The organism is Paenacidovorax caeni (assembly GCF_001298675.1).
Taxonomy (GTDB): domain Bacteria; phylum Pseudomonadota; class Gammaproteobacteria; order Burkholderiales; family Burkholderiaceae_C; genus Paenacidovorax; species Paenacidovorax caeni.
Window position 1 is genome coordinate 57,003 of sequence record NZ_CYIG01000008.1, and the last position, 48,060, is coordinate 105,062.

The following is a 48,060-nucleotide window of genomic DNA, read 5'->3' on the forward strand; positions in this document are numbered from 1 at the left end:
TGCGGCCAGGTGGCCGCCGCCCTGGCCGCCGGCAACACCGTGCTGGCCAAACCTGCCGAGCAGACACCGCTCACGGCCGCCGCCATGGTCGCCCTCCTGCACGAAGCCGGCGTGCCGCGCGATGCGCTGCAACTGGTGCCCGGCCAGGGCGAGAGCGTGGGCGCGGCCCTGGTGGCACACCCGCAGGTGGCCGGCGTGATGTTCACCGGCTCCACCGAAGTGGCGCGCCTGATCGCACGGCAGCTCAGCACCCGCCTGTCGCCCACCGGCCAGGCCATTCCCCTGGTGGCCGAGACCGGCGGCCAGAACGCCATGGTGGTCGATTCGTCGGCCCTGGCCGAACAGGTGGTGGCCGACGTGCTGGCCTCGGCCTTCGACTCGGCGGGCCAGCGCTGCTCGGCCCTGCGCCTGCTGTGCCTGCAGGACGACGTGGCCGACCGCACCCTGACCATGCTGCGCGACGCACTGCAGGAATGGACGCTGGGCAACCCCGACCGCCTGCACACCGACGTGGGCCCGGTGATCGACGCCGAGGCGCGTGCACAGATCGAGGCGCACATCGCCCGCATGGCCGACGCCGGCCAGACAGTGACGCGCGTGGAACGCACGGACGGCGCACTCAACGGCCACTTCGTCGCCCCCGCCATCATCGAAATTGATAGCACCTCGCGCTTGACCCGCGAGGTTTTTGGCCCGGTTTTGCACGTCATTCGCTACCCACGCGAGCAGCTCGACGCGCTGCTCGACGGCATCAACGCCACGGGCTACGGCCTGACGTTTGGCGTGCACAGCCGCATTGACGAAACCATCCAGCACCTGAGCGAGCGCATCCACGCCGGCAACCTCTACGTCAACCGCAACGTCATCGGCGCCGTGGTGGGCGTGCAGCCCTTCGGCGGCATGGGCCTGTCGGGCACCGGCCCCAAGGCGGGCGGGCCGCTGTACCTGCACCGCCTGGTACATGGCCCGGCCAACACCGCGCTGGCCCTGCTGCCCCCCACGCCCAGCCTGTCGGAGCACCCGGCGCTGCTGCTGCTGCGCCGCCTGCGCCAGACCACGCTGCCGCTGCCCGCGCCCGAACAGGCCCAGGCCCACACGACCTGCGAGGCGGCGCTGACCACCTCGCGCCTGGGCGCCAGCCTGCTGCTGCCCGGCCCCACGGGCGAATCCAACCGCTACCGCCTGCTGCCGCGGGGCCCGGTGTGGGCACTGCCGCGCACGCCGCTGGGCCTGGTGGCCCAGGTGGCCGCCGCGCTGGCCAGCGGCAACCCCTGCCACATGGTGCTGCCACAAGACGACAACGGCTGCGCCGCCGTCTGGCAGGCACTGCGCGCCGCGGCTGGCGACGCTGGCGTGGCCTGGCTGCACAGCGCCGAGGGCGCGGCACTGGCCGACGGCGCCATCCCGGTGGCGGCCCTGCTGTTTGAGGGTGACGGCGACGCGCTGCTGCAAGCCTGCCGCGCCGTGGCCGCCCGCCCCGGCCCGCTGGTGCGCGTGGAAAGCCTGGGCAGCGACGAACTGCAGGCCGGCCAGGGCTACGACCTGGCGGCGCTGTGCCACGAGCAGTCGATCAGCACCAACACGGCCGCCGCCGGGGGCAACGCCCAGCTCATGACCATGGCCTGAGGGCCCGGCCGTGGACCCAGGCCAGGTGGGGCACGCCCCGCCTGGCCTTCAAAAAAGATAGCTGCCAGCGCTTGCCCAGCAAGCGCAAACCCCGAAAAATGCTTGAAAAGGCTACAAGAACTTCTGTAGCCGCTCCTCGTCCAGCCCGGCCAGGGTCTGCTGGCCCAGCGTCGTCAGCGTCTGCGCTGCTTGCTTGGTGGCAACGTCAATGCCCAGCCCTGCCTGCGCTGGCCACGGCGCGTCCAGGCGCATGTAGCGGTCGGCCAGGCGATCCTCCATGATGGCCTGCACATGCTGCTGCTGCACCGAGATCATGGTCAGGATCAGGCGCCCGTCCGTCAGCCAGCCCACGGCGCCCACGTCGGCCTCGGGCTTTTCCATGGGCTGGTAGCCCATGGTGGCCGTACCGACGGAAAGCATGCGCACCTTGGAAGGCTTGGCGCCCATGAACAGCTCGGCTTCGTGCAGCGCCACCTGGTCCGGCGCCACAGCAAACAAGCCGCCATCGGCATAAAGCTTGTCACCCACTTTGACGCATGGGAAAAACGCCGGTGCGGCGCAGGTGGCCATGGTGACGTCCACCGCGCTCAGCCCCGCGTCGCCGAGCGAGGCCTGGGCGTGCGGCGTCTTGAACACCTTGGTGACGCTGCGCGTCACGTCCACGGCAGGCACCACAACGGCGTGCAACGCATCGCCCAGCGTGCGCTGGCCAAAATGGCGCGTCAGCTCCTTGCGCAGCGCCTCGCCGGTGTACTTGGGGCCCATGACGGAGCGCGACAGGTCGAGCAGCCGCGTCACCGCGCCCGTGGGCAGGCGGCGCGAGGAAAACACCTCCTCGCCACGCTCCAGGAACAGTTTGACCAGCTCGGCCATGGGAACCTCGAAGGCCAGCGCCATCGACAGCAGGCCGCCCACCGAGGTGCCGGCGATCAGGTCAAAGCGCCGCCCCAGCGGCTCGCCCACGCGCGCCTCCAGCTCGGCCAGCACCACGGCCGCGTACAGCCCCAGATACCCGCCGCCGCTAAGCGCGAGGATGCGAAATTCGGACGAGGAACCCCTGGTAGCCATGTAAATTTTGGTACGTTGGTTGCAAAAGTCCAGTATCACAGGAAACCGGACAGCAACCAGGGGCTTGGGCGCAAGTTAGAGCCTGTTCACGATCTTTTCATAGTGCCCGTTGCCCCGCAAAAGTGGCAGATGCAAGGCGCAAAGCGCAGCCGGGCTGGTGGCCCGGCGAGCATTTGCAACGCCGCAGATGTCACTTTTGCGGGGCAACCCTTCGGGCAAGGCAGCAAAAAGCCGCACTCGTCGTTGCACACCTTGGCCAGGCCGCCAGCATGGCCTGCGGCGCGCGCCTAGATTGCGGCTTTTTGCTGCCTTGCGGGCACTATGAAAAGATCGTGAACAGGCTCTTAAAAGGAGCTCTCAGCCAGGGTTTTCCTGGGAGGGCGTGGGCAGAGGCGCCCAGCCGTCAATGCGCGTGGCCCCAGTAGAGGAGCGCATCGCGCCCCTCGACCGACAGCGACACCCGCGCGCCCACGGGCAGCAGCACCTTGGTGGGCACATGGCCGAACGGCAGGTTGGTGAGCACGGGGGCCGCAATCTGCGTGCGCAGCCAATCGACCACGCTCTGCAGCTTGAAGCCCTTGTCGTGCGCGGCCAGCTGGTAGCCGTTGAACTGCCCCAGCACCACCGCTTTTTGCCGCGCCAGCACGCCGGCGTACAGCAACTGGGCGAGCATGCGCTCGACGCGGTAGGGGTGCTCGCTCACGTCCTCCAGGAACAGGATGCCCTCGTCCACCACCGGCAGGTAAGGCGTACCCACCAGGTTCGCCACCATGGCCAGGTTGCCGCCCCACAGCGTGGCCGATTCGATGTAAACGTCCGGCACGGCCGCTTGGCCGTCGGCACGCGGCTTTTCCTTCGGCATGCGCCAGCCGGCGCCCTCGCCATGGCCCGAGAGCAGGTCGTCCAGGCACGCCAGCATGATGTCGTCCACCTCACCGGCCACGCCCAGATCGGCCGTGAGCGCGGGCCCGGCCCAGGTGGTGGCGCCCGTGCGCGCCAGCACGGCGCACTGGAAGGCGGTGAAGTCGCTCAGGCCCACAAAGTGCATGCCTGCGCCAATGGCCTGGGCCACCTTGGCGTAGTCGATGCCTGGCAGGATGCGTGTCAGGCCGTAGCCGCCGCGCGAGATCAGTGCGACATCGGCGCCGCTGGCCGCCGCGCGGTGGATGGCGGCCAGCCGCGTAGCATCGTCGCCGGCAAAGCGCGTGTGGATGGCCAGGGCGTCGGGATCCACCTCGACCTCATGGCCCAGCGCCTGCAGGCGCGCTATGCCGCGCCGAAAGGCAGGCTTGTCGCGCACCGCGCTGGAGGGCGAATAGATGTAAATGTGCTTGGGGCCGTGGTCGTGGCCGCAGTCGGCATGGTCGGGGTGGTGGTGGGCGGACAAAACGGGCAGGCCTTCACTAAGCGGGGGAATCAGGGGCGGAAGTATTCCACAGCGCGCCTTGCCAGCACCTGTAGCGTGGGCGTATCGCCCAGCGGCTCGACGCGCCCTAGCACCGCCGCCGCGGGGCCCTGCACCAGCGGGCGCGGGCCGCTCCAGCCGGTCTGCCAGAAGCGGCGCAGCGCTTCGTCGGGCGGTGCCTCTTCAGCCTGCGCTTGCAGCCGGGCCAGGGCCCGGGGCCCCGCGCGGTGGCCGGCATCGGGAAACGGCGCCTCCCAGGCGGCGCCGCGCAGCACGGGCGCAGGCAGCACCAGCAGCCCGGCAAAGCGCGCGGGCGACTGCAGCGGCAGCGCCCAGGCCCAGGGCGCGCCCTGGGCCACCAGCACCACCTGGCGCGCCGCCAGGCGCTCCAGCAACTCCAGCAGCACCTGGCCGTGCCAGGCCAGGCTGTGGGCGCTTTCCTTCTTGGGCTTGTCGCTGCGGCCAAAGCCGATCAGGTCGGGCGCCAGCACCCGGTCGCCGGCGTCGCGCAGTGCCGACGCCAGCGCTTGAAACTGGTGGCTCCAGCCCTGCGGGCCGTGCACCAGCAGCCAGGTGCGCGGCGCGTCGGGCGGGCCTTCGTCGCGGTAGCTCAGGCGCAGGCCGGCCAGCGCCGGCAGGTCATTCACCATCCGCGGCGTGGCGTCCAGGCCTTGCAGGCCGGCAAAGCGCTCCGCGGGGGTGCGCAGCGCGTCATCGCGCAGCGGCTGGGCCTGCGCGCGCTGGGCGCGGCGGCGCTGGCTGAAAAAATGCTGCAGCAGCGCGGCGCACTCGTCCGCCAGCACCCCACCTTCGATGCACGTGTGGTGGTTGAGCCGGGGCTCGGCGAACAGGTCGAGCACCGAGCCGGCCACGCCGGTCTTGGGGTCCTGCGCGCCGAACACCACGCGCGCCAGGCGCGCGTGCAGCATGGCGCCGCTGCACATGGCGCAGGGCTCGAGCGTGACGTAAAGCGTGCAGCCGTCGAGCCGGTAGTTGCCCAGGTGGCGCGCGGCCTCGCGCAGGGCCACCACTTCGGCGTGGGCCGTGGGGTCGTGGCCGGCCACCGGGGCGTTGCGACCACGCCCGATGATGGCGCCGTCCTTGACCACGACCGCGCCCACCGGCACCTCGCCCGCCTGGGCGGCCTCGTGCGCCAGCGCCAATGCGGCGCGCATCCAGGCAGCGTCGTTATCGCTCTGCATTTGATAGCTGCTTGCGCTTTCCTGCAAAGGGCTAGCGCGTGTTTTTACTTGGATTCATCGTCGGGCAGCGAGCGGGGCTTCTGCATCAGCCCTTCCATCTGCTGCTGCACCTGCTGCTGGATCTGCTGGCTCTGCGCGCGCACGCTGCCCGTGGGGGCAGCCGCGCCGGGGGCCTGCAGCGCCGGTACGGGCGCCTGGGTGGTGGCGAGCTGCTTCTTCACCAGCACGCCAATGATGGCCAGCACCACGAGCAGGCTGGCGAGACTGATCAGCGCACGCATGGGCACCCTCCGGACTTCAAGGCAATAAGTGATGGCATGGTGGACACGACTTTAGCGGCAATTGCCCACCCGGCGGGTGGAAGCTGGAAGCCACCGCTGCGCGGGCGCGGCCGGCCGTGGGCTGGCCCGGCGCGGCAATGCCGTACGCGCCCGCGTGAAAAGCCATGACGGGGATAATCCGCACCCTATGTCCCTCCTGCCCCACCAGCTTGAACTGCTCTCCCCTGCGCGCGACGCCGACATCGGCATCGAGGCCGTGAACCACGGCGCCGATGCCGTCTACATCGGCGGCCCGGCCTTTGGCGCGCGGGCCACGGCAGGCAATGCGCTGCGCGACCTGGAGCGGCTCATCACTCACGCCCACCGCTTCAACAGCCGCATCTTCGTCACGCTCAACACCATCCTGCGCGACGACGAGCTGGAGGACGCCCGCCGCATGGCCTGGCAGGTGTACGAGGCCGGGGCCGACGCGCTCATCATCCAGGACATGGGCCTGCTGGAGCTGGACCTGCCACCGATCCAGCTGCACGCGAGCACGCAGACCGACATCCGCACGCCGGAAAAAGCGCGCTTCCTGCAAGACGCGGGCCTGTCGCAGATCGTCATCGCGCGCGAGCTGGATTTGGCGCAGATCGCCGCCATCCGTGCCGCCACCGACCCGGCACGCACCACCATCGAATTCTTCGTGCACGGCGCCCTGTGCGTGGCCTATTCGGGCCAGTGCTTCATCAGCCACGCGCACACCGGCCGCAGTGCCAACCGGGGCGACTGCAACCAGGCCTGCCGCCTGCCCTACGAGGTGCTGGACGGCCAGGGCCGCATCATCGCGCACGAAAAGCACGTGCTGTCGATGAAGGACAACAACCAATCGGACAACCTGCGCGCCCTCATCACGGCAGGGGTGCGCAGCTTCAAGATCGAGGGCCGCTACAAGGACATGGGCTACGTGAAGAACATCACGGCGCACTACCGCAAGCTGCTCGACGAAATCATCGAGGAAGGCGAACTCACGCGCTCCTCCTCGGGCCGCACCACATTCACCTTCGCGCCCGACCCGGACCAGAACTTCAACCGCGAGTTCACCGACTACTTCGTCAACGGCCGCAAGGATGACATCGGCGCCTTTGACACGCCCAAGACGCCGGGCCGCGCGATCGGCTGGGTCACGCAAATCGGTGACAAGTGGTTCGAGCTGGAGACTTCGGACAAAGCCACCGTGCTGCACAACGGCGACGGCCTGTGCTATTACGACCTGCAGAAGGAACTGGTGGGCGTGCACATCAACCGTGCCGAGTCCGTGCATGCCAAGAAAGGCATCTGGCGCGTCTTCCCCAAGGACCCGATCGACTGCTTCAAGGACCTGCGCAAGGGCCTGGAAATCAACCGCAACCGCGACATGGACTGGGTGCGCACGCTGGACAAAAAGTCCAGCGACCGGCGCATCGGCCTGTGGGCGCAGTTCGCGCAAACGCCCGATGGCTTTGCACTCACGCTGACCGACGAGGACGGCTTCGTCGGCCATGCCGCCATCGTGCAGGAACACCAAAGCGCCACCGACGCGGTGAAGGCTGAGGCCACGCTGCGCGAGCAGCTGGGCCGCTTCGGCGCAACCATCTTTGCCGTGCACGACATCGCCCTGCAGCTCAGCCAGCCCTGGTTCGTACCGGCTTCCGCGCTGAACCAGTTGCGCCGCGAGGCGCTGGCCGCGCTGGAGGCGGCGCGCGCCAAGGGCTTCGTGCGCCTGCCGCGCGCCACCCCCGTGGAGCCGCCCGCGCCCTTCCCCGAAGACACGCTGACCTACCTGGCCAACGTGTTCAACCACAAGGCGCACGACTTCTACGTGAAGCATGGCGTAAAGGTGATCGACGCCGCCTACGAATCGAAAGAGGAAGAAGGCGAAGTCAGCCTGATGATCACCAAGCACTGCGTGCGCTTTTCCATGAGCCTGTGCCCCAAGCAGGCCAAGGGCGTGATCGGCGTCAAGGGCACCATCAAGGCCGAGCCGCTGCAGCTCATCAACGGCAAGGAGAAGCTTACGCTGCGCTTCGACTGCAAGCCCTGCGAGATGCACGTGGTGGGCCGCATGAAGAAATCGGTACTGAACCAGCACCACAGGGACATGCAGGAACACCCCATGCAGTTCTACCGGGCACGCCCTCAGGCGCAGCGCGATTAAGTATAAAAATGGACTCTAGCGCTTATCTAGCAAGCGCTAAGAGCTCCTGATTCAATAGCACATGCCGCGCCGCAAAGCCCCCACCAAGGAAGACTCCGCCCTGCTGCCGCCCTACGCGCAGCTGCCCGATGCGGCCATTCACGTGCCCGCCACGCCGCAGGCCTTTGCCGCCGCGCGCGCTGCGTTGCTGGCCGCGCCGGTGCTGGGCTTCGATACCGAGAGCCGGCCGCTGTTTCACGCTGGGCAGAACGACACCGGCCCGCACCTGGTGCAGTTCGCCACGCCCGCCGCGGCCTGGCTGCTGCAGCTGCACCACCCCGAGGCGCTGGAAATCGCCCGCGCCGTGCTGGCCGCCCCGCACATCGGCAAAGTGGGCTTCGGGCTCGACAACGACCGCCACAGCCTGCCGCGCCGCCTGGGGGTGGAGCTGGCCCAGCTCGTTGACCTGGACCGCGTGTTCGGCCGCCACGGCTTCGGCCACAACACCGGCGTGCGCGCCGCCGTGGCGCTGGTGCTGGGGCAGAACTTCCGCAAGTCCAAGAAGACCAGCACCTCCAACTGGGCCGTGCACCAGCTCTCGCCCGGCCAAATCCGCTACGCCGCCAACGACGCGCACGCCCCCGCCGTGCTGCACCTGGCCCTGCCCGCCTGGGAAGCGACCCAGGCCGCAACCGCCGCAGCGCGCCCGCCACGCGCTACGCGACCGCACATTTCTCGCATAAGCACATAGCCAACGCGTCGATCCAGCAGGCCGCGCCTGGCAGACAATAGCGCCGCCTGACAACAACTGGAGAGACTCCCCCATGCGCATCGAAACCCTGGCCGTTCACGCCGGCTACGCACCCGACCCGACCACCAAGTCCGTGGCGGTGCCCATCTACCAGACCGTGGCCTACGCCTTCGATAGCGCGCAGCACGGCGCCGACCTGTTCGACCTGAAGGTGCCGGGCAACATCTACACGCGCATCATGAACCCGACCACCGACGTGCTGGAAAAGCGCGTCGCGGCGCTGGAGGGCGGCATCGCCGCCGTGGCCGTGGCGTCGGGCATGGCGGCCATCACCTACGCCATCCAGGCGATCGCCGAGGCGGGCGACAACATCGTCAGCGCCAGCACGCTCTATGGCGGCACATACAACCTGTTCGCCCACACCTTCCCGCAGCAGGGCATTGAAGTGCGCTTTGCCGACCCGCGCGACCCGGCCAGCTTTGCTCCGCTGATCGACGCCAAGACCAAGGCCATCTTCATCGAGTCCATCGGCAACCCGCTGGGCAACGTGACCGACATCCGCGCCCTGGCCGATGTGGCCCACGCCCATGGCGTACCGCTGATCGTGGACAACACCGTGCCCAGCCCCTACCTGCTGCGTCCCATCGAGCACGGTGCCGACATCGTGGTGCACTCGCTGACCAAGTACTTGGGCGGCCACGGCAACAGCATTGGCGGCGCGGTGGTGGACAGCGGCAAGTTCCCCTGGGCCGAGCACAAGGCGCGCTTCAAGCGCCTGAACGAGCCCGACGTGAGCTACCACGGCGTGGTCTACACCGAGGCCCTGGGCCCTGCGGCCTACATCGGCCGCGTGCGCGTGGTGCCGCTGCGCAACACGGGCGCCGCCCTGTCGCCGCACAACGCCTTCCTGATCCTGCAGGGGATCGAAACGCTGGCGCTGCGCATGGACCGCATCTGCGAGAACACGCAGCGCATCGCCGAGACGCTGCAGAACCACCCCAAGGTGGAATGGGTGCGCTACGCCGGCCTGAAGAACCACCCCGACCACGCGCTGGTGCAGCGCCAGCTGGGCGGCCGCGCCTCGGGCATCCTGTCGTTCAGCCTCAAATCGGGCAACGGCGATGCGCGTGCCGCAGGCGCACGCTTCCTCGATGCGCTGCAACTGTTCACGCGGCTGGTGAACATCGGCGACGCCAAGTCGCTGGCCACGCACCCGGCCTCGACCACGCACCGCCAGCTCGACGCGCAGGAGCTCGCCAAGGCTGGCGTGAGCGAAGGCATGGTGCGCCTGTCCATCGGCATCGAGCACATCGACGACCTGCTGGAAGACCTGAACCAGGCCCTGGCGGCAGTCTAAGCGTTTTAGGGCTCTAGCCCTTTAGCAGCAAGCGTGGGCAGCTATCTTTTAGATAGCTGCCCTTTTTGTTGCGCAGCCACCAGGGACGAAAAAAAACCGGCGCCGCAGCGCCGTTTTCCCCATCAAAGAACCTTGCAGTCTTAGAAGCGGTAGCCCAGGCCCACGCCCACCAGCACCGGATCCACCTTGAAGGTGCCAGCCTTGACGTCGCCAGAGTACACGTCGGTCTTGATGTAGACCTTCTTCACGTCGAAGTTCAGCGACAGTTGCTTGGTCAGCGGAATGTCGAAGCCGACTTGCAGAGCGGCACCCCAGCTGTTGCGCTTGATCGAGGGGTTCAGAGCAGCCTGCACAGCGGGGTCGAAGTTGACGCTGGAGAAGTTGGTGTAGTTGATACCAACGCCAACGTAGGGCTTGAAGCCACCGAAGTTGGTGAAGTGGTATTGCGCCAGCAGCGTGGGCGGCAGGTGCTTCAGGGAGCCGATGTCAACGCCGCCAGCACGCAGGTCGTGCTTTTGCGGATAGGTCAGGATCAGCTCGGCAGCGATGTTGGGTGTGAAGAAGTAGGAGATGTCAAGCTCGGGAATGACCTTGTTGTTGACCGACAGGTCCAGGCCCGTGCTGTCCTTGTTGGCGCTGTCCAGGTTCACAGCACGCACACGCACCAGCCAGGGGCCTTCGGCTTGCTGGGCAAAAGCAGCGCCCGAAGTCATTGCACACACAGCGGCTACAGCCAGCAGACTTTTTTTCATAGGAAAACTCGATGCGGTTGAACGGGGACGGCCCCCGTACATGCATTGGGCCCATGAGTAAAAAGGTCAATCTTGCCTTAGGTCAAATCCCAGGCGGTTGCCTGTCAAACCTGTGTCAACCACGCATCACTTGCCGCGCAGGCGTTGCACCAGATGCACACCCGCCAGCACCACGGCCCCGGCCGCAATGCCCGCCACGGCGTTGAGCGCATTCGTGGCCAGCGCCTGCCACAAGCCCCCCAGCGCGCCCTGCGCTACCGCAGCGCCCGCGCCTTCGATCGCGTGGTGCAGCGGCCCGATGCCATGCACCAGGATGCCCCCGCCGACCAGGAACATGGCGGCCGTACCCGCCACGGACAACGCCTTCATCAGCCACGGCGCTGCGGCCAGCAAGCCCCGGCCTAACGCCTGCGCGGCGCTGCTGGCCTTGCCGCTGAGCCACAGGCCCAGGTCATCCAGCTTGACGATGCCGCCCACCAGGCCGTACACGCCCACGGTCATCAAGACGGCGATGCCCACCAGCACCGCCACCTGCTGCAGGAACGGCGCGGACGCCACCGTGCCCAGGGCGATGACGATGATCTCCGCCGAGAGAATGAAGTCGGTGCGCACGGCGCCCTGGATCTTCTCGCGCTCGAACGCCACCAGATCGACCGTGCCATCCGCGTTGGCTTGCGCGTGGTCGGCGTGGTTGGCCTCCTCTTCGTCTGCGCCATGCAGCAGCTTGTGGGCGAGCTTTTCCACGCCCTCGAAGCACAGGAACGCGCCGCCCAGCATAAGCAGCGGCGTGACCAGCCACGGCGCCCAGGCGCTGATGGCCAGCGCCGCCGGCACGAGAATGGCTTTGTTGACCAGCGACCCCTTGGCCACGGCCCAGACCACGGGGATTTCGCGCTCGGCCCGCACGCCGGTGACCTGCTGCGCGTTCAATGCCAGGTCATCACCCAGCACCCCGGCGGTCTTTTGCGTAGCCACCTTGGTCATGGTGGCCACGTCATCGGCCACGGCGGCGCTTTTCTTGGCCGCCACCTTGGTCATCACGGCCACGTCGTCCAGGATGGTGGCAATGTCGTCAAGCAGGGTCAGCAGACTGGCTCCGGCCATGGGGGATTCCTTTCAAAGAAGCCGCGATTTTGAATGAAATCCTGCCCCAAGGCGTGCGGGGAAAGCGCTGGCAGCTATTGTTTTTGCAACGCTGCGAACACCGCCCCGCCTTTGGGGCGGCGCCCCGAACTTACCCCACCCACTTGCGCGCGTTGCGCCAGATGCGCATCCAGGGGCTGAGCGCGTCTTGGCCACCGCTGGCGGCCAGGTCGGTCCAGCTCATCTGGATGTTGCGGAACACGCGCTCGGGGTGCGGCATCATGGCCGTGAAGCGGCCATCCTGGGTGGTCACCGCCGTCAGGCCGCCTGCGCTGCCGTTGGGGTTGAACGGGTACTGCTCCGTCGGCTGGCCATGGTGGTCCACGTAGCGCATGGCGCCAATGGCCCGGGCCGCATTGCCGCGGAAGCGGAAATTGGCATAGCCCTCGCCGTGCGCCACGGCGATGGGCAGGCGGCTGCCCGCCATGCCCGCAAAGAACAGGCTGGGCGAATCAAGCACCTCGACCTGCGACAGGCGCGCCTCGAAGCGGTTGCTCTGGTTCTGCGTGAAACGCGGCCAATCCTGTGCACCGGGGATGATGTCGGCCAGCTCGGCAAACATCTGGCAGCCGTTGCACACGCCCAGGCCGAAGGTGTCGGTACGCCCGAAGAAGCTCTGGAACTGCGCCGCCAGGCGCTCGTTGAAGGTAATGGAACGCGCCCAGCCAATGCCCGCGCCCAGTGTGTCGCCGTAGCTGAAGCCACCGCAGGCCACCACGCCCTGGAAGGCCGCCAGGTCGGCGCGGCCGGTTTGCAGGTCGGTCATGTGCACGTCGTGCGCTTCAAAACCGGCCTCGGTGAAAGCGTAGGCCATTTCCACGTGCGAGTTCACACCCTGCTCGCGCAGCACGGCCACCCGGGGGCGCGCCAGGTTCAGGAAGGGCGCGGCCACGTTGTCCTGCGGGTCGAAGGTCAGGTGCACGTGCATGCCAGGATCCGCCGCCAGCCCTGCGGCGGCGTGCTCTGCGTCGGCGCAGGCGGGGTTGTCGCGCTGCTGGCAGATCTTCCAGCTCACGGCGTCCCAGACCTGGTGCAGGTCTTCCAGCGCGGCGCCGAATACCTGCCTGGCGTCGCGCCAGACTTGCAGCTCGCCCTTGCCCATGTCCATGCTGGAGCTGTCGGGGCGCGTCTTGCCGACGAAATGGCTCCACTTGGACAGGCCGTGTGCGCGCAGCACCTGCATGACCTCGTTGCGCTCGGCGGTACGCACCTGCAGCAGCACGCCCAGCTCCTCGTTGAACAGCGCCTTGAGCGTCAGCTCCTCGCGCCGCGCACCGATCTGGCCGGCCCAGTTCTTGGCGTCGCCCGCGTCCATGCGGCTGTCGCTGATGCCGTCGCCCTCGGTGACGAGCATGTCCACGTTGAGTGCCACGCCCACATGGCCGGCGAACGCCATTTCGGCGGCGGCAGCGAACAAGCCACCGTCGCTGCGGTCGTGGTAGGCCAGGATACGGCCCTGCGCACGCAGCGCATTCACGGCGTTGACCAGGCGCACCAGGTCTTGTGCGTCGTCGAGGTCGGGCACCTCGTCACCGGCCTGGTTCAGCACCTGGCCGAGGATGGAGCCGCCCATGCGCATGCGGCCCTTGCCCAGGTCGATCAGCACCAGCGTGGTGTCTTCCTCGGTGGCATCGAGCTGCGGCGTCAGCGTGCCGCGCACATCGGCCAGCGTGGCAAAGGCGCTGACGATCAGGCTCACGGGCGAAACCACCTTGCGCTGCGCGCCGCCGTCCTGCCACTGCGTGCGCATGGACAGCGAATCCTTGCCCACGGGGATGGAGATACCCAGCTGCGGGCACAGCTCCATGCCCACGGCCTTGACGGTGGCGTACAGGTCAGCGTCCTCGCCGGGCTCGCCGCAGGCGGCCATCCAGTTGGCGCTGAGCTTGACGCGGGGCAGCTCGATGGGCGCCGCCAGCAAGTTGGTGATGCTTTCCGCCACCGCCATGCGGCCCGAGGCCGCCGCGTTGATGGCGGCCAGCGGCGTGCGCTCGCCCATGGCCATGGCCTCGCCCGCGAAGCCCTTGAAATCGGCCAGCGTCACGGCCACGTCAGCCACCGGCACCTGCCAGGGGCCGACCATCTGGTCGCGGTGCGTGAGGCCGCCCACGGCACGGTCGCCGATGGTCACGAGGAAGCGCTTGCTGGCCACCGTGGGGTGCGCCAGCACGTCGATGACGGCCTTTTGCAGCGGCACGCCCGTGAGGTCGAGCGGCACGAACTGGCGCTGCACGGTCTTCACGTCGCGGTGCATCTTCGGCGGCTTGCCCAGCAGCACGTCCATGGGCATATCCACGGGGAACTTCTGGTCGCCCTCGGCCACGGCCGTGTCCTCCAGCACCAGCTGGCGCTGCTCTGTCGCCGTGCCAATGACGGCGAACGGGCAACGCTCGCGCTCGCAGAAGGAGCGGAAGGTCTCCAGCGACCCCGGTGCGATGGCCAGAACATAGCGCTCCTGGCTTTCGTTGGACCAGATTTCCTTCGGAGCCAGGCCCGACTCTTCCAGCTGCACGGCGCGCAGGTCGAAGCGGGCGCCACGGCCCGCGTCGTTCGTCAGTTCGGGGAATGCGTTCGAGAGGCCGCCCGCGCCCACGTCATGGATGGCGAGGATGGGGTTGTCCTGCCCTTGTGCCCAGCAATGGTTGATGACCTCTTGCGCACGCCGCTCGATCTCCGGGTTGCCGCGCTGCACCGAATCAAAGTCCAATTCGGCCGCGTTGGCCCCCGTGGCCATGGAGCTGGCCGCGCCGCCGCCCATGCCGATACGCATGCCAGGGCCACCAAGCTGGATCAGCAACGTGCCGGCGGGAAACTCGATCTTCTTCGTCTGCTCGGCGTCGATCACGCCCAGCCCGCCCGCGATCATGATGGGCTTGTAGTAGCCGCGCTGCACGCCACCCACGTCCTGCTCGTACTCGCGGAAGTAGCCTGCCAGGTTGGGCCGGCCGAACTCGTTGTTGAACGCGGCACCGCCCAGGGGCCCTTCGGTCATGATCTGCAGCGGGCTGGCAATGTGCGCGGGCTTACCGCCGGGCGCATCGCTCAGGCCGCCCCAGAGTTTGGACACGGTGAAGCCGGTCAGGCCCGCTTTGGGCTTGGAGCCACGGCCGGTGGCGCCCTCGTCGCGGATCTCACCGCCCGCGCCGGTGGACGCACCGGGGAACGGCGAGATGGCCGTGGGGTGGTTGTGCGTTTCCACCTTCATCAGCACATGGTGCGTGGCGCTCGTCTTTTGATAGCTTGCAGCGCTTACCCCGTCTGCGCTGGAGCCCATTTTTGCCACAAATCGTTCGACCTGCGAACCTTCCATGATGGAGGCGTTGTCGGAATAGGCGACGATGGTGTGGTGGGGCGAGACCTGCTCCGTGTGGCGGATCATGCCGAACAGGCTTTTCTCCTGCGCCACGCCGTCGATGGTGAACTGGGCGTTGAAGATTTTGTGGCGGCAATGCTCGCTGTTGGCCTGGGCGAACATCATCAACTCCACATCCGTGGGGTTGCGCGCCAGGCCCTGGAAGGCGCTGACCAGGTAGTCGATCTCATCGTCGGCCAAGGCCAATCCCCAGGCGGTGTTGGCGGCCTCCAGCGCTGCGCGGCTGCCGCCAAGCACGTCCACGAAGGCCATGGGCTGGGCATCGAGGGCGGTGAACAACTGCCCGGCCTCGGCGCGCGTGGCCAGCACCGACTCGGTCATGCGGTCGTGCAGCAAGGCGGCGATTTGCTGCATCTGCGCCGCATCCAGCTCTGGCTGGCCGCCGAGCAGGCCGGTTTTGAGCACCAGGCGGTATTCGGTGATGCGCTCCACGCGGTGCACCGCCAAACCACAGTTGCGCGCGATGTCGGTAGCCTTGGAGGCCCAGGGCGACACCGTGCCCAGGCGCGGCGTAACCACCAGCAGCGGCCCCTCCTCGGGCCCTTCATAAGGATCGCCGTAGGTCAGCAGCGCGCCCAGGCGCTCCTGCTGGGCCGCGGTCGGCGCGGCATCCAGCGCCACGAGGTGCACGAAGCGCGCGGCAATGCCGGTGATCTTGGGATGGATGGCCGCGAGGGCGCTCTGGAGTTGCTGGGCGCGGAACGGGCTGAGGGCATTGCCCCCCGCAAACGAAATCTGGTGCAAGGTCACGGTAGCGGCCTGTGGCTAGGAGTAGGAGAGGCGAGGCCCGCCATTTTACCGGCCCGTCCCCGGTGCTTGCCCCATGCCCTGCACGTCCTGCAAGCGGGTGGGATAATTCTCGCCATGAGCATCACTACCAAATCCGCCGAAGACATAGAAGGCATGCGCGAGGCCTGCCGCCTGGCTTCGGAAGTGCTGGACTACATCACCCCCCACATCCAGCCCGGTATCACCACCCTCGAAATCGACCGCCTCGGCGCCGAATGCATGGCCCAGCAGGGTACGCGCTCGGCCACCATCGGCTACCAGCCACCAGGCTACCCGCCCTACCCCGGACACTTGTGCACCTCGGTCAACCACGTGGTGTGCCACGGCATTCCCTCTGACAAGCCCCTGAAGAAGGGGGACATCGTCAACGTTGACGTGACTGTCATCACCGAGGACGGCTGGTACGGCGACAACAGCCGCATGTTCCTGATCGGCGAATGCTCGATCGCCGCCAAGCGCCTGAGCGCACTCACTTTCGACGCCATGTGGCTGGGCATCCAGCAGGTCAAGCCCGGCGCGCGCCTGGGAGACATTGGCCACGCCATCCAGAAGTACGCCGAGGGCAACGGCCTGTCGGTGGTGCGCGAGTTCTGCGGCCACGGCATCGGCAAGAAGTTCCACGAAGAGCCGCAGGTGCTGCACTACGGCCGCCCCGGCACAGGCGAGGTGCTGGTGCCGGGCATGACCTTCACCATCGAGCCCATGCTCAACCTGGGCAAGCGCGACATCAAGGAGCTGGGCAAGGACGGTTGGACCATCATCACCAAGGACCGCAGCCTTTCCGCCCAGTGGGAGCACACCGTGCTGGTGACCGAAACCGGCTATGAAGTGCTCACGCTCTCGGCCGGTTCGCCGCCGCTGCCGCCCTTCGTGCAAGCCACCCGCACCTGAGCGCCCCATGAACACGCTGGAGCCCCTGCGCAGCCGCTACCGCAGCGACAAGGCGGCGCTCTTGGGCTCCCTGACCCAGGGGCGCTCTACCCGCAGCGCTCGGCGCCTGCTGCGCCAGCTCTCCCTGCTGGCGGATCGTCTGCTGCAATCGCTGTGGCAACGTGCAGAGTTACCCGGCACGCTGGCCCTGGTGGCCGTGGGCGGCTATGGCAGGGCGCAGCTTTTCCCTTATTCCGACGTCGATGTCTTGGTGTTGCTGCCCGAGGAGGCCGAGGAGCCGCTGCGCGAGCGCATCGCGGCCTTCATTGGCCACTGCTGGGATGCCGGCCTGGAGATTGGCTCCAGCGTGCGCACCCTGCCGGAGTGCCTGGCAGAGTCGGCCAAAGACGTCACCGTGCAGACCGCGCTGCTCGAAGCCCGGCTGGTGGCGGGAGACAGCGCGTTGTTCGAGCGCTTGCGCACCGACTTCAACGCCCAGCTCGACCCACAGGCCTTTCTCGTGGCCAAGACGCTGGAGATGAACCAGCGCCACACCAAGTACGAGAACACCCCGTACGCGCTGGAGCCGAACTGCAAGGAGTCCCCCGGTGGCCTGCGCGACCTGCACATCGTGCTCTGGGTCGCCCAGGCGGCTGGCCTGGGTAAAAGCTGGCGCGAACTGGCCGCCAATGGCCTGGCCACGCCGTTCGAGCTGCGCCAGATCGAACGCAACGAGGCCTTGCTGTTCCTCATTCGGGCACGCCTGCACGCCTTGGCCGGCCGGCACGAAGACCGCCTGGTGTTCGACCTGCAGACGGCCGTCGCCGAATCATTCGGCTACCAGTCGAGCTTCTCGCCCGATGGCAAGCGCCTGCAAATGCGTGCCAGCGAGACGCTGATGCGCCGCTACTACTGGGCCGCCAAGGCGGTGACGCAGCTGAGCCAGATCCTGCTGCAGGGCATCGCGGCACGCCTGGCGCCTTCTACGCAGGAACTGCGCCCGATCAATGCACACTTCTTCGACAAGGGGGGGCTGATCGAGGTGGCCAGTGACGACTTGTACGAGCGCGCGCCCCAAGCCATTCTGGAAACCTTTCTGCTCTACGAGCGCACACCGGGCTTGAAGGATCTGTCAGCACGCACACTGCGCGCGCTCTACAACACGCGCGGCGTGATGGACGGGGCCTTCCGCCGCGACCCGGCCAACCGCGCATGCTTTTTGCAAATCCTGCAACAGCCGGAGGGCATCACCCACGCCATGCGGCTGATGAACCAGACCTCGGTGCTGGGGCGCTACCTTTGGCCGTTCCGGCGCATCGTCGGGCAGATGCAGCACGACCTGTTCCACGTCTATACCGTGGATCAGCATATCTTGATGGTGCTGCGCAACATGCGGCGCTTCTTCATGGCCGAGCATGCCCACGAATACCCGTTCTGCTCACAGCTCGCGGGTGGCTGGGACAAGCCCTGGCTGCTCTACCTGGCGGCGCTGTTCCACGATATCGGCAAGGGCCGGGGCGGCGACCACTCGGAAATCGGCGCCGTGGAGGTGCGGCGCTTCTGCCGCCAGCACGGCGTGGTTGGCGAGGATGCCCGGCTCGCTGAATTCTTGGTGCGCGAACACCTGACCATGAGCCAGGTGGCGCAAAAGCAGGATCTCTCCGATCCCGACGTGATCGCCACCTTCGCGCGCCGCGTGGGCAACGAGCGCAACCTGACGGCGCTGTACCTGCTTACCGTGGCCGACATCCGCGGCACCTCGCCCAAGGTCTGGAACGCCTGGAAGGGCAAGCTACTGGAAGACCTGTACCGCGCCACGCTGCGTGTGCTGGGCGGCCGGGCGCCTGACGCAGCGGCCGAGATTGAGGCGCGCAAGCGCGAAGCCCTGATCCTGCTGGCCCTGAGCGCCTTGCCGCACGAAGCGCACAAGCGACTGTGGGAGACCCTCGACCTGAGCTACTTCATGCGCCACGAAGCGCCCGACATCGCGTGGCACACACGGCACCTGTCCCGTCATGTCGGTGCACCAGCGCCCATCGTACGAGCACGCCTGTCGCTGGCAGGCGAGGGGCTGGAAGTACTGGTCTACGCACCGGACCAGGCCGATCTGTTCGCGCGCATATGCGGCTACTTCGACCGCGCAGGTTTCTCCATCCTTGATGCCCGCATCCACACCACCACCAACGGCTATGCGCTGGACACCTTCCAGGTCATCACGCCGTCGATGCCGAACCACTACCGGGAACTGACGCATATGGTCGAGAACGACCTGGCGCAGGCCCTGGCTTCGGACGTCCCGCTTCCGGAGCCGCGGCGCAAGCGCATGTCGCGGCGCGTGCAGAGTTTTCCGATGGCGCCCCGCGTTTCACTGCGGCCGGACGAAAAAGCGCAGCGCTGGGTGCTGACCATTTCCGCCACCGACCGCACAGGCCTGCTCTATCTTGTCGCACGCGTACTGGCGCGGCACCATCTGAACGTGCAGCTGGCCAAGGTCAGCACACTGGGGGAACGGGTGGAAGATATCTTCCTGCTCCAAGGCCCGGAGCTGCAAAGCAGCACGCGTCAAATCCAGATCGAAACCGAGTTGCTGCAGGCGCTGGCCGTGCAGCCTTGACGCATCAGGCCAGAACGCTCAGCAGCACTCCCGTGGCCTGACCGGACGTGTTCATGAAGGGCACCTGGGCAGGTGCCGTGCGCAAACCCACCACTTCATTGGCACGTGCCTGGGCAGTGTTCAGGGCACTGCGCGCACTGTCCCAGCGTGCAGAGGCGTCACTGGCACGTGCCTGCAAACCATCGGCACGGTCTTGTTCCTGATCTGCGCTGCGCTGCGCCTCGTCGGCTTGGCGTCGCAAGTTTTGCGCCGTCTGTTCAGCCTGCCGTGCTTCGCGTTGGGCCGACTGAAGCTGGTAAGAGGGGCGCGCGGCAGCCAGAGGGGCAATAACAAGGGCCATGATGGCACCTCCTCGTGTCAGGTCGCGCCGTAAGCGCGGCGCACCTGCCCATTGAGCAACGCCATCTGTTGTACGGCTTCCTGCTCTTGCATGCGGTCGGAATCGACCCGCTCGGCATCGCGGGCCGCGAGCTGCTGCGCACGCTCGCTGAAGCGCACAGTGGAAGACGACGTGGGCTCAGCCGCCTGTTGAGGAGAGGATTCAGTGCGACGCGGACTCTCACGCTCTGCCGTAGGCTTGGGTACAGACAACGCACTGTTGGCAGTGAAGCTGATGGATTCGGTAGCCATGACTTGCTCCTACGAATGTCATGCGGGAATCGTCCGCCAGAAACGCGCAAAAGTAAAGGTTTTGCCGCCCACCAGCGCAGCCGTCAATCGTCTTCGGCCAGGCTGCCGTCAGGGAAAAGTACTTCAGTGAAGCCAAAGCGCGCGAAATCCCGCACACGCATGGGGTAAAGAACCCCTTGCAAATGATCGCACTCATGCTGCACCACACGCGCATGAAATCCATCCACGACCCGGTCAATGGGATCGCCATAGGGATCGAAGCCCTGGTAGCGAATGCGCGTCCAGCGCGGCACCCAACCGCGCAAACCGGGGACAGACAGGCACCCTTCCCAATCGGACGCCTCCTCGGTACCCAGCGGCGTAATCACTGGATTGGCCAGCACCGTGGGCGGCACCAGGGGCCGGTTGGGATAGCGTGGATTGGGCTGCTGCGTGCCGAAAACGACCAATTGCAAGTCCACCCCGATCTGTGGTGCAGCCAATCCAGCCCCATTCGCCGCACGCATGGTGTCAAGCATGTCACGCACCAAACCGTGCAAGCTGGGGGTATCAAAAGCGGTGACGGGCTGGGCCACGCGCAGCAGGCGCGCATCGCCCATTTTCAAAATCGTGTGAACAGTCATAGTGTTAAGGAAAGACAGTACTCAGGATACCGGTTTAGACCAGCCCCCCCATGCCTGCATGCACAATCCCGACCATGGACACCCCTCTCGTGCCCTCGCAGCCAGAGCCCCCTGTCACCCGCTTGTCAGCTTCGGCCACCGTGCGCTGGCTGTACTTGTTATTTGCGCTGCTGTGCTTGGCATTGGGCGTCATCGGCATATTCCTGCCCGGACTGCCTACCACTGTATTTGTTCTGATGGCCGGCTGGGCGGCCGCACGTGGATCGCCGCGCATCCATGCCTGGCTGTGGACCCACCCTTTGTTCGGCAGCATGCTGCGCGATTGGAGTCTAGGCGGCCGTGTCAGCCGGCGCGCCAAATGGAGTGCCACCGGCATGATGGCCTTGTGCGCCATGGTTTTGCAGCTTACTTCAGCCCCCGCATGGGCCCAGGCGGCAGCCCTGCTTTGCATGGCCTGCGTGCTGTCTTGGCTATGGTTTCGTCCAGAGCCTGCATGAAGTCACGCATTTTTTCGAGACAGCAATATTTTTGTGTATATAATCTAATTCTTGTTCCTCGATAGCTCAGTCGGTAGAGCGCCGGACTGTTAATCCGTAGGTCCCTGGTTCGAGCCCAGGTCGAGGAGCCAAAAAATTTACAGCACCTGCAATTGCACAGGTGCATTGACGGATACCGATATTTTCCTCGATAGCTCAGTCGGTAGAGCGCCGGACTGTTAATCCGTAGGTCCCTGGTTCGAGCCCAGGTCGAGGAGCCACTCAAAACCCACCTTGTTTTTGCAAGGTGGGTTTTTTCTTGGCATCACAAGAAATTGCATTGCGATCGATTCGCATTGTCACTATCATTGGCGGGTTTTCATCAAAGAAAGACCCTGCCCATGCCTCGCTTCAACAAGGCCCTGCTTTCAGCCTGCGCTCTGGTCATCCTGGGAAACGCGCACGCCCAAGAGCAAGTCGTGAACCTGTATTCGGCACGCCACTACGCCACCGATGAGGCGCTGTACAGCAACTTCACCAAGGCCACGGGCATCAAGATCAACCGCGTAGACGCCGACGACGCCGGCATCCTGGCACGCCTCAAGGCAGAAGGCAGCGCATCTCCCGCCGACGTGGTTCTTTTGGTAGATGCCGCACGCCTCTACCGCGGCGAAACAGATGGCCTGTTCCAGCCCATCCGCTCGCAAGCACTGGAAAATGCAATCCCACCAAACCTGCGCGCACAACCCACCGCTGATGGCGGCATTGCGTGGTTCGGCCTGTCAACCCGCGCACGCGTGATCGTCTACAACAAGGCCAAGGTCAACCCTGCAGACGTGGACAGCTACGAAAAGCTGGCCGACCCCTCAAACAAAGGCAAGGTGTGCATCCGTACCGGATCACACCCCTACAACCTGAGCCTGTTCGGAGCAATCACCGAACACATGGGCGAGCAAAAGGCCGAGGCCTGGCTCAAGGGATTGAATGCCAACCTGGCCCGCGCACCCAAGGGGGGCGACACCGACCAAATCAAGGCAGTGGCAGCAGGCGAGTGCGATATCGCCGTGACCAACAGCTACTACTTCGCGCGCCTGATGCGCTCGACCAAACCCGAAGATGCAGCAGTGGTCAGCAAGGTAGAAGTCGCTTTCCCCAACCAGCAATCCTGGGGAACACACATGAACATCGCAGGCGGCGCCGTCGCCAAACACGCCAAGCATCAAGCCAACGCTGTGAAGCTTCTTGAATACCTTGCCAGCCCACAAGCACAAGAGTATTTCGCCAACGGGAACAATGAATGGCCGGCTGCAAAGGGCGTCGAACTGGCCAATCCAGCCCTGAAGGCAATGACAGGAGGCAAGCCATTCAAGAGCGAAACCATTCCAATCAGCGCCGTGGGCGCAAACATGACCAAGGTACAGCAGATGCTGGACCGCGTCGGCCTGCCCTGACCCCCAAAGAAAGCCACGCCGCCCCACACGAGGGCGGCAGGCAAGCTTCTTTCGAACACCCACGCCGCCAACCAAAAACAAAAAAGCCGCAACGATTTATCGCTGCGGCTTTTTATGTTGCTTCAAGAACTGTTGCCAAAAATCTCAGCAAAAGGCTTTTGCAAACCAATGATGGCGGAGTGGACGGGACTCGAACCCGCGACCCCCGGCGTGACAGGCCGGTATTCTAACCAACTGAACTACCACTCCTGGCAGAAAGCGTTTCCAGCTTTTTCAAGCTTCAAGTGCCTCAAACTTGGCGACCCTACGGGGATTCGAACCCCGGTACTCACCGTGAAAGGGTGATGTCCTAGGCCTCTAGACGATAGGGTCAAAACCTAAGAACTTCCGTTCAATTTTCAGTGGTGGAGGTAAACGGGATCGAACCGATGACCTCTTGCATGCCATGCAAGCGCTCTCCCAGCTGAGCTATACCCCCAATCAGATTTAACACAATCACTACAATCATGTCGTCATCTGCTGAGCTTTGAATTATAGACAGATTTTTAGCGGGTTTTCAATCTTGCGCAAATTTTTTCGCGCCCAAGCAGCTCCAGCACTGCATCGACTGATGGAGTGTGCGCCGTGCCGAGGGTCAGCACACGCACGGGCATGGCGAGCTGGGGCATCTTCACGCCCTGGGCCTTGAGTACGTCCTTGATGGCTGCAGCAATCGCCTCTTTGCTCCATTCCACCTGCTCAATGGCTGCAGCAAAGGCCGCCAGTACGGGTTCCACTGCGGGTGTAACGTGTTTGGCGAAGTCCTCGGCGTTGCGCTCGATGGACTCCACATAGAACAGGCGCACCCAGTTCGCCAGATCGACCAGCGTTTCGCAGCGGTCCTTGAACAAACCGCAAATACGCGGCAAGCGCGCATCGAGCTGGGCCGCCGGCACGCCAGCCCGTTCAACGAACGGCGTCACCAGCGTGGCCAGCTGCGTGTCGTCCAGGGCTTTGAGGTGCTGGGCGTTGACCCAGCGCAACTTGGCCTCGTCGAACTGGCCAGCGCTGCGTCCCAGGTGGTCGAGATTGAACCACTCCAGAAACTGCGCGCGGCTGAAGATCTCGTCATCCCCGTGGCTCCAGCCCAGGCGCGCCAGGTAGTTCACCATGGCGTCGGGCAAGTAGCCCTCGTCACGGTACTGCGTCACGGCCTTGGCGCCGTTGCGCTTGCTCATCTTCTCACCCTGCTCGTTGAGCACCGTGGGCAGGTGGGCAAACACCGGCACCTGCGCGCCCAGCGCCTCGAAGATGTGGATCTGGCGCGGCGTGTTGTTGACGTGGTCATCACCGCGGATGACGTGGGTGATGCCCATGTCGATGTCATCCACGCAGACGCAGAAGTTGTAGGTGGGCGTCCCATCCGGACGGGCGATCACCAGATCGTCCAGCTCGCTGTTCTGGAATTCGATGCGGCCCTTGCATTTGTCGTCCCAGGCAACCACACCGTCCTGGGGCGTCTTGAAGCGCAGCACGGGTTTGACACCTTCGGGCACGGGCGGCAACACCTTGCCCGGCGCGGGGCGCCAGGTACCGTCGTAGCGCGGCTTTTCCTTGTTCGCCATCTGGCGTTCGCGCAGGGCGTCAAGCTCCTCCACGCTCATGTAGCAAGGGTAGACATGGCCTGCGGCTTGCAGCTGCGCCAGGACTTCCTTGTAGCGATCCATGCGCTGCATCTGGTAGAACGGCCCCTCGTCCGGGGTGAGCTGCAGCCAGGCCATGCCCTCCAGGATGACGTCCACCGACGCCTGGGTGGAGCGCTCAACGTCGGTGTCTTCAATGCGCAGGATGAAATCGCCGCCATTGGCTCGAGCGAAAGCCCAGGGGTACAGCGCCGAACGGATGTTGCCCAGGTGGATGAAGCCCGTGGGAGACGGGGCGAAACGGGTGCGTACTTTGTGTGCGGTCATGCCAGTGTGTCCAGTCCTCGGCTGAGGTCTGTTTTCAAATCGTCGAGATGTTCCAGCCCCACGGAGATGCGGATCAGCCCTTGGCCGATGCCCGCCGCCTGGCGCTGCGCCTCGGTCAAGCGGCCGTGCGAGGTGCTGGCCGGGTGGGTGATGGTGGTTTTTACGTCGCCCAGGTTCGCGGTGATAGAACACACGCGGGTGCTGTCGGCCACGTGGAAGGCGTTGGCACGCAGCTGCTCGGCGCCCTCGCCTACCACATCGAAGGCGATGACCGAGCCGCCCAGGCCGCCCTGCTGGCGCATGGCCAGTTCGTGCTGGGCGTGGCTGGGCAGGCCGGGGTAGTAAACGCGCGCCACCTTCGGGTGCGCCTCCAGCCAGCGCGCCAGCTCCAGCGCTGCGGCGCTTTGCGCCTTGACGCGCAGAGACAGCGTCTCCAGGCCCTTGAGCACCACCCAGGCGTTGAACGGCGCCAGGTTGAGCCCGGCGCTGCGCATGAAGGCCCCCATCACCTTGTCCACCAGCGCCGTGCTACCGCAGACAGCGCCCGCCATCACGCGGCCCTGTCCGTCGAGCAGCTTGGTGCCGGAATACACCACCAAGTCGGCGCCCAGTTGCGCCGGGCGCTGGAGCACGGGCGAAGCAAAGCTGTTGTCCACCGCCAGCAACGCGCCGTGGGCGTGCGCCAGCGCAGCCAGCGCGGCGATGTCGCACAGGTCGGTGAGCGGGTTGGTGGGCGTCTCGGCGAACAGCAGGCGCGTGTTCGGACGGATGGCCGCCTGCCACGCCGCGCCATCGGTTTGGGCGACAAAGGTGGTCTCGATACCAAAGCGTGCCATCTCGCCGCCCAGCAGCCGGATGGTCGAGCCAAACATGGACTGCGAGGCCACCACGTGGTCGCCCGCCTTGAGCATGGTCAGCGCCATCAGCAGGATGGCCGACATGCCGGTGCTGGTGGCCACGGCGCACTCGGTGCCCTCCATCGCGGCCAGGCGGCGCTCAAAACTGGTGACCGTCGGGTTGGCGGTGCGGCTGTAGGTGTAGCCCGGCTCTTCGTTGGCAAAGCGGCGCGCGGCGGTGGCGCAGTCGGGCTGCACGAAGCTGCTGGTGAGATACAGCGCCTCGCTGTGCTCGCCCCACGGACTGCGCTCGACGGCCTCGCGCACGGCGAGGGTGTCCGCATGCAGGCCCGGGGGCAGGGTTGATTCGGTCACGGTCGGATTCCTTGCTTCAAAAATAGGAGCTGCTAGCGCTTTATACACAAGGATTTGAGAATCTTTCAATGTGCAAAATGGCTAAGAACAAGCGCTAGGCGCTCATTTTTTTGCAGCAGCCCCTGGTGCGCTCAGCCCTGCGCGTTGGGCAAGGACAAGCGCGAGCTGTCGCCGCCGTCCTCTTCTTCGCCCCGGTTACGGCCTTCGTTGAGCGCCGTCACCTCAGCGTCGGAGATGTCGCCAGTGATGTAGCAGCCGTCGAAGCACGACGCCTCGAAGCCCTGCACCGCCGGGTTGATCTTGCCCACGGCCTGCTTCATGGCCTGCACGTCCTGGTAGATCAGCGCATCGGCGCCAATCACCTGGCGGATTTCCTCCACCGTGCGGCCATGCGCCACCAGTTCGGCCTTGGTCGGCATGTCGATGCCGTAAACGTTGGGGTAGCGCACCGGCGGCGCCGCCGAGGCCAGGTACACCTTCACCGCCCCGGCGTCGCGCGCCATCTGCACAATCTCCTTGGAGGTGGTACCACGCACGATGGAGTCATCCACCAGCAGCACTTTGCGGCCCTTGAACTCGCTGCCGATGGCGTTGAGCTTCTGGCGCACCGACTTTTTGCGCGTGCCCTGGCCCGGCATGATGAAGGTGCGGCCCACGTAGCGGTTTTTGACGAAACCCTCGCGGTACGGGATGCCCAGCAACTGCGCAAGCTGCATGGCGCTGGGGCGGCTGGATTCAGGAATGGGAATGATGGCGTCGATCTCGCCCGGCGGCACCGTGGAGATGACGCGCTTGGCCAGTGTCTCGCCCATGTTCAGGCGCGCCTGGTAGACGGAGATGCCGTCCATCACCGAATCGGGCCGCGCCAGGTACACGTACTCGAACACGCAGGGGTTCAGCTGCGGGTTCTCGGCGCACTGCTGCGTCTCGATGCGGCCGTCGGTATGCAAAAACACCGCCTCGCCCGGGGCAATGTCGCGCTCCAGCAGGTGGCTGGTGCCTTCCAGCGCCACGGATTCGCTGGCCAGCATCACCGTGCCGTCGCTGCCACGGCCCATGCACAGCGGGCGAATGCCAAACGGGTCGCGGAACGCCAGCAGGCCGTAGCCCGCGATCAGCGCGATCACGGCATACGAGCCCTTGATGCGCTTGTGCACCGCGCGCACGGCCTGGAAGATGTCCTCGCTGCGCAGCGGCGCGCCGCTGCTGGCCCGCGCCAACTCGTGCGCCAGCACGTTGAGCAGCACCTCGGAATCGCTCTCGGTGTTGGTGTGGCGGTGGTCGGTCTCCGACAGCTCGCGGCGCAGCGTGTGCGCGTTGGTCAGGTTGCCGTTGTGCACCATGACGATGCCGAAGGGGGCATTCACATAGAAAGGCTGGGCCTCTTCCTCGCTCGAGGCATTGCCCGCCGTGGGGTAGCGCACCTGGCCCAGGCCGATATTGCCCGGCAGCGCCCGCATGTTGCGCGTGCGGAAGACGTCGCGCACCATGCCCTTGGCTTTGTGCATGAAGAACTTGCGCTCCTGCTGGGTGACGATGCCCGCAGCATCCTGCCCCCGGTGCTGCAGCAGCAGCAGCGCGTCATAGATCAACTGGTTCACGGGCGCATGACTGACAACGCCAACGATTCCACACATAGGTCCGGTTCCATTCGTTTGCGGGACAAGCCCGCAGGTATCACGCCAGCCGCCACGGTATGCGGCGTGCTGGCTTTCCAAGCGAGAACGCTCGCGCGCCCTCAGGAAGGCAGATGCCTCCCGAACTCCTCCGGCAGCGCCGGGCGCAGGCCCTGAAGCATCTGCACCATCCACGGTGCCACCTGCGACTGCTGCCACCAGTCGGCTTCGTGCAGCGGCGTCCAAGCCGCCACCGCCGCCACCGCCAGCAGCACCAGGCCGCCACGCAGCACACCGAACAAAGCACCCAGCGCCCGGTCGGCCGGCCGCAGGCCCACGGCCTCTATTAGCTTTTTGGCCAACCAGGCCACGAAGCCGCACGCGAACACCGCCAGCACGAACACCACGGCAAACCCGGCGGCGTGGCGCACTGCATCCTGCGCCTCGCCCATAGGCAGCCACGCTGCCATGGGCGCAGCCCACCACTGGGCCAGGAAAAATGCCACCACCCACCCCGCCAGTGACAGCAGCTCAAACACCAAGCCGCGCCAGGCGCCGATCAGCATCGAGGCCAGCAGCACGGCTGCAAAAATCCAGTCCAGGGCCGCCATGGGGCACGGGCTACAGAACCTGCCGCTTTTACAGCGTCAGCACCGAGGCCGGCAAATCCAGCCCCTTGATGCGCGCAGCCGCTTTGTCGGCGTCGCCGCGGTTGTTGAACGGCCCCACGCGCACCCGGGTGCGCTTGCCATCCTTGGTATCCACCGTCTGCGCATAGGTCTTGAGGCCGGCACGCTCCAGCTTGGAGCGCACCTCGCGCGCCTTGTCCGCATCGCCAAAGGCTCCCACCTGGACAATGAACCGCCCCTCCTGTGCCGCCGCTGGCGCCGCGCTGGGCGCCGCCGGCTCAAAGCTGCGCCCCTCCAGCAAGGCACGCGCGCGGGCGGCATCGTCGGAGCGTGCAGGCGCGGGCGCAGGCTTGGGTTCTGGTTTCGGTTCCGGCTTGGGCTCGGGTTTGCGCTCGGGCTTGGGTTCCGGCTTGGGTTCGGGCCGGGACTCGAACTTGGGCTCTGGCCGGGGCGCGGGCGCAGCGGCAGGCTTGGGCTCCGGCTTGGGCACGGCCACGGGCAAGGGCGGCGCGGGTAGCGCCGGCTTGGCTGCGGGGGCCGGGGCCACGGCCACGACCTCCTCGCCGTCGGCCAGGCTCTCGGCCACCCCTGGCGCACCGGATCCACCAGGCAAAGCAGGCGCTTTGTTGCGGTCAGGAATCTCGATGGGAATATCAACGGGCACGGGACGCGGCTGGGTATCAAACAGCAGCGGGAACCCCACCACCCCCAGCAGCACCAGCACGGTGGCGCCAATCAGGCGGTGGCGCGCCCGCCTGCGCATGGCCTCGATGCTCTCGGCCTGGGGCGCACGCGCGCGCCTGGCAGGCTTTTCGTCCTGCTCCTTGCGGCCAGGCCAGGGAAACTTGAAAAATGCCATGGAATGCGGAACGCCCGAAGGAAGGCCTGAAAAGTATGCGCTTACGCGGCAGGCGCCTGCGGCGAGGCCAAATGCTTGGCCTCCAGCCGTGGCGTTCCATGCTGCAGGACGCCCCCTACGGTGTAGAACGAGCCAAAGACAACGATTCTATCAGCCGGGTCGGCAGCAGCCACCGCCGCCGCGAGCGCCTGCTCAGGGCTGGCATGCAGGCTGGTGGTAACCGGCCGGCGCCCGCCTGCCGCCATCTGCACGGCGTTCCATTTCTGCTGCAGCACCGCAGCCGTTTCAGCGCGGGGCGTGGGCAGGCTGGTGAAATACCAGCGGTCGATCACCGGGCCGATGCGCGCCAGCATGGGCGCCAGGTCCTTGTCGGCCATGGCGCCGAACACGGCGTGCGTGGTCGGGAAGAACCCCATGGCATCGAGGTTGGCCGTGAGCGCTGCCACGGAGTGCGGGTTGTGCGCCACATCCAGCACCAGCGTGGGCTGGCCCGGCACGATCTGGAAGCGCCCCGGCAGTTCCACCAGGGCCAGCCCGGCGCGTACGGCCTGGGCATTGATAGGCAGGCGCTCGCGCAGTGCCTCCAGCGCCGCCAGCGCGCCCGAGGCGTTGACCAGTTGGTTGGCACCGCGCAGCGCTGGGTAAGCCAGGCCCGCGTAGCGGCGTCCGCGCCCGGCCCAGGCCCATTGCTGCTTGTCGCCGGAGTAGTTGAAGTCGTGGCCGAAGCGCCACAGGTCAGCACCAATCTCACGCGCGTGGTCGATCACGCTTTGCGGCGCCATCGGGTCACCCACAATCACCGGGCGACCGGTGCGCATGATGCCCGCCTTCTCGCGCCCGATACTCTCGCGGTCGGGCCCGAGGAATTCGGTGTGGTCGATGTCGATGCTGGTAATGACCGCACAGTCGGCATCGACGACGTTGGTGGCATCCAGGCGGCCACCGAGGCCAACTTCCAGGATGGCCACGTCCAGCCGCGATTGGCTCATCAAGTGCAGTATCGCGAGCGTGGTGAACTCGAAATAGGTCAGCGAAACCTCATCACCCGCCGTGCGCGCACGCTCCACCGCCTCAAAATGCGGCAGCAGATCGCCTGCGGGCACTATTTCGCCGTGGATACGACAGCGCTCCTCGAAATGCACCAGGTGCGGCGAGGTATAGACGCCGGTGCGGTAGCCGGCCTGCAGTGCAACGGCCTCCAGCATGGCGCAGGTTGAGCCTTTGCCATTGGTGCCGGCCACGGTGATCACCGGGCAGCTGAAGTGCAGGCCCAGGCGCTGCGCGACAGCGCGCACGCGCTCCAGGCCCATGTCAATGTTGCGTGGGTGCAGGCGCTCGCAGTGCGCCAGCCAGCCGTCCAAGGTGTCGAATCGGGTGTGCATACGGGGAGGGATTGTCGCCGAGCCCGGGCCAAGTGCATGATCGGGGGCATGAATCCCCCCACCATGACCGTCTACGGCATTCCCAACTGCGACACTGTGAAAAAGGCCCGCGCCTGGCTGAGCACCCAGGGCGTGGACTACCAGTTCCACGACTTCAAGAAGCAGGGAGTGCCTGCCGAGCGCCTGCCGCAGTGGATCGCCGCCCTGGGCTGGGAAAAGCTCCTGAATCGCCAGGGCACCACTTGGCGCAAGCTCGACGCCGCCGTCCAGGCGGGCGTGCAGGACGCCGCCAGCGCCATGGCGCTGATGCGCGAGCAGCCCAGCGTCATCAAGCGCCCCGTGGTCGAGTGGCCCACAGGAGCCATCACCGTCGGTTTCGACAGCGCCCGCTGGAGTGAACTGCGCGGCCCCGCTTGACTCCAATTCCTTGCTACTTTCGCATTTCTTTACCCAGCTTTACGCAGCCACTGACACGCGGCAGGCACACTGGCTCAACCCTTGGCACCCATCGCGCGTTATGGGTGAACTGACGAAGGAACCCCTCATGAAAAAGACCGTGCTCTTGACCCTTCTGGCCGGTGCGGCCTGCGCAGCCACTGCGCAGGAGCAAGGCCGCGTGCTCTCCTCGACCCCGATCGTCCAGCAGGTGGCGATACCGCGCCAAGTTTGCGGCACCGATACGGTGTACGCGGGCGCCCCCAACAGCGGCGCGGGCGCTGTCATGGGCGCCATTGCCGGGGGGGCCATCGGCAACTCCATCGGTGGTGGCAGCGGCCGCGCCGCAGCCACTGCGCTGGGTGTGATCGGCGGTGCCCTGGTGGGCAACCAGATTGAGGGGGCTGGCCAGCCGCGCTACCAAAACGTGCAGCGCTGCAACACAGAAACCTACTACGAGAACCGCACCGTGGGCTACAACGTGGTCTACGAGTATGCAGGGCGCCAGTACAGCACCCAGACCAGCTATGACCCGGGCAACTGGATCCCCGTGAGCGTGCAGCCCTCACCCAGCTACGGCAACACCTACTCGACCAACAACGTTTATACCTACCCGGCGCAGCCCGGGGTGGTGCAGACCTACCCGGTGCAGCCGCCCCCCGCCTACGTGAGCCCGCCGGTGACCATTGAGTACAACTACTACCAGCGGCCACACCACCACAACCCCTACTGGCGTTGAAGCGCGGCCCGCTGCACAAGAGCCCCTTGCGGGGCTCTTCGTTTTTGGGGCCTAAAATCCTTGGTTCTGTCCGATTTCACCAGCCCGCACCACTCCATGACCACCGCAAGAATCGACGGCGTTGCCGTCACCACCCAGGCCAATGTGTATTTCGACGGCAAGTGCGTGAGCCACGGCATCACCTACCCCGACGGCACGAAGAAATCCGTGGGCGTGGTGCTGCCCGCCACGCTGACCTTCAACACCGGCGCCCCCGAAGTGATGGAGTGCGTGGCCGGTGGCTGCGAGTACCGCCTGGCCGGCACTGACGCCTGGCTGAAGTCGGGCCCGGGCGACAAGTTCAGTATTCCGGGCAACTCCAGCTTCGACATCCGCGTGAACGAGGCCTACCACTACATCTGCCACTTCGGCTGATCCCTTCACCATCGCACCCGATACCGCCATGGCAACCATTTTGCAAAACCTCCCCGTCGGCCAGAAGGTCGGCATCGCCTTCTCCGGCGGCCTCGACACCAGCGCCGCACTGCGCTGGATGAAGAACAAGGGCGCCCTGCCCTACGCCTACACCGCAAACCTGGGCCAGCCCGACGAAGAAGACTACGACGCCATCCCGCGCAAGGCGATGGAGTACGGTGCCGAGCGCGCCCGCCTGATCGACTGCCGCACACAGCTGGCCCACGAAGGCATTGCCGCCATCCAGTCTGGCGCCTTCCACATCAGCACCGGGGGCATCACCTACTTCAACACCACGCCGCTAGGGCGCGCCGTGACGGGCACCATGCTGGTGGCCGCGATGAAGGAAGACGACGTCCACATCTGGGGCGATGGCTCCACCTTCAAGGGCAATGACATTGAGCGCTTTTACCGCTATGGCCTGCTCACCAACCCGGCGCTGAAGATCTACAAACCCTGGCTGGACCAGAAGTTCATTGACGAGCTGGGCGGCCGCGCCGAAATGTCGGCCTTCATGACCAAGGAAGGCTTCGGCTACAAGATGAGCGCCGAAAAGGCCTACAGCACCGACAGCAACATGCTCGGCGCCACACACGAAGCCAAAGACCTGGAATACCTCAACAGCGGCATCCGCATCGTCAACCCCATCATGGGCGTAGCGTTCTGGAAGCCCGAGGTGGAAGTGCTGGCCGAAGAGGTTTCGGTTACCTTCAACGAAGGCCAGCCCGTGGCCATCAACGGCAAGGAGATTGCCGACCCCGTGGAACTGTTCCTGGAAGCCAACCGCATCGGCGGGCGCCACGGCCTGGGCATGAGCGACCAGATTGAAAACCGCATCATTGAAGCCAAGAGCCGCGGCATCTACGAGGCCCCCGGCATGGCGCTGCTGCACATCGCCTACGAGCGCCTGGTCACCGGCATCCACAACGAAGACACCATCGAGCAGTACCGCCTGAACGGCCTGAAGCTGGGCCGCTTGCTGTACCAGGGCCGCTGGTTCGACCCGCAGGCCATCATGCTGCGCGAGACCGCCCAGCGCTGGGTGGCCCGCGCCGTGACCGGCACCGTGACGCTGGAACTGCGCCGTGGCAACGACTACTCGCTGCTCAACACCGAGTCGCCCAACCTGACCTACGCGCCCGAGCGCCTGTCGATGGAAAAGGTGGAAGACGCGCCGTTCAGCCCACTGGACCGCATCGGCCAGCTGACCATGCGCAACCTGGACATCTCCGACACGCGCGACAAGCTGGGCGTGTACTCGCGCGCGGGCCTGCTGTCGCTGGGCGGCAATGCCGCCCTGGCCCAGCTGGAAGACGGCAGCCCCAAGAAGTAAGAGCCAAATCCGGCTCTAGCGCTTACCAGACAAGCGCTGGAAGCTATTAAATTGAAAGCAACCGCCCGGCTTCATCCCCGGGCGGTTTTTTCTTACGGTCACCCCTCCAATCCCTCTCAGGACCCAAGCAATGAGCGAACAACAACGCGTGGCCGTCATCGTGGCCGGGGGCAGCGGCATGGGCGCCGCCGCGGCAAGAAAGTTGCACGAGGCTGGCTTTGCCATCGGCATCCTGTCGTCCTCCGGCAAGGGTGAGGCCCTGGCCCATGCGCTGGGCGGCGTGGGCGTGACCGGCTCCAACCAGAACGTGGCCGACCTGCAAAAGCTCGTCGATGCGGTGGTGCAGCGCTGGGGCCGTATCGACGTGCTGGTCAACGGTGCAGGCCACGGCCCCAAGGGCAAGCTGCTGGAGATCAGCGACGCGGACTGGATCAAGGGCCTGGAGGTCTACTTCCTTAATGTGGTGCGCGCCACGCGCCTCGTCGCCCCCCTCATGCAAAAGCAAGGCGGCGGCGCGATCATCAACATCTCCACCGCATGGGCCTTCGAGCCCTCGGCGTTGTTCCCCACCTCGGCCATGGCGCGCTCGGGCCTGGCCGCGTTCACCAAGATCTTCTGCGACGAATACGCAGCGCACAACATCCGCATGAACAACGTGCTGCCGGGCTGGATCGACAGCCTGCCGCAGAAGGAAGAACGCCGCCAGGCCGTGCCGCTGCAGCGCTACGGCACGGCCGAAGAGATTGGCGCGACCATCGCGTTCCTGGCCTCCGAGAGCGCGGCCTACATCACCGGCCAGAACATCCGCGTGGATGGCGGGCTGATGCGCAGCGTCTGAAAACTTGAAGCCTAATTGGCCTCCAGCGCTTACCCATCAAGCGCTGGCAGCTATCAATTTCTAAGCAACCGCAAGGAAGGCGATGCTCAGGCACCTTGGGCGCTGCGCCCACCGGCCAACGCGTGCCGCCACTGCGCCCAGCCCTTGGCGCGCAGCTCGCACGCCGGGCAGGTGCCGCAGCCATAGCCCCATGCGTGCAGTTGCTCGCGCTGGCCGAGGTAGCAGGTGTGCGACTCGCGCCGGACCAGCTCAACCAGCGCCTCGCCGCCCAGTTCCTGCGCCAGCGCCCAGGTGGCGGCCTTGTCGCACCACATGAGCGGCGTCTCCACCGTCAGGGGCCGATCCACCCCCAGGCTCAGCGCCACCTGCAGCGCCTTGAGCGTGTTGTCGCGGCAGTCGGGGTAGCCGGAATAGTCGGTTTGCGACATGCCACCCACCAGCACGTCCAGCCCGCGCCGGTAGGCCAGCGCCGCCCCCAGCGTGAAGAACAGCAGGTTGCGCCCAGGCACGAAGGTGTTGGGCAGCCCGTCGGCCTGCATGGCAATGGCGACGTCGTCGGTCATGGCACTCGCGCCGAGTTGGCCGAGCACGTCCACATTCAGCAGGTGGTCCTCCCCCAGGTGACCGGGCCACGGCATGCCCAGCAGCCCCTCGCGCAGGCGCGCACGGCAGTCGAGCTCCACGCGGTGGCGCTGGCCGTAGTCAAAGCCCAGCGTCTCCACGTGGGTGTAGTGCGCCAGGGCCCAGGCCAGGCACGTGGCGGAATCCTGTCCTCCAGAAAAGAGGACCAGCGCGCGCCGGCTCATGCCACGGCAGGGGCCGGGGGCGTGCGCATGGTGCGCACGATGGCTGCCAGCATCACGCCATAGGCAGGCACGAACAGCAGCAGGCTGACGCTGAGCTTGATAACGTAGTCGACCGCAGCAATCTCCACCCAATGGGCGGCCATGAATGCATCCGGGCTGTGCCAGAACGCAATGGAGAAGAACGCCGCAGTGTCGAGCGCCTGGCCGAACACGGAAGCCGCCGCCGGGGCCAGCCACCAGGCATTGCTACGCTGGCGGATGCGGTCAAAGACCTGGATGTCCAGCAACTGCCCGAACACATAGGCCGCAAAGCTTGCAAAGGCGATACGGAACACAAAGGTATTGAAGTCACCCAGGGCGCCCCAGCCGTTGAAGTGCCCTTCACGGAACAGCACGCCCACGACATACGACGCCGCCAGCGCCGGCAGCATGGCCCGCGTAATGACGCGCCGCGCGGGCAGCTTGCCGATCAGGCGCACCGTGAGGTCGGTCGCCAGAAAGATGAACGGGAAGCTGAACGCCCCCCAGGTGCTGTGAAAGCCCAGCAGCGTGATGGGCAGTTGCACCAGGTAGTTGCTGGCGATGACGATGGCGATGTGGAACGCCACCAGCAGGGAGAGGAAAAGCGGCACGCGCGATGGCGTGGCCTGGATGGAACGCATGGCAGTCCTTTTTGGTGAATGGGGGCGAGGGAACCCATGGGCGGCAACAGTGCCGGGCGGCGATTGTAGCCAGCTTTAGCTGGCCGCACGGGCATACGCCAGGCTGGCCTCTATAGAAAATCAGGCTGTAACGCTTGCGGCAAAAGCGCCAGAAGCTCTCATTTTGAGAGCGTTTCCCGCACTCACACCACCACCGGCTCGGGTTCGAGCCGAATGCCGAAGCGCTCATACACGCTGGTCTGAATGGCGCGTGCCAGCGTCATCACCTCGCCGCCGGTCACGCTGTCTTCGCGCGTGCCGCGGTTGACCAGCACAAGGGCCTGCTTCTCGTACACCCCCGCGCGGCCAACGGTCTTGCCCTTCCAGCCGCAGGCATCGATGAGCCAGCCCGCCGCCAGCTTGATGCTGCCGTCCGCCATGGGGTAGTGCACGATCTTGGGGTCGCGCGCGATGATGTCCTGGCACTGCTCCGGCGTCACCGTAGGATTCTTGAAGAAGCTGCCGGCATTGCCCAGCACCGCAGGGTCCGGCAGCTTGGCACGGCGGATTTCGCACACCCAGTCAAAAATCTGCTGCGCCGTGGGCTGCTGCACGCCCAGCTCCTGGCGCCGGCGCTCCAGATCCAGGTAGCCCAGCTCGGGGCGCCAGGCCTTGGGCAAGGCCAGACGCACGTGCGTGATGACGGCGCGCCCGGCCAGCCCCATGCCCCGGGGCAGGCCCGCACCCTCGTGTTCGGCCAGGGGGGCGGCGTGCTTGAACACCGAGTCGCGGTAGCCAAAGGCGCACTGCGCGGCGTCGAGCGTGAACGGGCGCCCCGTGGCAAAGTCCACCGCCACCAGCGAGTGGAAACGGTCTTGCAGCTCGACACCGTAGGCGCCAATGTTCTGCACCGGCGCCGCGCCCACGGTGCCAGGGATGAGCGCCAGATTCTCCAGCCCGGGGTAGCCCTGCGCCAGCGTCCAGGCCACGGCGTCGTGCCAGACCTCGCCCGCACCGGCCTCGACGATCCAGGCCTTGTCGGTTTCTTCCAGCAGGCGCAGGCCCTTGATCTCCATCTTCAGCACCACGGGCTTGACGTCACCCGTGAGCACGATGTTGCTGCCGCCGCCAAGCACGAACAACGGCTGGCGCGCCAGACGGTGATCCGCCAGCAAGGCCTGCAGGTCCTGCGCCGAGCGCACACGCACCAGGGTGTGCGCGCGTGCGGCGATGCCAAAGGTGTTGCAGCTTTGTAAGGGGACGTTTTTCTCGACTAACATCGGCTGGATTGTCGCACCCGCCCCTGGCGGGACGTTTGTTCAGAATCCGCCAGGAGTCACGCCATGCCCTCTTTCGATACCGTTTGCGAAGCCAATCTCGTTGAAGTGAAAAATGCCGTGGAGAACACGGCCAAGGAGATCGGTACACGCTTCGACTTCAAGGGAACGTCGGCCGGCATCGAGCTGAAAGACAAGGAAATCACGCTGTTCGGCGACGCCGACTTCCAGCTTCAGCAGGTGGAAGACATCCTGCGCAACAAGCTCACCAAGCGCAGCGTGGACGTGCGCTTCCTCGACGTGCAAAAGCCGCAAAAAATCGGCGGCGATAAGCTCAAGCAGTTGGTCAAGGTGAAGAACGGCATCGAGTCCGAGCTGGCCAAGAAGATTCAAAAGCTGCTCAAAGAAAGCAAGCTCAAGGTGCAAGCCGCCATCCAGGAGGACAAAGTGCGAGTCACCGGTGCCAAGCGCGACGACTTGCAGACGGCGATGGCGCTGATCCGCAAGGAAATCGACGACACCCCGCTGTCGTTCGACAATTTCCGCGATTGACTGTGAAACACGACCCTGGCCGGCCACGCCGCATCCCCCTTCTCTCGCGTTGCTGCGCAACGCGAGAAGGCGCGCAACGCCTGCGCAGCGGGGCGTCCGTTGCGCGGCATCCGCTGGGATGGGGAGCGCCGCTCGGGTCTGCTGTGCTTCTGGCCATGCTTTTTGCGGCGCCGCTGCGGGCGAACGCGCAGGCGGTTGCACTGAGCGGCGTGCTGGGCAGCAAGGCGCTACTGGTGGTCGATGGCAGCGCGCCGCGCGCCGTGGCAGCGGGAGAGGAGCACAAGGGTGTGCAGGTCGTTTCCGTGGGGCGCGAGGAAGCGGTGGTACTGGTGGGCGGAGAGCGCCGCATGCTGCGCCTGGGCGAGTCGCCGGTGAGCCTGCGCAGCGCCGCGACGCGGGTGGTGCTGCAAGCCGATGCACGGGGGCACTTCATCAACCAGGGCCGTATCAATGGCAAAGCCATGCAGTACATGGTGGACACAGGAGCCAGCGCGGTAGCGATCGGCCAGAACGATGCCGACCGCATGGGCATCCGCTACCGCAGCGGCCAACCGGTACAGATGCAGACCGCCAACGGCGTGGCCCAGGGTTGGCGGCTGCGGCTCGATTCGGTGCACATTGGCGATGTAGAGCTGCGTGGTGTCGATGCCATCGTCACCCAGCAACCCATGCCCTTGGTGCTGCTGGGTAACAGCGTGCTGACGCAGTTCAACATGACCCGCAGCGGCAACGAGATGGTGCTGGAAAAGCGCTGAGGCCCACCATGCACCCGCAATCGCGCGACCACACCTCGCCCGCCGACGACCAGTACGAAGACCTGCTGGGCCTGTGGTCCGACCTGGAGTCAGCGCTGTCGGTGGTGCTGGCGCGCCCGCTGCAGGTGCAGGAGTTCTCCGCCAAGGTGCAGCAGATCGACCGCTGGCTGCAAGACTTGGTCGCGCACGACATCGACGCCGCGCTGTACCTGATGTTCCAGCTCGCCACCACCTCGACGGTGGGCTACAGCGCCTCGCACGCGCTGGTGTGCGGCACGCTGTGCCACATCCTGGCGCAGGAGCTGCACCTGCCGCAGCGCGAGCGCGACAGCCTGGTGCGCGCCGCGCTGACCATGAATATCGCAATGACGGCGCTGCAGGACGTGCTGGCCGAGCAGCGCGAACGCCCCAGCACGGCGCAGCAGGAAGCCATCCGCAACCACCCGCACGAAAGCCAGGCACTGCTCACACGCCTGTTCATCAAGGACAGCCTGTGGCTCGACGTAGTGGGCCAGCACCATGCCGCGCTGCCCGAGCGCGTGCCGCTGGCACAGCAGCCAGCCAAGGACCGGCTCACGCGCATCCTCGGCACCATCGACCGCTACGCAGCCATGATCAGCCCGCGCAAATCGCGCGCTGGGCGCAGTGCCACCGATTCGGTACGCGCCATCGTGGGCCAGGAGGATGCGCTGCGCGACGAAGTGAGCTACACGCTGGTGCGCGCCGTCGGACTGTGCCCACCGGGCACCTTCGTGCGCCTGGACAATGGCGACATTGCCGTGGTACTGCGGCGCAGCGAGAAGGCCAACCACCCGCTGGTGGCCAGCATCATCGACGCGCGCGGCGAGCCCCGGCACGAGCCCCGGCTACACCAGACCGCCGTGAGCAAGCCGCGCGTGCAGTCAGCCCTGGCACGCTCCGCCGTGACGGTGGAGCTGAACCACCGCACCATGGTGCGCCTGGGCCTGTACGCCGCACAGCACAGCCAAGAGCTGCGCAGCATGGTCACGGTGCCCGGCGCGCTGCACTAGGCACTGCGCCAAGCGGCGTGCAGCGGCGCCACCGGGCATAAAACTTCTTTTTTGATAGCTGCTAGCGCTTGCCCCATAAGGGCTGAAGCCACTTTTTATACCCCAACCCTGCAACCACCTCTCAGCGGGGGTTCTTGGGGTGGCGCCGGGCGTGCTTGGCCGGCTTCGGTGGATGCGCTGGCGCGGCCCCGGCGCCAGCTTCTGGGGCCTTCTTCTTGCCCAGCTTGGACTCGGTGCCTGCCAGCAGACGCTGGATGTTCTCCTTATGCCGCCACCCCAAAAGTGCCGCCATGACCGCCATGGCCACGGCAATCGGCGACTCTGCGTACCACAACGTACCGCCGCCCAGCAGGTAGATGACCGGCGCGCACACCGCCGCCACCAGCGAAGCCAACGACGAATACCGGAACACCACGGCCACGAACAACCACACCAGCCCCGCCGCCAGGCCCAGCCAGGCGCTGAAGCCCAGCAACACGCCCAACGCCGTCGCCACACCCTTGCCGCCCACGAAGCGGAAGAACACCGGCCACAGGTGGCCCAGGAAAGCCGCCAGCCCTACCAGCGCGGCCGTGCCCTCCTCCAGCCCGTAGGGCTTACCGAACCACAACACCAGCGCCACAGGCAGCCAGCCCTTCACGGCGTCCAGCAGCAGGGTGACGGCAGCGGCGGCCTTGGAGCCCGAACGCAGCACATTGGTGGCACCGGGGTTCTTGCTGCCGTAGGTGCGTGGATCGGACAGACCCATGGCCCGGCTCACGATCACAGCGAACGACAGGGAACCAAGCAGATAAGCGGCGACAGTCGCCAGGGCGGAATAGGCAAAGGACACGAGATGGCTCTCTCGAAAACGGGCGGGTTGGAAGGGGAATGAAGCCGCTCAGGGTGCAGCGCCGCCGTGGAGCGCGCCCACGCTTGCGGCGCGTCATTTTGCCATCCGCCGCGCGCCTGCCTACACGATCAGGCGGGCCTAGCCGCGCCCCAGGACCTCATCGCTCAGTGCGCACTGCACAGGCAGCGCGCCCAGCAGTTGCACGCACACCTGCGGGTCAATCTGAACCAGAAAGCCACGCCGCCCTCCGTTGATAGCGATACGCGGAAGTTGCAGGATGCTTTCTTCGATGAACACCGGCATCGCCTTGCGCGTGCCGAAGGGCGAGGTGCCGCCCACCAGGTAGCCACTGTGCCGGCTGGCCACCTCGGGCTTGCACGGCTCCACGCTCTTGGCGCCGATCTGGCGCGCCAGGCTCTTGGTGGAGACCTTGCAGTCGCCGTGCATAAGGACGATCAGCGGCTTGGCGTCCTGGTCCTGCATCACCAGCGTCTTGACCACCGTGTGCTCGTCCAGCCCCAGCTGGCGCGCTGATTCGGCCGTACCGCCATGCTCCACGTAGTCGTAGGGGTGCTCGGTGAATGCCACCTGGTGCTGGCGCAGCATCTGGGTGGCGGGGGTTTCGCTGACATGGGCGTTTTTCTTGCGCATAACCTCAGTTTCTTCTTGTTTTGCAGTCAATTTTTATGGAACCACTCGCACATTACACGCCTTCGCCAGCAGCGGACGCCCAGCCTGGGCGCGGACCACTGCAGCGGCCCGGCGGGAATGCGAGGGCGGCTCGCAACCTGCGCTATTGCGCCGGATCGCGCAGTTCCCAGCGGATCGCGTCGATTTCCGCCAGGAGCTCAGGCGAGAGCTGCGTACCCCAGGCGTCGAGGTTTTCGTCGAGCTGCGCGAGCGAGCGCACGCCAATGATGGTGCTGGCCACGCGCCAGTTGCAGTAGCAGAAAGCCAGCGCCATCTGCACCGGCGTCAGGCCATGAGCGCGCGCGAGCTGGTTGTAGCGGCGCGCCGCTGCCAGTGCCTCGGGCCGGCCCCAGCGCTGCTGGCGTACCGACGCATAGCGCGCAATGCGCCCATCCTGCGGCGCGCCGGGGTCGGTGGGGGCATGCTGGTCATACTTTCCCGTCAGCAGGCTGTAGCCCAGCGGCGAGTAGGCCAGCAGCGAGACATTCAGGCGGTGGCAGGTTTCGTCCAGCGCGTTCTCCCAGCTGCGGTTGAGCAGGCAGTACGGGTTCTGCACCGAGGCCACACGTGGTAACCCATGCTGCTCCGCCAGGCGCACGAACTCGTGCACGCCATAGGGCGTCTCGTTGGACAAGCCCACATAGCGCACCTTGCCCGCGCGTACCAGCCGCGCCAGTGTGTCGAGCTGCTCATGAATCGGTGTTTGCGACGCCTCCTTGGCAGGGTCGTAGTACAGCTGGCCAAACATCGGCACATGGCGTTCGGGCCAATGGATCTGGTAGAGATCAATCACGTCGGTCTGCAGCCGGCGCAGGCTGGCCTCGCAGGAGCCCACGATGTCGTCCGGTGTCAAACCCTTGCCTTCGCGGATCCAGGGCATGCCGCGCGATGGGCCTGCCACCTTGCTCGCCAGCACCACGCGCTGGCGTACGCCCGGCCGGCTGGCGAACCAGCGTCCCAGAATGGTCTCGGTGGCGCCATAGGTTTCGGCACGCGGTGGCACGGCGTACATCTCGGCCGTGTCGAGAAAGTTCACCCCGCGCGCCAGGGCGCGGTCGAGGATGGCATGGGCCTGGGCCTCCTCCACCTGCTCGCCAAAGGTCATGGTGCCCAGACAAATGGGTGACACGCGCAGCGCGCTCTGCCCCAGAAAAATGCTGTTCATACGTATGATCTCCTGCCAGCAGTGTACGGACTCCCTCCGACGCCTGCAGACATAAGCAAACACCCCCTGCACGACCACGCGCCCATGTACAAGCCGCAACGCCCTAGCCGCTCCGAAACCCTGCACATCCGTGGACTCGACTACCACGTCCGTGTGTGGGGGCAGCCCCAACCCGGCCAAGCCCCGCTGGTGCTGCTGCATGGCTGGATGGACACTGGCGCCTCCTACCAATTCATGGCCGATGCATTCAGCGACGCCTTTGCCACACAGCGCCTGATCGTCGCACCAGACTGGCGCGGCTTCGGCCACACAACCCTGCCCTGGCCCTGCGACAGCTTCCACTTCGCCGACTATCTGGCCGACCTCGACCTGCTGCTGGACCACTACGCCGACACCCAACCCGTCGATCTGGTGGGCCACAGCATGGGCGGCAATATCGCCATGGTCTACGCGGGCGCCCAGCCCGCCCGCGTGCGCAGCCTGGTCAACCTGGAAGGCTTCGGTCTGCCCGCCACCACGCCCAACGATGCGCCGAAACGCCTGGCGCAATGGCTGCGTGAACTGCGCCAGCACCGCGAAGGCGCGATGGCACTGAAGGACTACGACAATGCCGACGGCGTCGCCCAGCGGCTGACCAAGACCAACCCGCGCTTGCCCGCTGACAAGGCAGCTTGGCTGGCACGGCACTGGGCATGCCAGGGCAGCAACGGCCGCTGGGCCATCATGGGCCACGCCGCGCACAAGGTCGTCAACCCCCAGCTCTACCGGGTGGAAGAAGCCAACGCGCTCTACGCAGCGATCACTGCGCCCGTACTGAGCGTGCAAGCCAGTGACGACAGCTTGGCCGGGTGGTGGAAAGGCCAATACAGCCTGGCGGAATACCACCAGCGCTTGACCCACGTCCGCCGCTACAGCACCGCCACCGTGCAAGACGCAGGCCACATGCTGCACCACGACCAGCCGCATGCGGTGGCGCAGTTGATCGAGCGTTTTGTCTTGAGTTGCCCCGGTTCCAGCGAGGCCGGTTAACGCAAGGCAGCCGCCATCTTGGCCAACGCTCGGCCAACTGCACCGCAGGGTGATGACAACCATCGCCCTTCTACTCTGCCGCGCAGATACTAGGGGCTCTTGGCTTGTCGATCGAGGCGCTGGAGGCAGGTATCCACCACATGGAGCAGCCAGGGTTCTGCGGTGGCCTGCACACCACCCCGGTGCACCGGATACAGTCAGGCCACCATGATTGATGCCCTGATAGCTGGAAAACTCCATAGCCACCCCGAGCAACGCACGGGAAAGAACGGTCAACCCTATGCCACGGCCAAGGTACGTGCCACGGGTGGCGATGGCGAAAGCCTGTTCGTGAACGTGATTGCCTTCGAGACCCACACGGTGACGGCACTGCTGGCGCTCGGTGCGGGTGACAGCATCGCCCTGGCCGGCAGCATCACGCCGAAGGTATGGACAGACCGCGAAGGCCAGCCCCGCCCGGCGCTGGACATGGTGGCGCACCAGGTGCTGACGACTTACCACGTCACGCGCAAGCGCCGCACAGTTCAAGCCCCTCACCACGGCAATGAGAGACCGGGGCTGGATGATGGTGAGCCGCTCGACTTCTGACCCCGCAGAATTCGTCCCAGGCGTTGTGGATTTTTTTCATCGCCTGATGGGTGCGATGAATCCTCCGCAGGGTATACGCCACAAAAGGGAGCAATCTACCCTGACCTGGTAAAGGCCAAACCCTGTTTTATGCAAGCCCCTCTACTGGGACATGCTTTGCAGCGGGCGGAGAAAGCCACAGCAGGCCGCCCGCCCCGCGCGCCCCGCACCCAGACGCAGACCTGGATGACAATCGACTAAGCAGTTGCTGCAACCCGCCCTTGTTTCACTTCTTCGCCACCGCGTCCATGGCCCTCCCGTTCCGCTCACAGCCCCTGCCCAAACTGCGCCGCTGGGGTATTCCCCTGGCCTTCCTGGCGGTGGCCTTGGCTGTTGCCGTCGCGTGGTGGTCGGCACGCAGCATTGCCGTCCCCGCCGTGGCCGCGCAAACGCAACCCCTGCTGCGCACACTGCAGGTCACTGCACGGGTGGCCACCCTGTCCCGGGTCGAGGTAGGGGCCACCCTCACCGGACGGGTGCAGTCGGTTCTGGTACGCGAAGGCGACACCGTACGCGCTGGCGCGCCCCTGGTCGAACTGGAGACAGATGAGCTGCGCGCAGCCTGGCTGCAGGCCGTGGCCAACGAGCAGCAAGCCAAGGCCCGTCTGCAAGGCCTGCGCACCACGGGCCGCGTGACAGCGAAGGCCGGCGTGGCCCAGGCCGACGCCAGCGTGCTTGCCGCGCAGGCAGAACTGCGCCGCGGGCACCAGTTGGTTGCCCAAGGCTTCATCAGTGCCTCGCGACTGGACGAATTGCAGCGCGCTGTGGACGTGGCACTGGCGCAGCAGCGCAACGCCAATGCCCAGCGCCAGGCCAATGCAGACACGGGAACCGATCTGGCCCAAGCCCAGGCCCAACTGGCGGTGGCCCGCGCTAGCACGCAGGCTGCCGCTGCGCGGCTGGCACAAGCCACCGTGCGCGCGCCCACCGATGCCACGGTCCTGTTGCGCACCGTGGAACCCGGGCAGATCGTGCAGCCAGGCAAGGCACTGCTGCAGCTGGCGCTGGCGGGCCCGACCCAGCTGGTGGCCCAACTGGATGAGCGCTTTCTGGAACAGCTTGAGGTAGGGCAAAGGGCCACTGTGATTGCGGATGCCTTTCCAAACCAGCGGTTGCAGGCGCGGGTGCTGTCCATGGCCCCCGGTGTGGATGCGCAACGCGGCTCCATCGAGGTCAAGCTGGCCCTGCAGGCGGCCCCGCCAACCTTCCTGCGCGAAGACATGACGCTGTCGGTCGAGATAGAGACAGGCCGTCGTCCCCAGGCCCTGGCGCTGCCTCTGAGTGCGCTGCGTCACATCGACGGCGATACCGCCACGGTCTACATCGCCCAAGACGGCCGCGCCCAAGCCCAGAGCGTACGCCTGGGCCTGCGCAACCTGGTCGCCGCCGAGATCACGCAAGGCCTGGCTGCCGACGCGTTGGTTCTGCTGGGCCCCCGCGTGCGGCCAGGCATGCGCGTTCGGCCCCAGGCGCAGCCGTGGCATGACGACAGCACAAGCTCTCCGACACGCGCAGGTGGCCGCGACAGTGACGCCGGAGCCGCACTCACCCACGCGGTGGGGCGTTAAAAGAGGTAGTACACCATGGCGCTCACCCTGGGATTTGAGTGGCGGGTGGCCCTGCGCTTTCTGCGCGAAGGGCGTATGCAGACGGCCCTCATCATCATTGGCGTCGCTGCAGGCGTGGCCGTCGTGGCGTACATCTCGGCGCTGATCAACGGACTGCAGAGCAACACCATCACCAAAACCCTGGGGGCCCAGTCGCACCTGAGTGTGCGAGCACCCGATGACACGGTGCTGAGCGCCCGGGCGCCGGACGCGCAGACGCGCGTGCTGGCAGAAGCCCAGCCCCGCGCCCAACGCCTGCGCTCCGTCGCCAATTGGCAGGCGCTAATGCCCGTACTGGAGCAGCTGCCGGAGGTCACCGCAGTCTCGCCCATGGTGTCGGGCAGCGGCTTGGCGTTGCGGGGGGAAGCCGCCCAGGCCATGGCGCTAATGGGGGTGGACCTGGACCGCTACGACCGCATCATCGACTTGCGTGCCAAGGTCGTCAGCGGCACCGCGCGACTAGGTCCTGGCGAAGCCATCATTGGCCGCGAACTGGCGGCCGACCTGGGCGTGCGACCGGGCGACCGGTTTACCCTGCAAACGGGCAGCCGCAGCGATGCGGTGCGCGTCACGGCCCTGGTGGATCTGGGCGTCAAAGACCTGAACCGCCGCACGGTCATCGTGCCACTGCGGGCAGCGCAAAACCTGCTGGCCCTACCTGGTGGCGCCACGCTGCTCGACCTGACCGTGCGCGACGTATGGCAGGCCCAACGACTGGCAAGCGAGCTGGCACAGCGCTACCCCTACAAAGTCGAAAGCTGGCAGGACAACAATGCACAACTGGTCTCGGCACTGAACGCCCAAACCATCAGCACCACCATCATCCGCACTGTGGTGCTGGTCGTGGTCGTGCTCGGCATCTCCAGCGTTTTGGTGGTGTCGGTGGTGCAAAAGCGGCGGGAAATCGGCATCCTGCGCGCCATGGGAGCCACGCGCGGGCAAATGCTGCGCGTTTTCCTTCTGCAAGGCGCCATCGTGGGGGCCATTGGGTCTGCCCTGGGACTGCTACTGGCGGTCATATTGATCGCTGCGTTCACCACCCTGGTACGGGGCTCAGACGGTCTACCACTGTTCGCCATTACCCTGGCCCCCTGGACCGCTCTGCAAACTGCCGTCATCGCCACAGTGTGTGGCGTGCTGGCAGGTGTCGCACCCGCACGGCGCGCCGCGGCCATGGACCCCGCCCAGGCCATCCGCCTCTAACAGCCATGCCCATGCCTTCGCCAGCTTCATCCCATGATCTGCTCGTCCTGCAGGCAGCGCGCAAAAGCTACAACCCCGGGTTGCCCAGCGAGGTCGAAGTTCTGCATGGCGTGGACTTACGCGCCGCCCACGACGAGTTCATGGCGCTGATTGGCCCTTCCGGCTCAGGGAAAAGCACCCTGCTGAACGTCCTGGGCCTGCTAGAGCCGCTCAGCAGCGGCCGCTATCTGTTGCAAGGCGAAGCCGTACAAGATCTCGACGACACGGCGTTGACGCTGCTGCGCCGACAGACGCTAGGCTTTGTGTTCCAGTTTCACCATCTGCTGCCCGCATTCTCCGCCTTGGAAAACGTCACCTTGCCGGCCCTGATGGGTGAAGGCAAAGTAAGCACTGCACAACGCGAGCATGCGCGCAGCTTGCTGGATGCCGTCGGATTGGCCCACGCCATGGACAAACGACCGAACGAGTTGTCAGGAGGGATGCAGCAGCGCGTCGCCATCGCCCGGGCACTGGTAATGTCGCCCCCACTGGTGCTGGCCGATGAACCCACAGGCAACCTCGATACCGCCTCGTCCGACGACGTCTTTGCCCTGATGCGCCGCATCCATTCAGAGCGTGGCACCGCATTCATCATCGTGACCCACGACCCGCGCTTGGCCCAGCGCTGTGACCGGGTGGTCGAGCTGGTGGATGGGCAGATTGCACGCGACATGGCACAAGCACCAGAGTGAGAGTGCGCAGAATTTTGTGTAAACGCGACATCATCACGAACATCAAAGCCCTGCCCAATTCAAAAAAAGGGAGCTTCGGGGTATTCGACTTCTTGCCACGAGGGTGTGCAGAATTTTGTGTAAACGGACAATCCACCGCCGGCGCGAGCCGGCCTGTCCGTAAGCACAATGAGCACCAAGAAACACGACGTACCCGAAGAACTGCTGTCTGGCCTGCTGGCTAACTACAAGAAGCCTGAAGACCTCATCGGCGAGAACGGCCTGCTCAAGCAACTGACCAAGCTGCTGGTCGAGCGAGCTTTGGACGCAGAACTGACCGAACACCTGGGCCATGAACGCAACGAGGCGGTGGCCAACCCCGCTGGCAACACCCGCAACGGCAAGAGCAAGAAGACCCTCAAGGGCGATTTCGGCGAGTTGCCCATTGAGGTGCCCCGCGACCGCCATGGCAGCTTCGAGCCCCAGCTCATCCCCAAGCACCAGACCCGCTGGGCCGGCTTCGACGACAAAATCATCTCGCTGTACGCCCGTGGCATGACGGTGCGCGAGATACAGGCCCACCTCGAAGAGATGTACGGCACCGAGGTCTCACCCAGCCTGATTTCCTCGGTGACCGATGCCGTGGCCGACGAGGTCAAGGCCTGGCAGGCCCGGCCGCTGGAGCCGATTTACCCCATCGTCTATCTGGACTGCATCCACGTGAAGGTGCGCGAGGGCGCGGTGCGGGTCAAGGCGGTGTACCTGGCCATCGGCATCACCATGACGGGCGAGAAGGAGGTGCTGGGTCTGTGGCTGGCGCAGACCGAGGGTGCCAAGTTCTGGCTGCAGGTTGTGACCGAACTGCGCAACCGGGGCGTGCAGGACATCTTCATCGCCTGCGTCGATGGGCTCAAGGGCTTTCCTGACGCGATTGAGGCGGTATTCCCCAAGGCGGTGGTGCAGTTATGCATCGTTCACATGGTGCGCCACAGCCTGAACTACGTCTCATGGAAGCGCCGCAAAGAGGTGGCTGCCGACCTGCGCCGCATCTACACGGCCGCCACCGCCGAAGAGGCCGAGCTGATGCTCGGTGAATTCGAGGACCGCTGGGATGCCGAGTACCTG

Annotated in this window: 44 protein-coding genes and 5 tRNA genes (1 of these 49 cut by a window edge); 24 read left to right on the top strand and 25 right to left on the bottom strand. The window is 65.9% G+C overall.

Annotated elements, in window-relative coordinates; genetic code table 11:
* Positions 1-1,626, top strand: the 3' end of a protein-coding gene (gene putA, locus BN2503_RS05615; protein ID WP_054255670.1) for a trifunctional transcriptional regulator/proline dehydrogenase/L-glutamate gamma-semialdehyde dehydrogenase. 2,382 nt of this gene lie to the left of the window's left edge; only the last 1,626 of its 4,008 coding nucleotides appear in the window; its start codon lies off the left edge, out of view; it ends in the stop codon at positions 1,624-1,626.
* Positions 1,627-1,737: 111 nt separating this feature from the next.
* Here putA and BN2503_RS05620 read toward each other — a convergent pair whose 3' ends face one another.
* The 4 genes from BN2503_RS05620 to BN2503_RS05635 form a co-directional block, all read right to left on the bottom strand.
* Positions 1,738-2,694 carry a CBASS cGAMP-activated phospholipase gene (locus BN2503_RS05620; RefSeq protein ID WP_054255671.1) on the bottom strand — a complete coding sequence of 319 codons (957 nt, stop codon included), beginning with the start codon at positions 2,692-2,694 and terminating at the stop codon, positions 1,738-1,740.
* A 403-nt stretch (positions 2,695-3,097) separates the two neighbouring features.
* A complete protein-coding gene (locus BN2503_RS05625; RefSeq protein ID WP_054255672.1) occupies positions 3,098-4,081 on the bottom strand; it encodes an LD-carboxypeptidase in 984 nt (327 codons plus the stop codon).
* Positions 4,082-4,110: 29 nt separating this feature from the next.
* Positions 4,111-5,301, bottom strand: a complete 1,191-nt coding sequence (tadA, locus tag BN2503_RS05630; protein WP_082366505.1) for a tRNA adenosine(34) deaminase TadA — start codon at positions 5,299-5,301, stop codon at positions 4,111-4,113.
* Positions 5,302-5,345: 44 nt separating this feature from the next.
* Complete coding sequence (locus BN2503_RS05635) at positions 5,346-5,582, bottom strand: hypothetical protein (RefSeq protein ID WP_054255673.1); 237 nt, start codon at positions 5,580-5,582, stop codon at positions 5,346-5,348.
* A gap of 187 nt (positions 5,583-5,769) precedes the next feature.
* On the opposite strand from BN2503_RS05635, the gene BN2503_RS05640 reads away from it, so the two are divergent.
* From BN2503_RS05640 to BN2503_RS05650, 3 genes are all read left to right on the top strand, one after another.
* Entirely contained in the window at positions 5,770-7,758 is a 1,989-nt protein-coding gene (locus tag BN2503_RS05640) for a peptidase U32 family protein (RefSeq protein ID WP_054255674.1), read from the top strand.
* A 61-nt stretch (positions 7,759-7,819) separates the two neighbouring features.
* The gene (locus BN2503_RS05645) at positions 7,820-8,488 is read left to right on the top strand and encodes a 3'-5' exonuclease (protein ID WP_054255675.1); all 669 of its coding nucleotides are present in this window, start codon (positions 7,820-7,822) and stop codon (positions 8,486-8,488) included.
* 73 nt (positions 8,489-8,561) lie between these two features.
* Entirely contained in the window at positions 8,562-9,845 is a 1,284-nt protein-coding gene (locus BN2503_RS05650) for an O-acetylhomoserine aminocarboxypropyltransferase/cysteine synthase family protein (RefSeq protein WP_054255676.1), read from the top strand.
* 140 nt (positions 9,846-9,985) lie between these two features.
* Here the strand turns inward: BN2503_RS05650 and BN2503_RS05655 are convergent, their stop codons facing one another.
* The 3 genes from BN2503_RS05655 to purL all read right to left on the bottom strand — a co-directional run bounded on the left by BN2503_RS05655 (position 9,986) and on the right by purL (position 15,863).
* Positions 9,986-10,597, bottom strand: coding sequence for an OmpW/AlkL family protein (locus tag BN2503_RS05655; protein ID WP_054255677.1), 612 nt, complete (start codon positions 10,595-10,597; stop codon positions 9,986-9,988).
* Positions 10,598-10,723: 126 nt separating this feature from the next.
* Entirely contained in the window at positions 10,724-11,701 is a 978-nt protein-coding gene (locus BN2503_RS05660) for a DUF808 domain-containing protein (RefSeq protein ID WP_054255678.1), read from the bottom strand.
* A 130-nt stretch (positions 11,702-11,831) separates the two neighbouring features.
* The gene (purL, locus tag BN2503_RS05665; protein ID WP_054255679.1) at positions 11,832-15,863 is read right to left on the bottom strand and encodes a phosphoribosylformylglycinamidine synthase; all 4,032 of its coding nucleotides are present in this window, start codon (positions 15,861-15,863) and stop codon (positions 11,832-11,834) included.
* Positions 15,864-15,977: 114 nt separating this feature from the next.
* Here purL and map point away from each other — a divergent pair, with 114 nt between their 5' ends.
* Entirely contained in the window at positions 15,978-16,793 is an 816-nt protein-coding gene (gene map, locus BN2503_RS05670) for a type I methionyl aminopeptidase (protein ID WP_054255680.1), read from the top strand.
* Positions 16,794-16,800: 7 nt separating this feature from the next.
* The gene (locus BN2503_RS05675) at positions 16,801-19,386 is read left to right on the top strand and encodes a [protein-PII] uridylyltransferase (RefSeq protein WP_054255681.1); all 2,586 of its coding nucleotides are present in this window, start codon (positions 16,801-16,803) and stop codon (positions 19,384-19,386) included.
* Between the two features lie 4 nt (positions 19,387-19,390).
* On the opposite strand, the gene BN2503_RS05680 is transcribed toward BN2503_RS05675, so the two are convergent.
* The 3 genes from BN2503_RS05680 to def all read right to left on the bottom strand — a co-directional run bounded on the left by BN2503_RS05680 (position 19,391) and on the right by def (position 20,639).
* On the bottom strand, positions 19,391-19,726 hold the full coding sequence (locus BN2503_RS05680) for a hypothetical protein (protein ID WP_054255682.1): 336 nt from the start codon (positions 19,724-19,726) through the stop codon (positions 19,391-19,393).
* Positions 19,727-19,743: 17 nt separating this feature from the next.
* The gene (locus BN2503_RS19935; protein ID WP_139235386.1) at positions 19,744-20,016 is read right to left on the bottom strand and encodes a hypothetical protein; all 273 of its coding nucleotides are present in this window, start codon (positions 20,014-20,016) and stop codon (positions 19,744-19,746) included.
* Between the two features lie 83 nt (positions 20,017-20,099).
* Positions 20,100-20,639 (bottom strand): peptide deformylase, encoded by a 540-nt coding sequence (gene def / locus BN2503_RS05685; RefSeq protein ID WP_054255683.1) that lies wholly within the window; start codon positions 20,637-20,639, stop codon positions 20,100-20,102.
* Between the two features lie 74 nt (positions 20,640-20,713).
* Between def and BN2503_RS05690 the strand changes: the two genes are divergently transcribed.
* The 4 genes from BN2503_RS05690 (at position 20,714) to BN2503_RS05705 (ending at position 22,566) form a co-directional block, all read left to right on the top strand.
* Positions 20,714-21,136, top strand: a complete 423-nt coding sequence (locus BN2503_RS05690) for a YbaN family protein (RefSeq protein ID WP_054255684.1) — start codon at positions 20,714-20,716, stop codon at positions 21,134-21,136.
* Between the two features lie 55 nt (positions 21,137-21,191).
* A tRNA-Asn gene (locus BN2503_RS05695) sits at positions 21,192-21,267 on the top strand.
* Between the two features lie 53 nt (positions 21,268-21,320).
* A tRNA-Asn gene (locus BN2503_RS05700) sits at positions 21,321-21,396 on the top strand.
* A 120-nt stretch (positions 21,397-21,516) separates the two neighbouring features.
* Entirely contained in the window at positions 21,517-22,566 is a 1,050-nt protein-coding gene (locus BN2503_RS05705) for a Fe(3+) ABC transporter substrate-binding protein (protein WP_054255685.1), read from the top strand.
* 172 nt (positions 22,567-22,738) lie between these two features.
* On the opposite strand, the gene BN2503_RS05710 is transcribed toward BN2503_RS05705, so the two are convergent.
* From BN2503_RS05710 to folC, 9 genes are all read right to left on the bottom strand, one after another.
* Positions 22,739-22,815 (bottom strand) — tRNA-Asp (locus BN2503_RS05710).
* A gap of 47 nt (positions 22,816-22,862) precedes the next feature.
* A tRNA-Glu gene (locus tag BN2503_RS05715) sits at positions 22,863-22,938 on the bottom strand.
* 30 nt (positions 22,939-22,968) lie between these two features.
* Positions 22,969-23,044, bottom strand: a tRNA-Ala gene (locus BN2503_RS05720).
* A gap of 67 nt (positions 23,045-23,111) precedes the next feature.
* Positions 23,112-24,515, bottom strand: coding sequence for a glutamate--tRNA ligase (gene gltX, locus BN2503_RS05725; protein WP_054255686.1), 1,404 nt, complete (start codon positions 24,513-24,515; stop codon positions 23,112-23,114).
* Entirely contained in the window at positions 24,512-25,726 is a 1,215-nt protein-coding gene (locus BN2503_RS05730; protein ID WP_054255687.1) for an O-succinylhomoserine sulfhydrylase, read from the bottom strand. Before BN2503_RS05730 ends, gltX begins: the two co-directional genes overlap by 4 nt.
* A 131-nt stretch (positions 25,727-25,857) precedes the next feature.
* On the bottom strand, positions 25,858-27,363 hold the full coding sequence (purF, locus tag BN2503_RS05735; protein WP_054255688.1) for an amidophosphoribosyltransferase: 1,506 nt from the start codon (positions 27,361-27,363) through the stop codon (positions 25,858-25,860).
* A 101-nt stretch (positions 27,364-27,464) separates the two neighbouring features.
* Entirely contained in the window at positions 27,465-27,953 is a 489-nt protein-coding gene (locus BN2503_RS05740; RefSeq protein WP_054255689.1) for a CvpA family protein, read from the bottom strand.
* Between the two features lie 28 nt (positions 27,954-27,981).
* The gene (locus tag BN2503_RS05745) at positions 27,982-28,830 is read right to left on the bottom strand and encodes an SPOR domain-containing protein (protein ID WP_054255690.1); all 849 of its coding nucleotides are present in this window, start codon (positions 28,828-28,830) and stop codon (positions 27,982-27,984) included.
* A 41-nt stretch (positions 28,831-28,871) separates the two neighbouring features.
* Positions 28,872-30,212: a bifunctional tetrahydrofolate synthase/dihydrofolate synthase gene (folC, locus tag BN2503_RS05750; RefSeq protein WP_054255691.1), complete on the bottom strand. Its 1,341-nt coding sequence runs from the start codon at positions 30,210-30,212 to the stop codon at positions 28,872-28,874.
* Positions 30,213-30,260: 48 nt separating this feature from the next.
* Here folC and BN2503_RS05755 point away from each other — a divergent pair, with 48 nt between their 5' ends.
* The 5 genes from BN2503_RS05755 (at position 30,261) to BN2503_RS05775 (ending at position 34,010) form a co-directional block, all read left to right on the top strand.
* Complete coding sequence (locus tag BN2503_RS05755; protein ID WP_054255712.1) at positions 30,261-30,629, top strand: ArsC family reductase; 369 nt, start codon at positions 30,261-30,263, stop codon at positions 30,627-30,629.
* A gap of 127 nt (positions 30,630-30,756) precedes the next feature.
* The gene (locus tag BN2503_RS05760; RefSeq protein ID WP_054255713.1) at positions 30,757-31,386 is read left to right on the top strand and encodes a glycine zipper 2TM domain-containing protein; all 630 of its coding nucleotides are present in this window, start codon (positions 30,757-30,759) and stop codon (positions 31,384-31,386) included.
* 96 nt (positions 31,387-31,482) lie between these two features.
* Complete coding sequence (ppnP, locus tag BN2503_RS05765) at positions 31,483-31,800, top strand: pyrimidine/purine nucleoside phosphorylase (protein WP_054255714.1); 318 nt, start codon at positions 31,483-31,485, stop codon at positions 31,798-31,800.
* Between the two features lie 28 nt (positions 31,801-31,828).
* On the top strand, positions 31,829-33,172 hold the full coding sequence (gene argG / locus BN2503_RS05770) for an argininosuccinate synthase (RefSeq protein WP_054255692.1): 1,344 nt from the start codon (positions 31,829-31,831) through the stop codon (positions 33,170-33,172).
* Between the two features lie 130 nt (positions 33,173-33,302).
* Complete coding sequence (locus BN2503_RS05775) at positions 33,303-34,010, top strand: SDR family oxidoreductase (protein ID WP_054255693.1); 708 nt, start codon at positions 33,303-33,305, stop codon at positions 34,008-34,010.
* Between the two features lie 86 nt (positions 34,011-34,096).
* On the opposite strand, the gene queC is transcribed toward BN2503_RS05775, so the two are convergent.
* The 3 genes from queC to murB form a co-directional block, all read right to left on the bottom strand.
* A complete protein-coding gene (gene queC / locus BN2503_RS05780) occupies positions 34,097-34,816 on the bottom strand; it encodes a 7-cyano-7-deazaguanine synthase QueC (RefSeq protein ID WP_054255694.1) in 720 nt (239 codons plus the stop codon).
* Positions 34,813-35,478: a 7-cyano-7-deazaguanine/7-aminomethyl-7-deazaguanine transporter gene (locus BN2503_RS05785; RefSeq protein WP_054255695.1), complete on the bottom strand. Its 666-nt coding sequence runs from the start codon at positions 35,476-35,478 to the stop codon at positions 34,813-34,815. The genes queC and BN2503_RS05785 overlap by 4 nt, the downstream gene beginning before the upstream one ends.
* Before the next feature lie 182 nt (positions 35,479-35,660).
* Entirely contained in the window at positions 35,661-36,737 is a 1,077-nt protein-coding gene (gene murB / locus BN2503_RS05790) for a UDP-N-acetylmuramate dehydrogenase (protein ID WP_054255696.1), read from the bottom strand.
* Positions 36,738-36,800: 63 nt separating this feature from the next.
* Here murB and BN2503_RS05795 point away from each other — a divergent pair, with 63 nt between their 5' ends.
* From BN2503_RS05795 to BN2503_RS05805, 3 genes are all read left to right on the top strand, one after another.
* A complete protein-coding gene (locus tag BN2503_RS05795) occupies positions 36,801-37,286 on the top strand; it encodes a YajQ family cyclic di-GMP-binding protein (RefSeq protein WP_054255697.1) in 486 nt (161 codons plus the stop codon).
* A gap of 155 nt (positions 37,287-37,441) precedes the next feature.
* Entirely contained in the window at positions 37,442-38,041 is a 600-nt protein-coding gene (locus tag BN2503_RS05800) for a retropepsin-like aspartic protease family protein (RefSeq protein WP_054255698.1), read from the top strand.
* Between the two features lie 8 nt (positions 38,042-38,049).
* Positions 38,050-39,072: an HD-GYP domain-containing protein gene (locus BN2503_RS05805; protein WP_054255699.1), complete on the top strand. Its 1,023-nt coding sequence runs from the start codon at positions 38,050-38,052 to the stop codon at positions 39,070-39,072.
* Positions 39,073-39,193: 121 nt separating this feature from the next.
* On the opposite strand, the gene plsY is transcribed toward BN2503_RS05805, so the two are convergent.
* The 3 genes from plsY to BN2503_RS05820 form a co-directional block, all read right to left on the bottom strand.
* Entirely contained in the window at positions 39,194-39,904 is a 711-nt protein-coding gene (gene plsY / locus BN2503_RS05810) for a glycerol-3-phosphate 1-O-acyltransferase PlsY (protein ID WP_054255700.1), read from the bottom strand.
* A gap of 138 nt (positions 39,905-40,042) precedes the next feature.
* A complete protein-coding gene (gene ybaK / locus BN2503_RS05815) occupies positions 40,043-40,555 on the bottom strand; it encodes a Cys-tRNA(Pro) deacylase (RefSeq protein WP_054255701.1) in 513 nt (170 codons plus the stop codon).
* Positions 40,556-40,697: 142 nt separating this feature from the next.
* Entirely contained in the window at positions 40,698-41,759 is a 1,062-nt protein-coding gene (locus BN2503_RS05820) for an aldo/keto reductase (RefSeq protein ID WP_054255702.1), read from the bottom strand.
* Between the two features lie 84 nt (positions 41,760-41,843).
* On the opposite strand from BN2503_RS05820, the gene BN2503_RS05825 reads away from it, so the two are divergent.
* From BN2503_RS05825 to BN2503_RS05850, 6 genes are all read left to right on the top strand, one after another.
* Positions 41,844-42,788: an alpha/beta fold hydrolase gene (locus BN2503_RS05825; RefSeq protein ID WP_054255703.1), complete on the top strand. Its 945-nt coding sequence runs from the start codon at positions 41,844-41,846 to the stop codon at positions 42,786-42,788.
* Between the two features lie 207 nt (positions 42,789-42,995).
* Positions 42,996-43,376, top strand: a complete 381-nt coding sequence (locus tag BN2503_RS05830) for a single-stranded DNA-binding protein (RefSeq protein WP_054255704.1) — start codon at positions 42,996-42,998, stop codon at positions 43,374-43,376.
* Positions 43,377-43,663: 287 nt separating this feature from the next.
* Positions 43,664-44,983, top strand: a complete 1,320-nt coding sequence (locus tag BN2503_RS05835; protein WP_082366507.1) for an efflux RND transporter periplasmic adaptor subunit — start codon at positions 43,664-43,666, stop codon at positions 44,981-44,983.
* Between the two features lie 15 nt (positions 44,984-44,998).
* A complete protein-coding gene (locus tag BN2503_RS05840) occupies positions 44,999-46,225 on the top strand; it encodes an ABC transporter permease (protein ID WP_054255705.1) in 1,227 nt (408 codons plus the stop codon).
* Between the two features lie 5 nt (positions 46,226-46,230).
* Positions 46,231-46,956 (top strand): ABC transporter ATP-binding protein, encoded by a 726-nt coding sequence (locus tag BN2503_RS05845; RefSeq protein WP_082366508.1) that lies wholly within the window; start codon positions 46,231-46,233, stop codon positions 46,954-46,956.
* Between the two features lie 168 nt (positions 46,957-47,124).
* On the top strand, positions 47,125-48,060 hold a 936-nt coding region (locus BN2503_RS05850), incomplete at its 3' end, for an IS256 family transposase (RefSeq protein WP_054255706.1).

Coding starts and splice junctions, on each gene's coding strand:
- def (WP_054255683.1), bottom strand. CDS start 20,639: ATGACTGTTCACACGATTTTGAAAATGGGCGATGCGCGCCTGCTGCGC.
- BN2503_RS05620 (WP_054255671.1), bottom strand. CDS start 2,694: ATGGCTACCAGGGGTTCCTCGTCCGAATTTCGCATCCTCGCGCTTAGC.
- BN2503_RS05740 (WP_054255689.1), bottom strand. CDS start 27,953: ATGGCGGCCCTGGACTGGATTTTTGCAGCCGTGCTGCTGGCCTCGATG.
- BN2503_RS05690 (WP_054255684.1), top strand. CDS start 20,714: ATGGACACCCCTCTCGTGCCCTCGCAGCCAGAGCCCCCTGTCACCCGC.
- BN2503_RS05840 (WP_054255705.1), top strand. CDS start 44,999: ATGGCGCTCACCCTGGGATTTGAGTGGCGGGTGGCCCTGCGCTTTCTG.
- BN2503_RS05805 (WP_054255699.1), top strand. CDS start 38,050: ATGCACCCGCAATCGCGCGACCACACCTCGCCCGCCGACGACCAGTAC.
- BN2503_RS05830 (WP_054255704.1), top strand. CDS start 42,996: ATGATTGATGCCCTGATAGCTGGAAAACTCCATAGCCACCCCGAGCAA.
- BN2503_RS05800 (WP_054255698.1), top strand. CDS start 37,442: ATGCTTTTTGCGGCGCCGCTGCGGGCGAACGCGCAGGCGGTTGCACTG.
- BN2503_RS05675 (WP_054255681.1), top strand. CDS start 16,801: ATGAACACGCTGGAGCCCCTGCGCAGCCGCTACCGCAGCGACAAGGCG.
- gltX (WP_054255686.1), bottom strand. CDS start 24,515: ATGACCGCACACAAAGTACGCACCCGTTTCGCCCCGTCTCCCACGGGC.
- BN2503_RS05705 (WP_054255685.1), top strand. CDS start 21,517: ATGCCTCGCTTCAACAAGGCCCTGCTTTCAGCCTGCGCTCTGGTCATC.
- BN2503_RS05760 (WP_054255713.1), top strand. CDS start 30,757: ATGAAAAAGACCGTGCTCTTGACCCTTCTGGCCGGTGCGGCCTGCGCA.
- ppnP (WP_054255714.1), top strand. CDS start 31,483: ATGACCACCGCAAGAATCGACGGCGTTGCCGTCACCACCCAGGCCAAT.
- BN2503_RS05635 (WP_054255673.1), bottom strand. CDS start 5,582: ATGCGTGCGCTGATCAGTCTCGCCAGCCTGCTCGTGGTGCTGGCCATC.
- purF (WP_054255688.1), bottom strand. CDS start 27,363: ATGTGTGGAATCGTTGGCGTTGTCAGTCATGCGCCCGTGAACCAGTTG.
- murB (WP_054255696.1), bottom strand. CDS start 36,737: ATGTTAGTCGAGAAAAACGTCCCCTTACAAAGCTGCAACACCTTTGGC.
- BN2503_RS05755 (WP_054255712.1), top strand. CDS start 30,261: ATGAATCCCCCCACCATGACCGTCTACGGCATTCCCAACTGCGACACT.
- BN2503_RS05640 (WP_054255674.1), top strand. CDS start 5,770: ATGTCCCTCCTGCCCCACCAGCTTGAACTGCTCTCCCCTGCGCGCGAC.
- BN2503_RS05660 (WP_054255678.1), bottom strand. CDS start 11,701: ATGGCCGGAGCCAGTCTGCTGACCCTGCTTGACGACATTGCCACCATC.
- folC (WP_054255691.1), bottom strand. CDS start 30,212: ATGCACACCCGATTCGACACCTTGGACGGCTGGCTGGCGCACTGCGAG.
- BN2503_RS05645 (WP_054255675.1), top strand. CDS start 7,820: ATGCCGCGCCGCAAAGCCCCCACCAAGGAAGACTCCGCCCTGCTGCCG.
- BN2503_RS05820 (WP_054255702.1), bottom strand. CDS start 41,759: ATGAACAGCATTTTTCTGGGGCAGAGCGCGCTGCGCGTGTCACCCATT.
- argG (WP_054255692.1), top strand. CDS start 31,829: ATGGCAACCATTTTGCAAAACCTCCCCGTCGGCCAGAAGGTCGGCATC.
- BN2503_RS05785 (WP_054255695.1), bottom strand. CDS start 35,478: ATGCGTTCCATCCAGGCCACGCCATCGCGCGTGCCGCTTTTCCTCTCC.
- BN2503_RS05845 (WP_082366508.1), top strand. CDS start 46,231: ATGCCCATGCCTTCGCCAGCTTCATCCCATGATCTGCTCGTCCTGCAG.
- BN2503_RS05825 (WP_054255703.1), top strand. CDS start 41,844: ATGTACAAGCCGCAACGCCCTAGCCGCTCCGAAACCCTGCACATCCGT.
- queC (WP_054255694.1), bottom strand. CDS start 34,816: ATGAGCCGGCGCGCGCTGGTCCTCTTTTCTGGAGGACAGGATTCCGCC.
- BN2503_RS05745 (WP_054255690.1), bottom strand. CDS start 28,830: ATGGCATTTTTCAAGTTTCCCTGGCCTGGCCGCAAGGAGCAGGACGAA.
- BN2503_RS05835 (WP_082366507.1), top strand. CDS start 43,664: ATGGCCCTCCCGTTCCGCTCACAGCCCCTGCCCAAACTGCGCCGCTGG.
- BN2503_RS19935 (WP_139235386.1), bottom strand. CDS start 20,016: ATGGCTACCGAATCCATCAGCTTCACTGCCAACAGTGCGTTGTCTGTA.
- BN2503_RS05650 (WP_054255676.1), top strand. CDS start 8,562: ATGCGCATCGAAACCCTGGCCGTTCACGCCGGCTACGCACCCGACCCG.
- map (WP_054255680.1), top strand. CDS start 15,978: ATGAGCATCACTACCAAATCCGCCGAAGACATAGAAGGCATGCGCGAG.
- tadA (WP_082366505.1), bottom strand. CDS start 5,301: ATGCAGAGCGATAACGACGCTGCCTGGATGCGCGCCGCATTGGCGCTG.
- ybaK (WP_054255701.1), bottom strand. CDS start 40,555: ATGCGCAAGAAAAACGCCCATGTCAGCGAAACCCCCGCCACCCAGATG.
- BN2503_RS05655 (WP_054255677.1), bottom strand. CDS start 10,597: ATGAAAAAAAGTCTGCTGGCTGTAGCCGCTGTGTGTGCAATGACTTCG.
- BN2503_RS05775 (WP_054255693.1), top strand. CDS start 33,303: ATGAGCGAACAACAACGCGTGGCCGTCATCGTGGCCGGGGGCAGCGGC.
- BN2503_RS05680 (WP_054255682.1), bottom strand. CDS start 19,726: ATGGCCCTTGTTATTGCCCCTCTGGCTGCCGCGCGCCCCTCTTACCAG.
- BN2503_RS05795 (WP_054255697.1), top strand. CDS start 36,801: ATGCCCTCTTTCGATACCGTTTGCGAAGCCAATCTCGTTGAAGTGAAA.